The organism is Paenibacillus alkaliterrae, from assembly GCF_021532375.1.
GTDB lineage: Bacteria > Bacillota > Bacilli > Paenibacillales > Paenibacillaceae > Pristimantibacillus > Pristimantibacillus alkaliterrae.
The window spans coordinates 1-44,496 of record NZ_JAKGAP010000059.1 but is presented as its reverse complement, the minus strand read 5'-3'; the positions used below and the strand labels follow the sequence as shown (position 1 = coordinate 44,496).

The window sequence follows — 44,496 nt, the reverse complement described above, 5'->3', positions numbered from 1 at the left end:
CAATCTAATCCCCTCCGTTGTTTCTTCAGTATACAAAAAGGTACCCATAGCCTGAACACCTTTTTTTAAAGTGTCCAGTCTATGGGTACCAGTGTAGTTCGGCCACTTTTTCTTAAAACTATTTCTAATCAGATCTGACATTCATGCCTATTATCAGCTGCCTCTTGGAGAAAGCCTTGTTTCAATATCTTCCAGCTAGCGGTTACGTCCGCGCGGCTTGCTTGCGGAGCTGCTGCGGCCTCCGGCTGGCGAGCTTCCTCGAGCTCCCGCAGAGGAATTGCCGCGTTGTCCGCCACGGCCGCCTGTCCCGGAATTACCCCGAACAGCTCCGCGCGATCCACCGCGTTTACCGGTCTTGGATTCACTTCGGGCCGCAGTCCAAGGACTGTCTACCGACACACTTGCGCGACCTGCAGCATGCTCGTCACCGCGAGGAGCGCCGGAGCTGCCTTTACGACCGGCATTTCCACGCTCGCTGCCTTGACCCGCGCCGCCGCGGCTGCCTGTGCGTTCACCATCACGCCCCGAGCTGTTCCGACCCGCGCCGCCGCGGTTGCCCGTCCGTTGACCGTCACGGCTCGAGTTGTTCCCGGCATCGAGGCGTTCGCCTCGACGTCCGGACCAGCCTGAGCTCTGACCAGCCTTCTCGAGGGATTGTTGTACGAAGCCTTCCGTATTGCGTTCATTACGTTTGCCGGCTGCGGGACGCGTGAATTCGCGAGCGCCTCTGCGGCCGCCTGACTTCGCGTCCCGATCCGAATGTCCTGAACGGTCTCTTCCGCCGCGGCGGCCGTCGGATTTTTGCTGGCCGCTTGTGCGTGCACCGTCTTTGCTGCTCAAGCTTCGGCCCGTTTCTTTCCGTTCGCCCGGTTGAATCCGTACGGCCGATTCCTCGCCTTCATTGTTAATGGCGCGACGTTCCAGCTTGGCGTTGATGCTTTGTTCTATGGATAGAAGTGTATTTTTGTCATAAGGCGTAGCAAGCGTAATGGCAATGCCGTTTTGGCCTGCGCGGCCCGTTCTTCCGATCCGGTGAATATATAGCTCGCCGTCCTGCGGCACGTCGTAGTTATATACATGCGATACCCCTTCTACATCCAGCCCGCGAGCGGCAACATCGGTCGCCACGAGCACTTGAAGGCGAGCGTCCCTGAAGCGCTTCATGACTTGCTCGCGCTTCGCTTGCGTGAGGTCGCCATGCAGCTCATCGGATTCGACCCCTAAATCCTGCAGCGCCTCATTTAATTTTTTCGCGCGAACCTTTGTCCGGCAAAAAATGACAGCCAGATATGGCTGGTGACGCTCCAGCAAATGAACAAGCGCCTGCTGCTTGCCGCGATCGGTTGTCTCATAGACGACTTGCTGAATGCTATCGAGCGTGACATTTGTGCTGCGAACGCGAATATCTGCAGGTGTTTTCATGTAGTCCGAGGCTAAGCGGCGAATGGCGTCCGGCATCGTTGCGGAGAACAGCATCGTTTGACGGGCTCTCGGCGTTTGCGTAATGATGCTCTCTACATCCGTGAGGAAGCCCATGTGAAGCATTTGGTCGGCCTCATCGAGCACGAGCATTTGCAGCTTGCCGAGGTTAACCGTTTCGCGTTTCATATGATCGATCAAACGGCCGGGCGTGGCGACCACAATATGAGGCGCGCGTTGAAGCTTGCGTATTTGGGCTTCCACGTCTTGTCCGCCGTAAGCGGCCAAAACGCTAGCACCTACAGCCGGTACAAGCTTCTTTAGTTCGCTGGTGATTTGTATGGCAAGCTCTCTGGTCGGCGTTAAGATGAGAGCTTGGATTTGCTCTTTCTCTATATTTATCCGCTGCAAAATAGGAAGAGCGAAAGCAATCGTTTTGCCTGTGCCGGTCTGTGCCTGCGCAATGACATCCTGTCCGCCCAAAAGCAGCGGTATCGCTTGCTTTTGAACCGGAGTCGGCTCGATTATTCCATCTTGATGAAGCAATTGGCTTAACTTGGGCGTTATACCCAAAGCGCTAAATGCGGTAGACATTAGTAAATTTCCTCATTTCGTTTACATCGTTTGATGCTAAGTATAACAGTTGTCTCTATAATGTGCATCTTTACAATACATATGCTATGCTAGAAGCCAACATTTGAGAAGCAGAGGGATGGTAAACGATGAATGGAACAGAACGCTCCGCGATTAAAGCGGGGCTTGAGGTCGATATTGTACTAAAACAGGATCAACGGTCGGGCAAGCTTACGCGCGGCATCGTGAAGGATATTTTGACGAATTCGCCGAAGCATCCTCATGGCATTAAAGTAAGGCTGGCGGACGGCCAGGTCGGTCGGGTTAAAACGATCATTGCTCAGCCATAAAGGAGAGAAGCCGTGGCTTTTGGCATTAAAAGGGAAGAAATGAAGCAGTGGAAGGCATCGGTCGCGCGGGGGGAGATTGCCTATCTGACGCATTATTGGGTGGATCCGCGATTTCCCGGCTTATGATTTATGGGCTCCAAGCAGCGCGAGGTGCTGCTAAAGGCAAACCAGATGGAGCAGCTTGAACGGTTCGGGATGCTGTAAGGCGATTATTTTAAAAGTGCCTTTTTCTTGTGCGAGAGTGAGCCAGTCTTCCCGGGATTCTTTGCGAATATTTCGTTTGACAATGTAGTCTGCTTTCGTTTCCTCAGCATGAAAAACGACCAGAAGTTGTCAAAGGGAGAGACATCGATATCCAGTGGGCGAAATCAAAAAACGGTAATCCTTTAACGTAAAATGGCCTGAACAAGCTTCTGCTTTCTTTCGTCATCCGTACTCTTGTTCTTACATATACATAATACAGCGTAAAGGAGAGGATGTGAAAGCTATTGAGATTTTATATCGCTAACGATGGAGACACTCTTAGAGAAATCTCCCGAAAAAATGATGTCGTACTGGAGGAACTCCTATCACTTAATCCCCATATTGCGAGTTCCGATCTGAACATCACGGACCGGAAAGTCAAACTTCCTCCCCACGCCATGTCAACCCGAAGCAGTTGAAATAAAAGGGGGCTGTCAAATTGAAATTTCTTAGATTAGGCAAGGAAATGTGGGATATGTCCAAATACCCTCCGGGATTGCAACTCTACACGTTACGAAACGATATGCAGAACGATTTATTTGGAACGTTAAAGAAAGTGGCGGAAATGGGCTATAAACTAGTGGAGTTCTTCAGCTGGGGCTATGGGGGTATTCCCGCTGATGAAATGAAGAAAACTTTGAACCGTCTCGGTCTAGGGGTTGTTTCGACTTACGTAGGTCAGGAAGATCTGGAAAATGACCTGCAGAATCAAATCGAGTATGCTCTAAAGCTTGGGGTCCGGTATATCGTAACAGGCTTTTCGGAGGAAAGCTTCAGAGACGAATCCTCGATTCAAGGCGTGATTAGCTCTTTAAAGAACATTGGCAAGGAAATTAAGAGCCGCGGTCTGCAGCTCCTCTATCATCCCCATGCCCATGAGTATAAACGAGTAGGCGGCAGGCTCATTATTGATCGTTTGCTCGAAGGTGTCGGCACCGATTTGATGAAGCTGAAGGTTGATCTGTACTGGGCAAAAAAGGGGGGATTGGATCCGAGGGCAGCTCTGTTTAAGTATAAAGGCCTAAGTCCGCTTATCGATATTAAAGATATGGATAAAAGCGGTGGCTTTACGGAAGTGGGCAGAGGCATTATTGATTGGCCGCCGATTTTTTCTATTCTCAAGGATGTAGGTGTGAAGTATTATTTCGTAGAGCTGGATGTTAGCCCACATCCTCTGAAAAGCGTGAAAATGAGCATCGACTATCTTAAATCAATCGGTGCTGTATGATAGAACTTCCCTTTATTCGATACCCATTTTTGTTCTGGTGTTGAGACCTAAGGTCTTCTTCGATTCTCATTTCTTTGACATGCCGTTTCGGCACACTCATACTCTTTCAATAGGCGGCTTCTTCCGCATTCAAATCTTTGGGCGCGCCCATCTCGACCCACTTATCGAACGAGCTTCAGCAAGAATCAATCTTTGAAACACTGAGTAGTTATCGCTTACGTATATTTACGGTATTGGACTAGACTATAAATTTCTTGGCAAAGCAGCTAAGAGAGCAAGTAAACTGCGGACTGCTTATATTTATTGTGAAGCTGATGTCTCTTGACACCGAACCGCTTGATCTTTATAATCGAAACTAACCATTTTATGCATATTTAGTGTTGAAGAGGAACAGTAACTTCGTAAGCAAGGCTCAGAGAGCCGGCGATTCATGGTGCAAGCCGGACCTGCTGCGAAATGAAGCTCGCCTTGGAGCTGTGCGATTAATATAACGATGCCAGTCATCGATATGGAAGCGTGCCGTCCGGCCTGCGTTAAAGGCGACAAGTGAGCGTTAGGCAAAGCATGCCTGCCGCTAACTAGGGTGGTACCACGGGAGAACAGCCTCTCGTCCCTAGCGTTAATCGCTAGGGGCGGGAGGTTTTATTTTTGTTGAAGGACAGCATATATTTTTTAGGAGGACATTCACAAATGAGTCAAGAGCAGCAATTGCACGGCTATAATCCGCTTGTTGTCGAGCCGAAATGGCAGCAATACTGGGATAAGAACAAAACGTTTCAAACGACGGAAGACGCGGACAAACCGAAATTTTACGCGTTAGACATGTTCCCGTATCCGTCCGGAGCGGGTCTCCATGTCGGACATCCGGAAGGCTACACAGCTACCGATATCGTGTCCCGCTATAAACGAATGAAGGGTTATAACGTGCTGCATCCAATGGGCTGGGATGCTTTCGGTTTGCCGGCGGAGCAGCATGCGCTCGATACAGGTCAGCATCCGCGCGACATAACGTTCAAAAATATCGATAACTTCCGCAGACAAATTAAGTCGCTTGGCTTCTCGTATGATTGGGATCGCGAGTTAAGCACAACGGATCCGGAATATTATAAATGGACACAATGGATTTTTATCCAATTGTACAAGAGAGGGCTCGCTTACGTTGCCGAGGTTTCGGTGAATTGGTGTCCGGCTCTTGGAACTGTGCTGGCGAATGAGGAAGTCATCGACGGCAAGAGCGAGAGAGGCGGCCATCCGGTCGTCCGGAAGCCGATGCGCCAATGGATTCTGAAAATTACCGAATACGCGGACCGTCTCTTGGATGATCTGGAGGAGCTGGACTGGTCGGAGAGCATTAAGGATATGCAGCGCAACTGGATCGGGAAGTCAAAGGGCGCGGAAGTCATGTTCGAGATTGACGGCCACGATTATTCACTGGTCGTATTCACGACTCGTCCGGACACTTTGTTCGGAGCAACCTACTGCGTACTGGCACCGGAGCATGAGCTGGTTGCGCAAATCGTGACAGCAGAGCAAAGAGCGGCCGTTGAAGCGTACCAAGAGGCAGCAGCCCGCAAGAGCGACCTGGAACGCACGGATCTGGCAAAGGATAAATCGGGCGTCTTCACCGGCGCTTATGCGATTAACCCGGTGAACGGCGTGAAAACGCCAATCTGGATCGCTGATTACGTATTGGCCGGTTATGGAACGGGCGCCATTATGGCTGTGCCTGGCCATGACGCGCGTGACTGGGAATTTGCTAAGCAGTTCGACCTGTCTATCGTCGAGGTCGTGCAGGGCGGAGATGTAACGAAGGAAGCCTATTCAGGCGATGGACCTCATGTAAACTCCGATTTTTTGAATAGCTTAACAAACGAGGATGCAATCGCCAAAATGATCGAGCATTTGGATGCATCAGGCAAAGGAAAAGGCAAAATTACGTACCGTCTGCGCGATTGGTTGTTCAGCCGCCAGCGTTATTGGGGAGAGCCGATTCCGATCCTTCACCTGGAGGACGGCACGATGAAGACCGTTCCGGAGGATCAGCTTCCTTTGCTGCTGCCTGACGTCGATGTGATTACACCGTCGGGGACAGGCGAATCTCCGCTTGCGAACGTGACGGAATGGGTAAATACCATCGATCCGGAAACAGGCATGAAAGCACGTCGCGAGACGAATACGATGCCGCAATGGGCGGGCAGCTGTTGGTACTACCTTCGTTTTATCGATCCTAAGAACGACAAGCAGCTTTGCTCGCCGGAGAAGCAAAAGCAGTGGTTGCCGGTTGATCTATATATCGGCGGCGCCGAGCATGCGGTGCTTCATCTGTTGTATGCACGCTTCTGGCACAAGGTGCTTTATGATATCGGCGTTGTAGACACGAAGGAGCCGTTCCATAAGCTGGTAAACCAAGGTATGATTTTAGGCAACAATAACGAAAAAATGTCGAAGTCGCGCGGCAATGTGATTAACCCGGATGATATCGTCAACGAATTCGGCGCGGATACGCTGCGCATGTACGAAATGTTCATGGGGCCGCTTGAGGCGACGAAGCCATGGAACACGAACGGCGTCGAAGGAACGTACCGGTTCTTAAGCCGAGTTTGGCGTTTGTTCATCAATGAGGACGGCAGTCTCAGCGCAAAAATCGGAAACGGCGATACGAGCGACGCTTTCAAGCGCACTTGGCATCGATCGATCAAGAAGGTTACAGAGGATTACGAGGCGCTGCGCTTTAATACCGTTATCAGCCAACTGATGATCTTCGTTAACGAGGCTTACAAAACGGATGTGCTGCCAAGCGCCGCGATGGAGCAATTCGTACAATTGCTGTCGCCGATTGCACCGCATATCGCCGAAGAGCTGTGGGAAAAGCTTGGGCGTAAGGATTCGCTTACGTATTCATCGTTTCCGGCGTTCGATGAAGCGTGGACAGTCGATCAAGAAGTGGAGATCGTCGTTCAGGTGAATGGAAAAATCGTGGACCGCGTATCGATTGCGGCCGATATGGACGTTGCCGAAATGGAGAGCCTTGCGAAGGAGCTCGAGAAGGTACAGGAGCTTATTGAAGGTAAAACGATTCGTAAAGTCATCGCGGTAAAGGGCAAGCTCGTCAATATCGTAGCCAATTAACGCAAACCGAAGAGGTGAGCGGGCACTAGCTGAAGAACAGCTATTGTCCGTTCACCTCTTCGCCTATAAATGCGACGGATACCTTTGCCAAATCTTCACGGAATTTCGCATGCGTCGTGCGGATGAGCTGGTTGAATACGCCATTCGTTTCTCTTCTCAGCAAATTTAAGGCTTTGGCTGTAATGCCGCCTGGAACGGCTACTCTTTCTTGTATCTCGGCAGGCGTCAGTCCGCCTTCCGTAAGCAGAAGCCCGGTGCCGAGCAGCATGGCGCTAGCTACCCGCTGCGCTTCCTGGCGTCCAATACCCGTCTCTTCTACCGCAGCCTCAACGAACTGCTCAAGCAAAAAGGAAATGAAAGCAGGTCCGCAGCTCGATAAGTCGGATACGATGCGTGTATAATCTTCGTCTATGCATAGCGGCTCGCTTATATGAGTAAGCAACGCTTCCAGCCGGGCTTTGTCTTCCTCTTGCATCGACTTGCCGTATATGCAAAGCGAAGCACCGCTCCAAACATAGTTTGTAATGCTCGGTATAACCTTAGCGACCTTGCATTTTAATTCTCCTTCCAGATGCGAGATTAGCACGGGACTCGTTATGGAAACGATCATTTGATTCGGTTTAAGGACGGGCTTTAAATCATCGACAACCTTTTTGAATTCCAGAGGCTTGACGCACAAAAAAAGGATATCGCAGCCATAGGCGGCGCCGGCATTCGTATATTCGGCTCTCATTCCCAAATAACGGTCGGCTAAAGCTTTCGCTTTTGGAAAGGTGCGGTTGCTGACTGCGATTTGTGAAGGCGATAGTGCACCCGATGCAATAAAAGCTTCAATGAGCAGGCTTCCCATCGTGCCCGTACCGATAAATCCGACATTCATGCTGAACCCTCCTAAGGTTTTGCAGTTGATTCTTAAAACGAAAGGCATATGTTTCCGCTGCTCTCTTACCTTATTCATGATGACTTGTTTCATATGTCACTAATTGCCAAAAAATTGCCGTTTGGAGAGGAGTCCGTCCCAAAATGAAACAGCCGTCTTACGGATTATCCAATAAAATGCTCCTTACAGCCGCTATTAGCATCGCAGCGGCCTTTCTTTTGCTGGCCGCTGCGCTCTTGGAGCCTAAGCGGCCTTCCGCTGAAGAATGGGTGCCTCTTAATAGAGCAGTTGAGACTGCGCTCGAAGCTCTTGCAGAGCCGGATGAATCTGAGCCGGAGACGGAAGCTTCCGGCGGTTCGGCGCAAGCCGGGGAAACAGGCGAGAAGGTACAGGAAGCAGCGTCCGAAATAAAAACCGAGGCGGCAGCAGAAGGAAGCGAGCCGGTATCCGCGGCGGCGATGGAAGAACAGGATAGCCGGCTCGATATTAACCGGGCTACGGCAGCCGAATTTGATACATTGAAGGGAATTGGTCCGGCGAAAGCGGAGGCAATCATCGCTGACCGGGAATTAAATGGAAAATTTGCATCTCCCGAGGATCTGCTTCGCGTCAAGGGCATTGGGGAAAAATTACTGTCCGGCATACGGGAGAGCATTGTCGTTCGACCATGATTGTGAGAGAATGGAAGGAAGCGGAACTCATCACGGGAGAGGAAGTAGAAGAAATGAGCACCAACACGCAGGATGCGGTCCGCAAGGACTGGGACACTTATTTCATGGATATCGCTTATATGGTCTCGACGCGCTCGCGCTGTCCGCGCAGACATGTCGGGTCCGTGCTCGTACAAGGGAAGAAGCTGCTGGGAACCGCCTATAACGGCGCTCCGATGGGCGTGCAGGATTGTTTGGAGGCAGGCTGCATGATCTCGGAGGAAATCGAGATGAAGCTTATGGACGGCAAGGAGCAGCTGTTTAAGAAGCAGCGCTGCATCCGGACGATTCATGCGGAGCAAAACCTGCTCCTGTTCACGGACCGTGCCGACCGCGAAGGCTCCACCGTCTACGTGACCGATCAGCCCTGCTGGACTTGTGCGAACATGCTTGCTAACAGCGGCATCATTGAAATTGTGTACCATCGCAGTTATCCGAAGGATAGCGAGAAGGTCGTTGCTCTTATGGCGCAGAAGGGGATAACCTTCCGCTGCTTGGATCATTTTGCTCCTCCTGCCGGGGCGCACATGGAAGTCTCTTCGTAAAATTAGGTGAATATGGAGCCATTACTGGGGAAGAACCTCTGATTGCATCGTTGGATGCGGCCGGAGGTTCTTTTTTTTGCTGGCGGGTTAACAAAAAGCGGAGCTTGATCGAGGAGGGAAAACAATGATGTTGAATCGACGGCCTTTAATATGGTTCGCGCTTTGCTATGTGTGCGGCAGCGCCGCGGCTGCGGGTCTGAGCAGCCGCGGCGTTATGCTTGCCGCGGGGGCCGCCGCGCTGCTGGCGCTGGCCGCGGTGCTGTGCAGGCAGGCGTCATGGCAGCTGGCTGCCGCCTGTGCTCTGGCAGTGGGCCTTGCCGCGGGAGAGCGGATGTGGGCGGATGCCCGCAACGTGACCGCGCTGCCGGCCCTGCTCGCCGCCGCAGAGGCGGATGGCCCGCGAGCCGCTTATGCGGCGGAAGCGGCGGGCACTATTGTATCCGCGGTCGAGGTCGACGGCGACCGCGTTATGTTTCACATGGCGGCGGAGCGCGTCCATGTGGCGGGGGAGGCAGCGCCGCGGGGGGTGCGCGAGCGCTTTATGGTTCATGTCAGGCTTGCGGAGCAGCCTGAACAGACCGTCGCCGCGGCGTGGCAGCGCGGCGACGCAGTGAGCGTAGCCGGCGAGCTGACGCGGCCGGCAACGGCAACCAACAGCGGCGGCTTCGACTACCGCCGCTACCTGAGCAGCCAGAGTATCCACTGGCTGCTCAAAGTGCAGGGCACCGCCGCCGTCTCCCAGGCGGCGGGCCCCCGGTGGACCGCGGCCGCGCTGCTCGGCCGCGTAGACGCCGCGCGCGCGTGGCTCGGCGCGCGGATGGACAGGCTGTACCCGTCCGATCAGTCCGGGTACATGAAGGGTCTCGTCCTCGGCATCCGCGAGGACCTCGACCCCGGGCAGTTCCAGCAATTTTCGCGGCTTGGCTTAACGCATATATTGGCCATTTCGGGCTTGCATGTCGCGGTATTCCTATACGCGCTTGCCGGCCTGCTCCGACTCGTTCGCATGACCCGCGAACGAATCCTTCTCGTCCTCATGCTGTCCGTTCCGCTGTACGTCCTGCTCTCCGGCGCTTCTCCTTCGGTTATTCGCGCCGGGCTTATGGCCGTACTGGGGCTGCTTGCCGCGCGCATGGGAAAGCTGAAGGACGGCCTGCACCTGCTAGCCGCGGCTGCCGTAGCCATGCTGGCGATCAACCCGTTTTTTCTCGAAAATGTCAGCTTTCAGCTCTCTTTCATCGTGACGCTCGGTTTGATTATCGGAGTACCGCCTGTGCGCGCAGCGATGCCCCAGTGGCGCAGAGGGAAAGCGCTGCTTGATTTGGCAGCCGTTACGATCGTCGCTCAGATCGTTTCCTTCCCGGTGACGATCTACTATTTCAATCAATTCCATGCCTTGTCGTTACTGGCGAATTTCGTGCTTGTCCCTTTTATTAGCTTTGTCGTCATGCCGCTTGGAGGTGCTGCGCTAATTATCGCGATTCCATGGGAATCCGGAGGCAAGCTGCTTGCTTATGCCTCTCACCATGCAAATGATTGGACTTTCGCGCTAGTCGATCAGCTGTCGCAGGTGGATGCGCTCAGAACGATATGGGCCACTCCTCCGTTGTGGTGGGTGGCTGCATGGCTGATATGGCTTGGGATAAGCTTTTATGTCTTTGGCTTATGGACGTCCGAACGGAACGCTCAGCTTCGCGCGGCTTCCGATGCCTTGGAAGAAACCGCCCCGCTTGGCACAGCTCCGATGGCGGCGAATCCATTCGGACACGCGGGAACTGCGCGGCACCCTTCGTCCAGAACGGGGCGAACTCTCCTATTCGCCATCGTTATATTCGCATTGCTGCTTGCGTATGCATATAAGCCTGACCTGTTTAATAGAAACGGAACCGTTAGTGTGATTGACGTAGGCCAAGGAGATTCCATCCACGTACGAACGCCGGGAGGGAAGCACATTCTAATAGACGGCGGAGGAACGCTCTCGTTTCGCAAGCCGGGCGAGGAGTGGAAGGAACGAAGCGACCCCTTCGAGATTGGACGGAAGCTGATCGTTCCTCTTCTGATGAAGAGAGGCGTGCGCGAAATTGATCTTCTCGTTATATCCCATTTGGATAGCGATCATATACGGGGACTGCAGGCTGTCATGGAGTCGATTCCGGTTCGCCGCATATGGTGGAACGGTACCGTGAAGAAAGCGGAAGATGCCCGGAAGCTTCTAGCTCTTGCGGTAGAATTGAAAATACCGATGTACGCCGTACATGCCGGCCAGAAGTATAAGCTTGATCCAGCGACTGATTTGACGGTGCTGTGGCCGTTGGATTCCTCCTCGGCATCGGTTTCTCTCCTTAATGAACAGAACGAAAGCAGCGTAGTACTGCATATGAAAATCTATGGCGAAACTTTTCTATTTGCCGGTGACATCGATACAGCGACGGAACAAGCGATCATTCAAAACGAGCAGCGCAGAGCTAATGAGGAGGAGTCCCCTGCTGCCGTGTCCGTCTTGAAAATAGCGCATCACGGCAGCCGGTTTTCAACCGGCGGGGAATGGTTGGCTTATTGGCGGCCGCTCGCTGCTGCAGCATCAGTAGGAGCGATGAACAGCTACGGCCATCCTCATCCCGACGTCCTGTCGAGGCTTAAAGAAGCAGGAACCGGCGTGTGGCGGACGGACAAGGACGGCGAGGTTCATTTTATAGCGACGGAGGAAGGTTTATTGTTCCGCCGGAACGATTAAGCCGCCAGACCATCAAATCGATTATAATAATGAACGATCTCTATATACGACTTATCGTAAATTTGGTATCCTTGAAGGTGGAATTTATTTTACTGCTTTTATCATTTATCTGCAACTTTTATCGTAACCAGTTCGTCAGAATGGTTGCAAGAGAGGGGGATCCTTCGTGGTGGAGCCGGGCCTTATCAGAGCCGCCCAGTCGGGAGATCGCGACGCATTAATTACTCTATTGCGAGAGATTGAAACACATGTTTATCGGACAGCCTATTATATATTAAATAACGAACAGGATGCGCTTGACGCAGCGCAGGAAGCGCTCATACGCATCTATACCAAAATAGGCTCGTACGAGGAGAAGGCGCAGTTTAAAACTTGGATCCAACGAATTGTAACCAACATTTGCATTGATAAATTTCGGAGAAATAAGCCGACCGTCTCGATAGATGAGCACGACATGGTTTTCTATGAGAAGCAAAACGTGGAGGACGAGGTGATGTCCGCTTATGCTGTTCAAGACATTCGAGCCGCGATTGACAAGCTTCCTGAGCATCACCGCGCGGTTGTCGTCCTCCGGTATTTGCAAGACTTCTCTTACAACGAAATTGCTGATTCGCTTGATTTGCCGCTTAACACGGTAAAATCTTATTTATTCAGAGCTAGGCAACAACTGCAAACATTACTCCATGATTATCAGAAAGGTGGTGTCCGGGGATGAATTGTCAAGAGGTGATGGAACTGATGCAAAGACAGCTTGACGACGATCTCGATGAAGGCGAGATGGAAGTCCTGATGAATCATACTAGACATTGTCCGGACTGCGCATCAATGTTCGAGCGGTTAATGCTTTTATCCGCCGAGCTTACAAGTTTGCCTAAGGTGACGCCAAGCTACAGCCTGGTGGACGCAATCATACCTCAACTGGAACAAATTGAGCTGTTTGGGCAGCAGGGAGCAGCAGCGGAACCGGCTTCCGGTTCTAACGTAGAATCGTTTGAGCCAGCAGCCCGCCGCGCAAAGCGCGAGCGCCGCTGGCCGTCGATGCGGTTGATCGGCGGCGTTATCGCGGCTGGGATCGTCGCAGGGCTATTCCTCGTGACGTATAAGCCGGGCATAGTGCCTGACTTAGCAGGCGGGAAATTCGCCGCAGACGGTTCGAACAACGCGGCGCAAGAAGAGACTGAGCAAGCAGCGAACAGCTTAATGTTAAGGAAATACGCCAACGAAGAAAGCGCAGCCGCTCCCGAGGTTCGGACGGAAACAATGGATGCGGCCGGAAAGTCCGATGGCGCCTCGGCGATGGATATTGAAACCGATGTAAAGAACAAATCGGAATCAAATTCTGGCTACGGCAATGCGGATACCAGATCTGGCGGCGATGAGGATAAAGGCAGTATAACTTCGGACGACAGCGATAACAGCGGCGAGCCGTCTCCTGAGCCATTAGAAGCGGCCGCCATGGATTCAGAGGATGGGGGAGGCTCCAACTCCTTTGAAGGAGAAGCCGGTCCGAATGACGCAAAAGAGATCAATACCGACCAGAAGAGCTTGGCGGCCGCCTTGCCGGACGCAGCTTCCCCTGACGGGAAATACATCGCGCAGGCCGAAGGCTATGTGATTAAAATTTACGCAGCTTCTGACCAATCGGTTGTACATGAGTCAACACGCAAGAATGGCAAGCTGGCCAATCTTAAATGGTCCGAGGATAGCGCGGAGCTGACCTACGAAGTACATGTAGAGCAGGGTGCAATAGAGAAATATGCAATCGATATGACAACCGGCGAAGATAAGAAAGCCGAACAATAATTTAAAGGTATCCGCACACTTTCGTCCGCTATTGCGTATAGTGTAAGTAACGAGAGTGTCTGCGACGAAGCCTGAAGCGTCGTATGACCATCCGCAGGGCGGTACCATGGACCTGCCTGCGAATGTTTATATAGATGTTCGGCAAAGGGATGAAGCCAATAAGCGGCTCATCCCTTTGTTGCCGTGAAGTCGTATTTTGTTGTCGTGAGGTGAAGGGATGGACGCGAAGGAAGCAATAAAGGAAATAAAGGGCGGCCGCTTTCGTCCGATCTATGTTTTGTACGGGAAGGATCGTTATCGACTGCAGCAATTTGTAGATGTGCTGACGGAATCGATGTTTAAAGCAGAGGAACGCGAGCTTGGCATCGTGAAATTCGATACGGCTGAAACCTCGATTGACGAAGCCGTGCTTGAAGCGGAGACGCTGCCGTTTTTCGTGGAGCGAAAGCTCATTCTAATAAGAGACGCTACCGTCTTAGCCGCAGGGGGCAAAGAGGGCGGGAAGGTCGAGCACCGGCCGGACAGGCTTCTTCAATATATAGAAAATCCGTCGGAATCGTCAGTCATTGTATTTGCCGTACATGCAGAGAAGCTGGATGAAAGACGCAAGCTGGTCAAGACATTAAAGGATCGTAATTCATTAATACCGTTTCCGGAGCTGGATGCCGCGCAGCTTAAGCAGTGGATGATCAAGCGAGCGGCTGATCAGAAGAGGACGCTTACCGTAGAGGCTGCCGAACTGCTTCTGATAAGGGCAGGCGCTAACATGCAGCAGCTGGCGCAAGAGGTGGACAAGCTTTGTCTTCATGCCGGAGAGGGCGGATCTATCGATGTCGAACAGGCGGGTCTCCTTACAGCGGCGACGGTCGAAGAGGACGTATTCGCGCTTGTCGATGCCATTGCAGAGCTGCGCATCGACCGTGCTGTTCGTCTTTACAGGGAGCTGCTCGTAAGGCGGGAGGAGCCGATCAAGATCGCCGCGCTAATTGCGAGGCAGCTGCGAATTATGCTGCAAATTAAGGAGCTGGAGCAGCATCAATATTCTCCGCAGCAAATGGCGGGCCAGCTGGGTCTGCATCCTTATGCGGTAAAGCTGGCTGCGGAAAAGAGCAGGAAGTTTCAAGTGGCCAGGCTTGGAAAGCTGCTTGCCTCGCTGGCTGAGCTTGACTATCGAATGAAGACGGGCATGATCGACAAAACGCTGGGCTTAGAGCTTTATTTGCTGTCGCTTGGCATGAACAAAGGCGCGTAGCTCCAGTATTCCAAACATAATTCGTAAACTCGTAAGCAACAAAAAAAGCTTCACCGCTCTAATTAGAGCGGTGAAGCTTTTTTTGTTGCTTACTAAGCTTGTGCCGAAAGGGCGTTCAGCTTTTTAGCAAGACGGGATTTTTTGCGGGAAGCCGCATTTTTATGAATCAGGCCTTTCGTTGCTGCTTTGTCCAATTTTTTCGTTGCAGCGATCAGAGCTGCTTTAGCAGCCTCTACATCAGTGCCAGCGATAGCTTGGTCAGCAGATTTAACGGCCGAACGAAGTGCGGATTTTTGGGAAGCATTCAAAGCACGACGCTTTTCACTTGTTTTAACGCGTTTAATCGCGGATTTAATGTTTGGCATGGAATTCACCTCCTAAACTGTTCACAACGATACATATGTATCATTTACCTAGACAACACAACTTAAAATATATTATCATGCCGATAGCCAAAAAGCAATAGCATCCAGCGCAGCACGGGCAGCTCCCTCCTTAAGCCTGTTCCTTTGATTAAGAGTATGAAATTAACCTGTCTGCAAACAATAATGAAAGTACATCCGTGCGAAGGGAGACTGAAAAATGGAGAAAGAGCTTGATTTGCAAAAATACAATGTCAGAACCGATTTGGCGCTTGAAGCGAAAGAGATGGCCGAAGCTCCGCGAGGCGGACCGATTCCAGGAATTCAATCGGAGACGACTCAAGATAATGGCATTACGATTACGCAGCTTCATGTTCAGAATGAGCAGGGTTCGCAAGCGATCGGGAAGATGCAGGGCCACTATGTGACCATCGAAGTACCGGGTTTGCGAAATGGCGATACGGGCTTGCAGGACCGGGTGGCCACTCAATTCGCCCGACATTTTGAAGCATTTCTGGAGCGGTTGTCCATTAATAAAACGGCACGCGTGCTCATTGTCGGGTTGGGCAATTGGAATGTTACTCCGGATGCGCTCGGACCTATCGTCGTCGAGAATGTTATGGTTACGCGCCATTATTTCGAGCTAATGCCGGATCAGGTTGCTCCAGGGTACCGGCCGGTGAGCGCGGTTGCGCCAGGCGTGCTTGGTATAACGGGTATTGAATCAAGTGAAATTGTTCACGGTATCGTGGAGAAAACGAAGCCGGATGTAGTCATTGCTATAGACGCGCTTGCGTCTAAAGCGGTAGAACGCGTGAATACGACGATCCAAATCGCCGATACCGGCATTCATCCCGGCTCGGGGATCGGGAATAAACGGAAAGGGCTGACTAAAGAGATACTAGGCGTACCCGTTATTGCAATTGGCGTGCCGACTGTCGTGTATGCTTCGACAATCGTGAATAATACGTTGGAAATGATGAGCAGCCATTTCAATAAGCAAAGCGGAAACACCGATCAAATACTAGGCCTCATCAATCAAATGGAAGAGAATGAGCGGCTGCAGCTCGTAAAGGAAGTTCTTAGCCCGCTTGGTCACGATTTGCTCGTAACGCCGAAGGAAATCGATGAATTCATCGAAGATATCGCAAATATTATTGCCAGCGGACTTAATGCGTCGCTGCATGAAGCGGTCGATACGAATAATGTGGCCGCTTATACGCATTAGCAATTCAAATGCTTGATAAAGTTCAGCCGTCTCCGGAAGCGGAGGCGGCTTTTTCCGTGCAGCCAATCTATTAATTACGAATCTTTCATTTGTAGTCGGTTCTATGAACTCTCTTACTCTCATAAATTAGTAGTAACTCAGCCATTGGCACAGAGAAGCGGGAGGTAATTTACCGATGAGACAAAAGATGATGCTGCTCGATTTCGGAAATGGAAGCAAGCGTATGAGACAATTACTCGTGACAGGGCAAACCTTTGCTCTGCTCTCTTTTAGCTCTATGTTGTTTTTTGTCATGCTCGGCATAGCGGGAATGGCGCATCAGCAGTCGGCAAACTCACCTGTCAATTCCATGAAAGGTTTCGCCGCGGCTGTATCCAGCGGGTTTTTCGGGGATATGCTAGAGATGGAGATGCCCGCCTTCCAAAGCAGCATTGAGACCGAATCCTTCAATACGAAGCAAATCAGCGCAATGCTGATGAGAGCCTTAACGGATATTAATCCAATGGATCCAAAAAGTCTGCTCGCAGGCGAGCTGCCTGGAATGAGCGCAAATGACGCCTTTTTGATCCGCAGCGGCATCGGAACGGATACGGAAGTCGGACCGGAGGATAATGCGCCGTTTACTTATGACCCTTTGAATGGTTTAGATGAAGATGCAGGCACTGCGATCAACGGAAATGAACAAACAACGGAGCCCGGTCGGGAAGAAGGCGGTGAAAGCGCGCCTGTGGAAGGCAGTACCGGAAAGGACGATAATGGAGCGGAAGTGAAGCCGACGACAGGCGACTCGAAGGTCGTGTTCATTTATCACTCACACAATCGTGAATCCTGGTATCCCGAGCTGAATGATAAAGAGAAGGATCCGAACTCCAAGACGAAAAACATAACGCTGGTTGGCAAGCGGCTGGCGAAGATGCTGGAGGAGAAAGGAATTGGCACGCAGCATTCCAATATCGATTATCCGACTGCCATCCCGGGCTACCGCTGGGAATTATCATATAAATATTCGATGAAAACCGTGAAGGAAGCGATTGCCAGCAGCAAGGATTTGAAGTTTTTCTTCGATCTTCACCGCGATTCGCAGAACCGCAAATATACGACCGTTGATATTAACGGCAAAAGTTATGCGCAGGTTTATTTTGTCATCGGGCATAAAAATTCGAACTGGGAACAAAATGAAGCGTTCGCCACAAAAATTCATGAAGCTTTGGATAAAAAATATCCCGGCATTTCCCGCGGCATATGGGGCAAAACAGCCGCTACCGGAAATGCGGAATATAATCAATCGCTCGCGCCTGAAAGCGTGCTGGTCGAGATAGGCGGAGTCGAAAATACGCTTGAGGAATCTTACCGGACCGCGGATGCGCTTGCTGAGGTCATTGCCGATATCTATTGGGCGGACGAAAAGGTGTCAACGAATTAATGGAGCGAAAGCTAACGATAAATAAAGTGCCCTCGTGATTGGAAAGGATGGATGAGCCGATGAAACGGAATGCGTTAAAATGGACGGTGCTGGGGGGAGCGTTGGCGATTATCGTCATGTACGGGATCGAAATGTCATCTTCGGGCATTGAAGAGATCTATGGTCCGATCGAAGCGGGCAACGAATATATCGAAAACGTGCAGCCGGAGCCTTCCGCTCATCCTGAACCCGACCATGCCCTTAATCAGCAGCAGCAAAAGATTGCCCAGCTTGAGAAGGAGCTTGCCGAGATCAAGCGGCTTGCAGCGATGAGCGATGACGCTTACAACCTTAAACCTGAGCCTGTCGCGGATTTGCCAAGCGAAAATGTACGGTTGCCCGGCGTACCGCTTGAGACCGAGCAGCCTGCCGTGAATCGTATAGCCGATTCAACATCCGGATTGCTGCAAAACATGTCAAGCGAGGGCATCCGTTTCGTCGTATCGATATTCGACGGCTTGACCAAGTGATAATGAACATTGCTGGTCGTCCCCTAAACTGATATAATAGGAGGAATGATTAGCATTATTGGGAATTGTGGGGGTTAGGCATGACTGACGTACGTGACCGACAAAAGAGAATTAGAAATTTTTCCATTATCGCGCATATCGATCACGGAAAATCCACGCTTGCTGACCGGATCTTGGAGTTTACAGGTGCTTTGTCATCCCGTGAGATGCAAGAACAGGTTCTTGATCAAATGGATTTGGAGAGGGAACGCGGGATTACCATTAAACTGCAAGCGGTTCGTTTAGCGTATCGTGCAGATGATGGTGTTGAGTATATACTGAATCTTATTGATACACCTGGACACGTCGACTTTACATACGAAGTTTCACGCAGTCTCGCGGCCTGCGAAGGCGCGTTGCTCGTCGTTGATGCTGCTCAAGGTATTGAAGCTCAGACTCTCGCTAACGTATATTTGGCTTTGGATAACAATTTGGAAATCGTGCCGGTCCTTAATAAGATCGATTTGCCCAGCGCAGAGCCCGAGCGGGTGAAGCAGGAAATCGAAGACGTTATCGGACTTGATGCAAGCGATGCGGTGCATGCATCCGCCAAAGCGGGCATCGGCATCAAAGAAATTTTGGAGCAGGTCGTTGCGAAAATGCCGGCTCCGGCGGGAGATCCGGACGAGCCGCTTAAAGCGCTTATTTTCGACTCTCATTATGATCCGTACAAAGGAGTTATCGTCTACGTTCGAGTAATGGACGGAAGTATTAAAGCGGGCAAAAAAATTCGGTTCATGGCAACCGGGGCCGAATTTGAAGTTATAGAAGTCGGTGCTTTCATGCCGCGTATGTCCATCGTGAATGAGCTTGCGGTTGGCGATGTAGGCTTTATCGTGGCAGGCATTAAGAACGTGAAGGATACGCGAGTCGGCGACACGGTAACGGAAGCTAAGCGTCCTGCATCGGAACGGCTGCCGGGCTATCGTCAGATCAACCCGATGGTATTTTGCGGATTGTATCCGATCGAGACTCAAGACTACAACGATTTGCGAGAAGCGCTGGAGAAGCTTGAGCTGAACGATGCGTCGCTCCGCTATGAACCGGAATCGTCAACTGCGCTTGGCTTTGGCTTCCGCTGTGGATTTCTTGGACTTTTGCATATGGAAATTATTCAAGAGCGTATCGAACGCGAATTCAACATTCCGCTCATTACGACCGCGCCAAGCGTTATTTACAAAGTGACGCTGACTAACGGCGAGGCGCTGGAGATCGACAATCCGTCGAATTATCCGGAGGCCGGCAAGCTTGACTACGTCGAGGAGCCGTTTGTAAAAGCTGCCATTATCGTGCCTAACGATTACGTTGGAGCGATCATGGAGCTTTGCCAGAACAAACGCGGCGAATTCGTGAATATGGAGTATTTGGATACCAACCGCGTTACGATTACGTATCAGGTTCCTTTGTCTGAGATCGTCTATGATTTCTTTGATCAGCTTAAGTCGAGCACGAAGGGTTATGCTTCGTTTGATTATGAGATTTCCGGCTATCGGAGATCGAATCTGGTCAAAATGGATATTATGCTTAATAACGAGCAAGTCGACGCTTTGTCCGTCATTGTACATCGCGACCGTGCTTACCAGCGCGGACGGGTCATCTGCCAGAAGATGAAGGAGCTCATTCCGCGTCAAATGTTCGAGGTGCCTGTGCAGGCTTCGATCGGTACGAAGGTTATTGCCCGCGAGACGGTTAAGGCGATGCGAAAGAACGTTCTTGCCAAATGCTACGGCGGCGACATTAGCCGGAAGCGGAAGCTGCTTGAGAAGCAGAAGGAAGGCAAGAAACGGATGAAGCAGGTAGGTAGCGTTGAGGTGCCGCAGGAAGCGTTCATGGCGGTGCTCAAAATCGACGAGGATTAAAAAACCTTAAGAGGATGAGGGAGGGCGCAGCTCTCCCTCTTTGCTATTCTGAAATCAGTTTAGAATTAGGAGGGGACAGCGATGAGTGTGCTGCAATTACCGCGTGCTTTATATATACACATTCCGTTTTGCACAAATAAATGCCATTATTGCGATTTTACCTCTTATGTTCTTAAGGGACAGCCGGTTGATCAATACTTGGATGCGTTAGAGCAAGAAATGCAGCGAACGGTCAGCGAGCTGCCGCCAAAGCTTATCGATACGGTATTCGTCGGCGGAGGTACGCCAACCGTGCTGACGCCGACGCAAATGGAGCGATTTTTGAAGGCTGTCCGTACTTATTTTCCGCTTGCGGACGATGTAGAATTTACGATGGAGGCCAATCCGGGGACAACGGATATCGATAAGCTGGCTGCCATGAAGGCGGGCGGCGCGAATCGAATCAGCTTCGGCGTTCAGTCTTTCGATAACGGCTTGCTGGAAACGATCGGCCGCATCCACAGCGCAGACGATGTTTATCGCAGCTTGGAAAATGCCCGTTCGGTCGGATTTTCGAATTTGTCGATCGATCTCATGTTCGGCTTGCCCGGTCAAACGGTACAGCATCTGGCCGACAGCGTTAACCGGGCGATGGCGCTCGAGCTCCCGCATTATTCGATATATAGCTTGAAGGTAGAAGAAAATACATTGTTCCATAAGCTGTACGAGCGCAACGAGCTTCCGCTTCCTCCTGAGGAGGAGGAGTTCAATATGTTTATCCTTCTAATGGAAATGCTGAAGTCGAACGGATATGCGCATTACGAAATAAGCAACTTTGCGAAGCCCGGCTATGAGAGCCGCCACAACTCGACTTACTGGCGCAATGAGCCGTATTACGGTTTGGGCGCAGGCGCACACGGTTACGCCAATCGTATGCGCCACGTCAATCTGAAGGGCATTACGCCTTATATAGAAGCTGCCGCTCATAAGCTGCCCCGTCTGGAAACATTCGAGGTGTCTGTGGATGAAGCGATGGAGGATCTGATGATGGTCGGTTTACGCCTTCTCGAGGGAGTGCCTGCTTCGCGTTTCTCTGATCAGTTCGAAGGTCAGTTGCTGGAGAATAAGTTCGGTAAGGTCATCCATAAACTGTTGTGTGAAGGATTGTTGGAGATGGAAAAAACGGAGAAGGATACGATCTATCGATTGACGGATAAAGGGGTACTTCTCGGTAATGAAGTGTTCGGAGCGTTTATCGATCACACCGGCTAAAATTCTCTTGAGAATAAATTCGTATTGTTGTATATTTATTCATATTGATTTTGAACTTGCACCGGGTGGAGGCGAAGGCACTAATGCAGGCATTGCAGGTCGTATGCAGAAAAGCGACATCGGATGATATCGGGACTTTATTTCAATTAATTAAAGGTTATGCAGAAAAAGGCATTATGCTGCCTCGCACTCGGGAAGCGCTGGCATACACGATAGATTCCTTCGTCGTAGCGGAAATTGGAGACGAGGTTGTCGGCTGCGGCTCCTTGACGAGATTGGGACAGGAATTGGTTGAAATACGTTCCCTTGGAATGTCCGAGGGCTACAAGGGACTCGGAATCGGAAGCAAGCTGGTCGAAGCCTTAATAGAAGAAGCAAGAGAGCAGCGTATTCCGAAAATTATGGCATTAACGTACGCGGTATCCTTCTTCGAGAAAAATGGCTTCAAGGTCGTAGATAAGGAAATCTTCCCCGAGAAAGTATGGAAGGATTGCGTCAACTGTCCGAAGCAGCTCGCCTGCGATGAGATAGCCGTACTAAAAATGCTGGACTAAAAATACCGAACCGACTTGACAATCGTCGAGCTGGTTTGGTATTTTTGTATTAATGATTAGCACTCGAATCGATTGAGTGCTAACGAGAGGTAATCGAAGGACGGCAATCCAAATTTCTAAGGGGGTTTTCGAATGCTTACGGAACGACAACGGATGATTTTGCATGCAATCGTGGATGATTATATTCGCTCGGCTGAACCGGTCGGATCACGAAGCATTTCGAAACGCGGAGATGTAGGCTTTAGTCCGGCCACGATTCGCAATGAAATGTCGGATTTGGAGGAGCTCGGTTTTCTTGAGCAGCCGCACACGTCAGCCGGTCGCGTTCCTTCTACGAAGGGTTACAGGTATTATGTAGACCATTTAGTAAAACTTAACGAAGTCGATGAAAATGATATCGGCATGGTACGTTCTTTCGTTACGGAAAAGATGAATCAGATGGAGCAGGTTATTCAGCATACAGCGTTGATTTTGTCGAATTTGACGAATTATACCTCTATTTTGCTGGGGCCGGAAACGTTCAGTACATCTCTGAAGCATTTTGGACTCGTGCCGCTCGATCAAAGCTCTGCGGTCGCAATTATTGTGACGAATACGGGACATGTAGAGAATCGGACGATTTCTATACCGTCTGGCCTCAAAATGGAAGACATGGAGAAGGTCGTAAATATTTTGAACACGAAGCTGGTCGGCGTGCCGTTAGTTCGGCTGCGGTCGAAGCTTTATACAGAAATCGGGCAAGAGCTTGAACGGCATGTCGATCACTACGAGCAGCTGCTGCAGGTGCTGGATCACGCGCTTCAGAATGAAGATGAGCACCGGCTCTTCTTAAGCGGAACGACCAACATGCTGACGCAGCCGGAATTCAAGGACGTCGACAAAGTGAAAACAATTTTGGATTTGCTTGACGAGACTCCGACCATAATGAAAATGTTTTCCGGTCTTCCTTCAGGTATACAAGTGCGGATTGGAACAGAGAATGACCACAAGGCGATCAGCGATTGCAGCATCATTACGGCAACCTATGCCATTGACGGTCAGTCGCTTGGGACGATCGGCATTTTGGGACCAACGCGTATGGAATACGGTAAAGTCATTAGCCTCTTGGATCTCATATCGAAGGATATGGCGAGTCATTTGAGCCGTTGGTATAAATGATTATTGGCAGATGCTTACGAAGCTCGTTTTGCTATGCAAAACTTTAAAGGAGGTGATTGCATGAGTACAAAAGAACAACAAAATGAAGCAGTCGAAACGGAAGAAGAGGTAATGGCTGACGGGCAAGACGCGCAAGCCGCCGAAGAGGCCGTATTGGAAGAAAACGGCGAGGATGACCGTTACGCGGAGCTTGTGAAGCAGGCTGAAGAGTACGGGCAACGATACTTACGGGCACAAGCTGATTTTGACAATTTCCGCCGTCGTACACAAAAGGAAAAGGAAGAGCTGAGGCAATATGCTTCGATGAAGCTGATCGGCCAGCTGTTGCCGGTTGTTGATAATTTTGAGCGTGCTGTTGCCGCTGCAACGTTAAACGGTGATTTCGAATCGCTGGCCAAAGGCGTCGATATGATTTTCCGTCAGCTGGAGCAAACCTTGGAGCAAGAAGGGCTTAAAGCCATGAAGGTTGTAGGCGAGCCTTTTAATCCTGAATTCCATCAAGCTATTATGCAGGTCGAATCTGATGAGCATGAGGAAGGCATTGTTGTGGAGGAAGTGCAGAAGGGCTATATCCTGAAGGATAAGGTTCTGCGTCCTGCTATGGTCAAAGTAAGCGGCTGAATGCAATGACTTCATAATAGATAGATCAACCGATAAATGAAAACATCTTTTTGAAAAATTGAGGAGGAACTAAGCGATGAGTAAAGTAATCGGTATTGACCTTGGTACAACGAACTCTTGCGTAGCAGTAATGGAGGGCGGCGAAGCCGTCGTCATTCCAAACCCGGAGGGAAACCGCACAACACCATCGGTTGTCGGCTTTAAGAAGGATGGAGAACGCGTTGTCGGTGAAACGGCAAAGCGCCAAGCGATCACGAACCCGGATCGTACGATCAGCTCGATCAAACGCCATATCGGTACGAATCACAAAGAAAAAATCGATGACAAAGAGTATACGCCGCAAGAGATTTCCGCTATTATCCTGCAAAAGCTGAAAGCTGATGCAGAAGCCTATTTGGGTCAAACGGTAACGCAAGCGGTTATTACCGTTCCTGCCTATTTCAACGACAGCCAACGCCAGGCGACGAAGGATGCCGGTAAAATCGCCGGTCTTGAAGTGCTTCGTATCGTCAATGAGCCGACTGCTGCAGCACTAGCATACGGGCTTGAGAAAACAGAAGATCAAACAATCCTCGTTTATGACCTTGGCGGCGGTACGTTTGACGTATCGATCCTCGAGCTTGGCGACGGCTTCTTTGAAGTTAAAGCGACTAGCGGAGACAACAAATTAGGCGGCGACGATTTCGACCAAGTGATCATCGACCACCTCGTTAACGAGTTCAAAAAGGATCAAGGCATTGACCTTTCCAAAGATAAAGCGGCTGTTCAACGTTTGAAGGATGCTGCTGAAAAAGCGAAAAAAGAACTTTCCGGCGTATTGACTTCGGCGATCTCCCTACCGTTTATCACGATGGTAGACGGCGTTCCCCAGCATTTGGAAATGAGCCTTACCCGTGCGAAATTCGAAGAGCTTGCCGTCTCTTTGGTTGAGCGCACGCTTGGACCAACCCGTCAAGCGCTGAGCGATGCCGGAATGTCTCCTGGCGACATCGATAAAGTTGTTCTTGTCGGAGGTTCGACTCGTATTCCTGCTGTTCAAGAGGCTGTCAAAAAGTTGATCGGTAAAGATCCGCATAAAGGCGTAAATCCGGACGAAGTAGTTGCTTTGGGCGCCGCCGTTCAAGCCGGCGTATTGACGGGCGACGTTAAGGATGTCGTATTGCTTGACGTTACTCCATTGTCGCTTGGTATCGAGACGGCAGGCGGCGTATTCACGAAAATGATCGATCGCAATACAACGATTCCAACAAGCAAATCGCAAGTCTTCTCGACTTACGCGGATAATCAACCTGGCGTTGAAATTCACGTATTGCAGGGCGAGCGCTCGATGGCGAACGGCAACAAAACGCTGGGCCGTTTTACACTTAGCGATATTCCTCTTGCTCCGCGCGGCGTGCCGCAAATCGAAGTTACATTCGATATAGATGCGAACGGTATCGTTAACGTTTCTGCTCTGGATAAAGGGACTGGCAAGAGCCAAAAAATTACGATTACTTCCTCGAGCGGCTTGAGCGAGCAAGAAATCGAGCAAATGATGAAGGACGCTGAGCTGAACGCCGAAGAGGACCGCAAACGCCGCGATCTTGTTGAAGCCAAGAACAGCGCTGACCAATTGGTCTACTCCGTTGACAAAACGATCAAAGATCTAGGCGATAAAGTAGATCCTTCCGAGATCGAGAAGGCGAATGCTGCAAAGGAGAAAGTAGTTGCAGCTCTTGCGACTGACGATCTGGAGCAAATCAATGCAGCTTCTGAAGAGCTGACGCAAATCGTACAGCAGCTTTCCGTGAAGCTTTATGAGCAGGCTGCTCAAGAAGCGCAAGCGGCTGAAGGCGCTGAGCCTGAAGCGGGCCAAGCGAGAGGGAAGGACAACGTAGTCGATGCGGATTACGAGGTCGTTGACGATAAGAAATAAAGTGTAGCGGGCGAGAGGTCAAAGACAGGCGCTACCTGGCTTTGACCTCCTTTCGTGCGCTTATGCGCTTACGAACATATAATATAGCGGAGGTGAGAACAGGTGGCAGATAAACGTGATTATTATGAGGTGCTTGGCGTAGGCAAGGATGCCTCGGCAGATGATATAAAGAAATCATACCGTAAATTGGCAAGGCAATATCATCCTGACGTGAACAAGGAAGCTGACGCTGAATCCAAGTTCAAGGAAGTGAAAGAAGCCTATGACGTGCTGAGCGACGACGGCAAACGCTCGACTTATGACCGGTTCGGGCATGTTGATCCGAATCAAGGCATGGGCGGCGGCGGCGGTGCAGACTTCGGCGGCGGCTTCGGCGATATTTTTGATATGTTCTTCGGCGGCGGAGGCGGCCGGCGTGATCCTAATGCGCCGCAGCGCGGCAACGATTTGCAATATACGATGACGGTTGAGTTCAAGGAAGCGGTATTCGGGAAGGAAACCGAAATTACGATTCCCCGTACGGAGACATGCGATACCTGTCATGGCAATGGAGCAAAGCCGGGTACGAAACCGGAAGCCTGTTCGGTATGTAAGGGCAGCGGGCAGCAGGAGGTTGTGCAAAATACGCCATTCGGTCGTATGGTCAACCGCCGAGCGTGTACGAATTGCAGCGGGACGGGACGGATTATTAAAGACAAATGCGGTACTTGCCACGGCGCTGGCAAAGTAAAGCGCCAACGTAAAATTAAGGTTCGCATTCCGGCAGGCGTGGATGACGGCGCACAAATCCGTATGTCCGGCGAGGGCGAAGGCGGTCTGCGCGGCGGTCCGGCCGGCGATTTATATATCGTCATCCGCGTGAAATCGCATGAATTTTTCGAGCGCGAAGGCGACGATATTTACTGCGAGGTTCCGCTGAATTTCGTTCAAGCAGCGCTTGGTGACGAGATTGAGATTCCTACGTTAACGGAGAAAGTGAAGCTGAAGATTCCTTCGGGGACGCAGACGGGAACGTATTTCCGTCTAAAAGGGAAAGGCGTGCCGAAGCTGCGCGGCTATGGGCAAGGCGATCAGCATGTAAAGGTAACGATTGTAACGCCTACCAGCCTTACGGATAACCAGAAAGAGCTTCTGCGTCAATTTGGCGGGTTAAGCAGCGATTCTTCGAACGGGCAAGATAACGAGCATCATGAATCCATATTTGAACGTATGAAAAAGGCGTTCCGCGGTGACTAACGCGGAACGCCTTTTTTTTCTTAATGAGACTGTATAGATCTCACCGGACAAACATATTCTATGCGGGTAGTAAAACGATGTATCATTCAACCTTTGGAGGGATTATTACGATGGCTGATAAAAACGATTTGGAGAATCAAAACTTTGCCGAGCTGCCGATTGGAAAAAACGAGGATGTTGAGTTTTCCGAGGAGCTTGCGGACGAAGCAGACCGCAAGGCAGCTGAGCGTGCCGCAGCCGCGGACCGACGTAATGAGCAGCAATAAAGCTGAAGCAGACTTGCTCCGCAAACCTTAGCTTAAGCTTATAATGAGCTGGTATGCTGCGCATACCTTGGAGGAGGACCACTATGGGTCAGATTGAAATTAAAGCAACCTTCGAAGGCGAAAACGCGACTCAGGAAGCTTGGCATAAGTTGCAGGCGCTCCGGGCTTTCGAAGTAAATGGGCTGATTGAGAGCGGTTTGTTGACAGCTACTGTCGACGAGGCAGTAGCCGACCGTGCCTTGCATCTCATTCATCAGATTGGCGGCAGTACGGATTTAAGGATGGATTGATTCGGGGAGCCTGCGAGCGTTATGCTAGCAGGCTCGCTTTTTTTTTTTGGTCCAGGAGCACTATTTTTTGTGCAAAGGGACTACTCTGGTGTACAATAGATGTTAGGTTTTCAGCATTGGAGGATATTACGTATGAAATGGTATGAACTAACGATCTCTACGACCGAAGAGGCGCAGGAGATGATATCGAACTTTTTGCATGAGATGGGAGCCGGCGGCGTATCCATTGAAGAATCAGGTACGCTGAACAAGCCGCGCGATACGTCGCTCGGACAATGGTATGAGCTGCCGCTTAATGATATACCTGAAGGGCAAGCCATAATTAAGGGCTATTTCACGGAGGAAACAAACACTGATGTGTTGATTGATGCATTGAAGCCGCGCGTGGAGGAACTTCGTGAATTTGATATTGATCCGGGAGCCGTGACATACTCAGCCGCTGTTGTAGATGACGAGGACTGGGCGACGGCTTGGAAGCAATACTTTAAACCGATCCGTGTGTCTGATACGCTGACCATCAAGCCTACTTGGGAGAAATATGAGGCAGCTCCGAATGAACGCATAATTGAGCTGGATCCGGGGATGGCCTTCGGAACGGGGACTCATCCGACGACCGCCCTTTGCTTGCAGACGCTGGAATCTGTCATTCGCGGCGGAGAAGAAGTGATTGACGTTGGAACGGGCTCAGGCATTTTGGCGATTGGGGCTTGTCGTTTAGGAGCGAAGAGCGTGCTTGCGCTGGACCTTGACCCGATTGCGGTATCAAGTGCCACCGAAAACGTGAAGCTTAACGAGCTTTCGGGTGAGGTCGAAGTTAGACTAAGCGACTTGCTGGGTGTGCTCAAAGAGGATACAACTGGTGAAATCGACAAAGCGCTTGCTGTAACCTTGCCGGTTGATCTCGTTGTTGCAAATATATTGGCAGAAATTATTTTGTTGTTTGTTGGCGATGTGTATGCAGCGCTTAAGCCTAATGGTATATATATCGCTTCTGGCGTGTACAAAAACAAAGAAACCGATGTGGAAGAAGGCTTAGTTCGCTCCGGCTTTGAAATTGTGGAGAAGCGCCGCGATGAGGAATGGATCGCATTCGTTGCGAGAAAGCCGCAGGTGGTTTAATGGATTTTCAAAGTTTTTTGAGATTTCCTCTGGAGGATTTGCCATTTATAGCGTTAGCTCTAATTATCGCATTCACTGTGCATGAGTTCGCTCATGCCTATAGTGCGTATAAGTTTGGGGACGATACTGCTTATTTAGCTGGACGTGTGACATTGAATCCGCGCGTCCATTTAGATGTTCTAGGCACATTACTCATTCTCATCGCCGGATTCGGGTGGGCGAAGCCTGTACCGGTAAATCCGAGTAAATTCAGAAGCCCGAGATTAATGAGTATTATTGTAACTGCGGTGGGCCCGCTAAGTAATTTGCTAATCGGTACGATCGGCGTTTTTGTTTTTGTGGCCCTTCATGCTACAGGCGTTCTGGAAGGGGCTTCTATTGGCGTAAGCATGGCGGTTGAGCGGTTCTTCAGCTACTTTATATCATTTAACTTTTTGTTATTTGTATTTAACCTGATCCCTTTACCTCCGCTTGATGGTTATCGCATTATATCCGATCTTATGCCGCTTAAAATAAGGTATAAGATGGATCAAAACGTACAGTGGGGAATGTTTATCTTCCTGCTTATCGTATTTATTCCGCCACTCAGAAGAGTAACTTTAGATCCAATATTAAGCTTGGGAAATGCGATGGCGACAAATACATTATCGCTTGCTTACAGTATTTTTCTATAAGGCCGGTTTAATCATAATTGATGGTTGCCCAATTTCGAATGGCAACGGTTTTTCATAGATTTTTTGGAGTAATACATGATATTATGATGATTGGAATTTGTTTAAGGGTGGTTAGAAAACAACGATGCAACGATATTTTGTAGCGGCAGAGCAGTTTCATGATTCCCATATCCGCATAATTGGCGAGGACGCCCATCATGCCGTCCGGGTGATGCGTACGAAGCCGGGCGACAAGTTTATCGTCAGCGATGGAGCGTCAAGAACTGCTCTTGTCGCGGTACGTGAGGCTACACCCCTGGTAATTAAAGCTGATATTGTTCATATGCTGCCGAATGACAGCGAGCCGAGATGGTCTATTTCGATTGCTCAAAGCTTGCCTAAAGGGGACAAGATGGAGCTCGTTATTCAGAAGGGTACCGAAATCGGAGCCTATTCCTTCATTCCCTTTGAGTCCGAGCGCACGATTGTCCAATATGACGGCAAGAAGGAAGCAAAACGGATCGAGCGCTGGAGCAAAATAGCGAAGGAAGCGGCAGAGCAGTCTCATCGGAATTGGATTCCCGAGATAGAAAACGTGCATAGCTGGCGCGAGCTGCTGAAGCTGGTCGATTGTTACGATTTGGCTTTGTTTTGCTATGAGCGTGAAGGCGATGCCGCACATGGGAACGGTATACGCACCGCGGTGCGGGAGTGGACCAGGCGGAATGGGCAATCAGAAGCTGTCGAGCCGCCCAGTGTTTTGCTGATCGTTGGATCGGAAGGCGGCTTTACGGAGCGCGAAGCGACAGAGGCGGAAGCTGCAGGTGCCGTGCCTATCGGCCTGGGCAAGCGGATTTTGAGAACAGAAACGGCGGGTATTGTAGGATTAACCTGCTTACTATACGAATCAGGTGAAATGGGAGGAGCGTGATCTTCATGCCGACGGTTGCATTTTATACGTTAGGCTGCAAAGTAAACTTCTACGACACGGAAGCGATTTGGCAGCTTTTCAAAAACGAAGGCTACGAGCAGGTCGATTTCGAATCGACTGCTGACGTTTATTTAATTAATACATGTACGGTAACGAATACGGGGGATAAGAAAAGCAGACAAATCATAAGGCGCGCCGTTCGTAGAAATCCGGATGCGGTCATTGCGGTTACGGGCTGCTATGCCCAGACTTCGCCTGCGGAAATTATGGCGATTGAAGGTGTCGATCTCGTCATCGGAACGCAGGACCGCGAGAAAATCATGACGTTCGTTAATCAGATTCAAGGCGACCGTAAACCGGTCAATGCCGTTCGAAACATTATGAAGACGCGTGACTTCGAAGAGCTTGACGTGCCTGACTTCTCCGAGCGGACACGCGCTTTCTTGAAAATTCAGGAGGGCTGCAACAACTTCTGTACGTTCTGCATCATTCCATGGTCGCGCGGATTATCCCGCAGCCGCGCCCCGCAAAGCGTGCTCGAGCAGGCGAAGCAGCTTGTCGCTTCCGGCTATAAGGAAATTGTTTTGACGGGTATTCATACCGGCGGTTACGGCGATGATATGGAAAATTATAATTTGACCAGCTTACTGTGGGATTTGGACAAGGTAGAAGGGCTGGAACGGATAAGAATCAGCTCCATAGAAGCGAGCCAGATTGATGATGCGATGATCGATGTGCTTAACCGCTCCAGCAAAATGTGCCGCCATCTTCATATTCCGCTTCAGGCGGGAGAAAATTCCGTATTGAAACGGATGCGTCGTAAATATACGACCGAACAATTTGCTGCAAAAATAAAGAGACTACACGAGGCTATGCCCGGCGTTGCAATAACGACGGACGTCATTGTCGGCTTCCCCGGCGAGACGGAGGAAATGTTCGAAAGCGGCTACCGTTTCATGGAGGAGCTTCAGTTTGCAGAAATGCATGTTTTCCCTTATTCCAAACGGACAGGAACGCCGGCTGCACGTATGGATGAGCAGGTGGAAGAAGAATTGAAGAACGAACGCGTCCATAAGCTGATCGACTTGTCCGAGAAGATGCAGCTGCAATACGCGAAGAAATATGTAGGACAGGTGCTCGACGTCATTCCGGAGCGCGATTATAAGGGTGCGCCGGGCACGGGTATGGTTATGGGTTATACCGACAACTATATCCAAGTTGTGTTTGATGGCTCGGAAGCGCTTGTCGGCCAGTTGTGCCGGGTTAAGATTACAGAGGCTGGCGTTAATGAATGCCGCGGCAAGCTGGTTCGCGTACTTGACGGACAGACTGTCCGGGAAGAGGGTTTTGAATTGCACAGTTTTGTGCTGGAACGCCCGAAAGCCATCAGAGCCTAATTAAAGCTTAGACGAATGCGGAGGATTCCTTTGCTTATCGATTCCACTTTTGGAATAGATGGAGGAATCCTTTGTTGCATATACTATTCATTAATTGTTGCAAGGAGGTGCTTCTTATGAAAGAAATTTCAGCAGGCGGCGTCGTATACCGCCATACCGAGGAAGGAAAGCTGCAAATTCAGCTTATCCAGGATCGATACGGCAAGGTATCGTTGCCGAAGGGGAAGATGGAGGCCGGCGAAACGATCGAACAGACCGCACTGCGGGAAATAGCCGAGGAAACAGGGCTTGTAGGGATGATCATCGCGCCGATTGATCAAATTAAATATCAATATGAGCATGATGCACTCGGCAAGGTGGATAAAGAGGTGCATTATTATTTAGTTGAAGCCGTAGGAGGCTCGCTGCAAGCGCAGATAGAGGAAATTCGGGGCGTAGATTGGTTTGATCCGCTGGAGGCTTGGAAGCGCCAGAAGCAATCCGGCTACGACAATAACCATCGAATCGTAGCGGGAGCGCTTCAACTGCTTGGCATTCAAGTATAATAGCATTAAGAAACCGGATCCAGCCTTCGCAAGGCTCTCAAATAGCATAACGGCAAAGCAAGTAATGAGCTCAAAATGTTGAATATCGTTTGAGAGTGAGCGATTTGACCAGCAGGCGATGAGGAGATCGAAGCGGACAAAACGGACAGCTCTCCGATGAAAGGCATGAATAATAACGCACCGCCTAAGTTTAGGGCGATGTGGGAGTATGCTACATATAGCCCTGCCTTCGAACCACCGATGGATGCGAGAAATGCTGTTGCGCAAGTGCCGACATTAGCGCCAAGCACGACTGCAATTCCAAGCTCAATAGGCATAGCACCAATAGAGACAAAACCCATTATAATACCGATAACAGCTGCGCTGCTGTGGACGGCGGCCGTTAGGATTGCGCCTGCAGCCAGTCCCCACCACAGGTTTTCGTCAGCTTTCGCTAAAAACCAGCCGAACATCTCGCTTTGCTGGACAGCTGGACCGACTGCCTGCATCATTGTCATTCCAGTCAGAAGCAAAGCGAAGCCGCAAAGAGCGATTGCTGCGAACCGAATTGAAGAAAGCCATTTTATTTTGCCTAATACAGGAATAAAACGCATTTCGCCAAGCAGAGCCGTCAAAAGCCATAAACCTACCGATACGATTAGTAAAGGGACAGCCAGCTTGTTTAAATGGAGTCCGATCAGCTCGGTTGTTATACAGGTTCCGATATTCGTGCCCAAAATAATGCCCAGCGTTCTCGGGAAAGTGAGCAGTTTCGCATTAACCATTCCGATTGCAATGACGGTAACGGCCGTGCTGCTTTGGAGAAAAGCGGTCGTAACGGTTCCGACAGCGAGTCCGTGAACGGGAGTAGCCGTCATACGCTCTAAAATACCCGTTAAATAAGGCCCTGCAAGACGGTGCAGTGATAGCTCCATTAGCTTCATGCCGCAAAGAAACACAGCGAATCCAAGCAGCATAGGAATGAGAATCGTTTGAAACATAGGACGGTCTCCTTTTTTATTTGCAAAAGGTTCGTTTGTATGTATACATATGCGGAAATTGAGACAAGCATGACATGCCGTACATAGAGGGGACGAGAGTAAACGTGAGCAAACCGAAAATTTGGTTATTAAAAGCAAGGAAAAAAAGACTGGAACAAGGACATCCGTGGGTGTATGCAACTGAAATAGAACGACTGGAGGGGGAGGCTCAGCCAGGAGACCTGGTCGATGTCGTTAATCACCAAGGTCGTTATTTGGCGACCGGCTATTGGAACCCGAAGTCGCAAATTACGGTACGGATTACAGCTTACGAGCCGATTGAAGCGATGGATGCCGCATTTTTCCGGACTCGTTTACGCCAATGCCAGGAGCATCGCCGCCGGTTCGTGCCTGACGCCGATTGCCGCCTTGTTTATGGAGAGGCCGATTTTTTGCCGGGGCTTGTGGTGGATCGTTTCAATGATGTGCTGGTGCTGCAGCTTCTAACGCTGGGCATCGACATGAGACGCGACGCGTTAATAGATGCATTGATAGAGGTATTTGCTCCGCGCGGCATATACGAACGCAGCGATGTGAGCGTCCGTTTGCTAGAGGGACTTGAGGAGCGGACTGGCGTACTGTACGGAGAGTGTCCGCAAATCCTCGAGATCGAAGAAAACGGCTTGAAGCTTGAGGTCGATATCGTCGAAGGACAAAAGACAGGCTATTTCTTTGATCAACGGGAGAATCGCGCCTCTATAGCTCCTCTAATGACCGGTTGGGGAGGACGCAGCGGAATTCGGATGGTTAACCGTGCGGAGGCAGAGGCAGGTTTTGCCTCAGTTTCCGTTAGCGCATCCGCCGCCGATCTTGTACCGGTCAATTCAAACGGCAAAATCGTTGCCTTCCCGTATTGGGACGGCGCTTCCGTTCTGGAATGTTTCGCGCATACGGGCAGCTTCACGCTGCATGCCTGCAAATACGGGGCCAAAAAGGTGACCTGCCTCGATGTTTCCGAGCATGCGATAGAAACGGCAAAGCGTAATGTGGAGCGAAACGGGTTCTTGGACCGGGTTGAATTTGTCGTTGCCGACGCGTTCGAATATTTGCGGGCGCAGGTGAAGGGATTGGACGAGCGCAAGCAGCGCGGTTTAGGAGGCGTCGATACCTCAAAGAAGCTGGAAGGCTCGGCTGGACGAACTTGGGATGTCGTTATTCTTGATCCACCGGCGTTTGCCAAAACGAAGAGTGCGGTAGCAGGAGCGTGCAGAGGCTATAAAGATATTAATCTGCAAGGGCTAAAGCTCGTTAATGAAGGCGGGTACTTGGTCACGGCAAGCTGCTCGTACCATATGCAGCCTGCATTATTTCTCGAGACGATTCAAGAAGCGGCAACCGATGCAGGAAAGCTGCTGCGGTTGGTAGAGTGGCGAGCGGCGGGAAAGGATCATCCTCAGCTGTTAGGCGTAAATGAAGGTCATTATTTGAAGTTCGCCATATTTGAAGTCAGAAGCAAATAAGCTGGTTATCTTGCACAGACGGGAGAGTTGCACATGTCGCTCCGCTTTGTCATCGGCCGGTCGGGAACCGGTAAAACGTCTTATTGCATGGATGAAATAAGACGACAGCTGCACGAGCAGCCGGACGGTCCGCCGCTCATTATGTTAGTTCCGGAGCAGGCTACCTTTCAAACGGAATATGCGCTTCTCCAAAATAGCGGCTTGCACGGTACGATCAGGGCGCAGGCGCTAAGCTTCCGCAGGCTGGCCTTTCGGGTCATGCAGGAGACGGGCGGCACGGCCCTTGTCCCCATTGGAGATACCGGCAAGCAAATGCTGCTGTATAAGATCGTCCATCGGTTAGGCCAGCAGCTTGAGCTGTTTCAAAGCGGAGCAGAGCAGCCGGGTTTTATCGATAGATTGGCCGAGCTCATAACGGAGTGGAAGCGGTACGGCATCGACGCGGAACTGCTTCAGGAAAAACAAAGCGTCGTCGGTTCCGGGACAGACCACTCTACTTTATTAAAGCGAAAGCTGCATGATTTGCAGCTTATATACAGTCATATGGAGCAGGAGCTCGCAGGTTCATATATCGATGCCGAGGATTATTTGCATTATTTGCAAAATGGTTTCACAAACGCTGCCGCTATGCAAGGAGCGCAGATTTGGGTCGACGGTTTCTACGGCTTTACGCCTGCCGAGTTTGAAGCGCTTGGCGCATTGGCCACCTCGGATGCGAAGGTAACCGTCACTCTTACACTTAACCGTATTTATGAGCCGGGAGAGCAGCCGCATGAGCTGGAGCTATTCCACCCCACCGCTGAAACGTATATCAAATTGATGGGGCTGGCTGCAAACCAAGAGGCTGAGGTATTGTCTCCCATTGTGCTTGACAGCGAATGGGTTGCTAGATTTAAGGAAAGTCCTATGCTGGCGCATTTGGAAAAGCATTACAATGATCGAATTCCGATGCTGATCCCGGATCAGAAGCTGCTGGAGCTGCAGCATCCCGGTTGCGGCGTTTCGCTGCATGCGGCGGCTAATCGGCGTGCTGAGGTCGAAGCAGCAGCGCGCGATATCGTCCGCAGAGCGCAAAAGGATGGGCTTCGCTGGCGGGATGTTGCCGTGATGGTCCGCAACGCGGAGGATTATACCGATTATATCGCTCTTATTTTCGCCGATTACGGCATTCCGTTTTTTGTCGATCAGAAAGAGAAGGCCGTTCATCATCCTTTAGTTGAGTTTATTCGCTCCGCAATGGAGACCGTATTGTTTGGCTGGCGTTATGATGCAGTGTTTCGATGCGTCAAAACAGAGATGCTGTATAAGGCAGACGACAGTTTTCCGCGGGAATGGTTCGATCTGCTCGAGAACTTCGCGCTGGCAGCTGGTATCGACGGCTGGAAGTGGCTGGATAAGCGGCGCTGGCACCCGTTAGTACCCGCGTCGCTCGATGACGATACTGAAATTGAAACCGCCGTTAACGAAAAGGCGCAGCGTGAATTCGAAATCGTGCTTGCGGCTAGAGAGGCGGTCGTATCGCCCCTGCGTCGCTTCGGCGATGCGTTGAAGAATGCAAACGATGTTCAGTCCATGTGCGCGGCGCTGTATCGTCTGCTTGAACAATCAGACGCGGCCGACCGGCTGGAACGGTGGAGTTTGCAGGATATGGAGGCAGGCGAAACGCAGCGCGCAAGAAGTCATCGACAGCTGTGGGACAGCGTCATGCAACTGCTCGACCAATTAGTCGAATTAGCGGGGGATCAAGCGGTATCGCCGGAATTGTTCGCCGGCATGGTAGAAGCGGGGCTTGACAGCTTTAAGCTGGCTGCGGTACCGCCGGCGCTTGATCAAGTATTAATAGGCAGCATGGATCGAACGAGATCAGGTTACGTACAGGTTTGCTACGTACTTGGCGCGAATGATGGCATCATGCCGATGCGGGTGAAGGAAGACGGCATTTTAACGGAAGCGGAGCGGGAACAGCTTGCAGAGGTTGGACTTGTCATGGCTCCGGGCGTCCGTCGCCGTTTGCTGGACGAGCGCTTCATGATTTATAACGCGTTAACGACGCCAAGCCGTCATTTGTGGCTTAGCTGGGCGCAGGCCGACGAGGAAGGAAAAAGCCTGCTGCCATCCGAAATCGTACGAAATTTGCGTCAGCTGTTTCCCGGTATTCCGGTCCAAAGCGCTCCGGCTGAGCCGACACCTGGCCTGCCTGTTGCGGAACAAAGAATGTTCGTTTCCCAGCCGGGCAGTACCTTGTCGTACTTGATTGCCGCCATCCGAAAATGGAGACAGGGGGCTTCAATCGCTCCCTTTTGGTGGGATATTTATAATTGGTTTGCCGTGCGTCCGGAATGGCAGCATAAGCTTCAGTTGCTGACCGGCTCGCTAACCTACGTGAATCAGGAGCCGTTTTTAACGAAGAGCACCGCAAGGCAATTATTTGGCGCCAGGCTTCAAGTTAGCGTGTCGCGCATAGAACGTTTCGTATCCTGCCCGTTTCAGCATTTTGCCATTCATGGTTTGAAGCTGCGCGAACGGAAGCTGTACCGGTTGGAGGCGCCGGACGTAGGTCAGCTCTTCCATGCCGCTTTGAGCAGACTGGCTGTTAGTTTGGGTCAGCGATGGGGGCAGATGCCCGCCTCCGAACTGAAGGCTGCCGCCTCCATGACAGTCGATGAGCTTGCGCCGAAGCTTCAATCTCAAATTTTGCTGAGCAGCAGCAGATTTCAATATATTGCCCGCAAGCTGAAGGAGATTGTCGGGCAGGCCGCTCTTATGCTTGGGGAGCATGCAAGAAGGGCGAAGTTTCATCCAGTTGGGACGGAAGTCGATTTTGGTCCCGGAGGAACGCTTCCGTCACTTCGGATTCCACTCCCGGGCGGCGGAGAAATGGAGATCATCGGCAGAATTGACCGAGTCGATGCGGCGGAGTCGGAGCAAGGCTTGCTGCTGCGCGTTATGGACTATAAATCGAGCTCGACGCAGCTGCGGCTCGAGGAGGTTGCATATGGGCTTTCCTTGCAAATGCTCACCTATCTCGATGTGCTCGTAACGCATGCATCGGAATGGCTTGGGCAGCAGGCATCCCCGGCAGGCGTTTTATATTTTCATGTTCATAATCCGCTTATGGTGCTAACGAACAGTATCCATCCTTCAGAGGTTAATAATAAATTGCTGAAACGCTTCAAAATGCGAGGACTCGTAACTGCCGATGCCGATACGGTGCATTTAATGGACGATGAGCTTGACACCGGATATTCGGAGCTTCTGCCCGTAGCGTTAAAGCGCGACGGAAGCTTTTACAGCAGCTCCTCGGTCGTGACGAATGAACAATGGGACGTGCTGCGCCATTCCGTCAGAAATACGATTGCCCGTATCGGCAGCTCCATACAGGCAGGCGAAGTGTCGATAGAGCCTTACCGCATTGGCGCCAAATCGCCTTGTCAATTTTGCGATTACAAAGCGGTTTGCCAGTTCGACGTACAATTCGAAGGGAATGAATACAGGAAGCTGAACAAGCATTCCAAGGAACAAATTTGGCAGCAGCTAGAGGAGGGGTAAGGGGGAATGCACACTGCAATGGATTCGCCAAAGCCGGATAATTCGACATGGACAGACGATCAATGGGATGCCATCGTTACTAGCGGATCCAATATACTCGTCGCAGCTGCTGCCGGATCAGGCAAAACGGCCGTTCTCGTCGAACGGATCATTCGCAAAATATCGGCTCATGCCGATGTCGATCGCTTGCTCGTTGCTACTTTTACGAAGGCAGCGGCTGCCGAGATGAAGGATCGGATCAGGCTTGCTCTCGAGAAGGAACTCGAACGGCAGCCGGATTCGGAGCATTTGCGCCGTCAGCTCGCACTGATGAACCGGGCTTCGATTACGACGCTGCACTCCTTCTGCCTCGATGTCATAAGGCGCTACTATCCGTTGATCGGACTTGATCCCGGCTTTCGGATCGCGAATGAGACGGAGAGCGAGCTTATGCGGCTGGATGTGCTGGATCAGTTGTTTGAACAGAAGTACGAGGGTGCCGGGGATGAAGGGGCGTTTCTGCGCCTTGCAGACCGCTATGGGGGCGAGCGGGGGGACGAGCCGCTTTACCGTCTCGTGCAGCAGCTATATGATTTCTCGCAAAGCCATCCTTGGCCGGAGCATTGGCTTCGGGAGACGGCGAATGCTTTCGGTATCGATAACGTGGAGCAACTGCAAAGCAGTGATTGGGTTAAAAGCCTGCAAATGGATATCCAGCTTGCGCTGGAGGGAGCGGCCTCGCTGCTGCGCCAAGCGCTCGAGCTGACGCGGCAGCCTTCAGGACCGGCACCGTATGAAGCTAGCTTTGACGAGGATCTGCAACTCGTAAACGGCCTTTCTGAAATGGTCCATACGTCGCCGTGGGAGACATGGATAGGACCATTTCAGTCGATTCAATTCGGCAAGCTGAAGGCGATGCGCGGCGATGAATACGATAAGTCTCTGCAGGAGCAGGCCAAGGAGCTGCGGGACAGCGCCAAAAAATGGATTACTACTCTAGCCGACGAGCTGTTTGGCCGGACGGCCGAGCAGTTTTTGGAGGAACTCCAAGAGTTGGCGCCGCTTATGAAAGCGCTGGCGGAGCTGGTCGTTGAATTCGGGCAAGGCTACGAAGCGGCAAAGCGCGCCAAAGGTTTGCTTGATTTTGGAGATCTGGAGCATTATTGCTTACGTATACTGCGTGACCCGTCCTCGACGCCGGGCGGCTTGATCCCTTCGGTGGCCGCGCTTGAGTTTCAGCAGCAATTCGATGAAATATTGCTTGATGAATATCAGGACACGAATATGGTTCAGGAAGCGATCGTTTCATTGATCGAGCGTCCCGGAGCAGGGAATCGCTTCATGGTAGGTGACGTCAAGCAAAGTATTTACCGGTTCCGCCTCGCCGAGCCGAAGCTTTTCCTGCAAAAATACAAATCATATTTATCCAGGCAAGACACTGCCGGACAAGCGGAGGATATTTTCGCTAACGGCTTGCGAATCGATTTGGCTCGTAACTTCCGCAGTCGTTCGGAGGTTGTGGATGGCGTTAATGCCGTTTTCCGTTCGATTATGCGTGAGAATGTGGCGGAAATGAATTATGACAAACGCGCCGAGCTCGTTTGCGGGGCATCCTACCCGATTCCCGTACCGGCAGAGAGCTGCCAAGTCGAGTTCGCCGTGTTGAACAAAGCGGATGCGGACGAGGGCGATGAAGAAGGAAGCGAAGACGCGGATTTAACGGAGCAAAACGAGGATGGCCAGCTAACAGAAAATAGTTCCGCTGCGGAATCCGCAGCGGAGCTGAAGACGGCGCAGTTGGAGGCGCGTTGGGTTGCACAGCAGCTTCGTTCGCTTATTGATAGGGGTTACCAGGTTTACGACGCCAAACGCCGGGAAAGCAGGCCGTTACAGTGGAGAGACGTCGTTATTTTGCTGCGGGCAACGCAGCAGTGGGCGCCAATCATCATAGAAGAGCTGCAATCGAATGGCATTCCGGCTTATGCGGAGCTTAGCAGCGGATATTTCGATGCGGTAGAAGTGGAGACGATGCTTTCGCTGCTGCGTATTATCGATAATCCGTATCAGGATATACCGTTGGCTGCCGCACTTCGATCTCCTTTATTTGCGCTTGATGCGGAGGACTTGGCTCGTATTCGGATTCTGTCTGCGAAAGCTTCCTATTACGATGCCGTGCTTCATGCGGCAGGAGATTTGTTTATGGCGGAAGAATCGCGCGGAAAGCTATCTCTATTCCTCGAAAGCCTAGATCGTTGGCGGAATGAGGCGCGGCAAGGATCATTAGCGAATTTGATTTGGGAAATTTACCGTGAGACCGGCTACTATGATTTCGTCGGGGGGCTGCCCGGCGGTACGCAGCGCCAAGCGAATTTGCGCGCACTCCACGATCGTGCCAGACAATACGAGTCCACTTCGTTCCGCGGATTGTTCCGCTTCCTTCGGTTCATCGAACGGATGCGCGAAAGCGGCGGCGATTTGGGAACGGCAAGAGCGCTCGGGGAGCAGGAGGACGTCGTTCGCATCATGTCGATACACAAAAGCAAAGGACTTGAATTTCCGGTTGTATTTGTTGCCGGATTAGGAAAGCTGTTTAATCAGCAGGATATCCGCAGTGCTTTCTTGAAGCATAAGCAGCTAGGCTTCGGTCCCCTATTTGTAGATCCGTCGTTACGCATCAGCTATCCTACGCTTCCTTATCTTTCGATAAGAAGAGCGATGCGTATGGAAATGCTGGCCGAGGAAATGCGTATATTGTATGTTGCCCTTACACGGCCTAAAGAGAAAATGTTTCTAGTCGGAACCGTTTCAGATGCGGTTAAAAAGCTGAAGCGCTGGCTTTCGTCTATCGATGCGCATGGAAGACTGCCTGATTTTCGCGTAGCATCCGCGCGGTCCTTCATCGATTGGCTTGGCCCGCTTGCCGCAAGGCAGATGGCGGAACGAGAGAGGCTGACAGATGTGACAAGCAACGGTCCGCAATGGGAGGCGGGCATCGTTCCCGCCTCCCTATTCGGAATAGATGCAGCAGCCGCGCTAGAGAAAGCGGATCAACCGGATTCAGATATGCAAGAGCGATTACAAGCCGTAACATCGCTGTCTCTGCTGGAGAATACTGAACAGGATGAAGAACTCCGCACCCGCCTGGAATGGCAATACCGTTATCATACGGCAGCTTCGCTTGCGGCGAAAACGTCTGTTACCGAAATGAAAAGATTGCATGCGGAACCGCCCGAGGATGCCATTCCATTGGAGGAGCTTCGAGGACAAAAAGAGCCTGGGCTCTACAAGACGGGACAGACAGAACCTTCACCTTGCGGCTATACGTTCCGTTTGCGCCGTCCCGCATTTATGGAGGAGGTTTCCCTCACCCCTGCGGAGAAGGGTTCCGTTAATCACTTGCTCATGCAGCATGTATCCTTAGCGGAAGCTCCGGATGAAGAGAAACTAAAGCAGACGATTGACCGCATGATTGAAAGACGCATATTGACAGTAAAGCAGTCACAAGTTATTGATTTAGGTGCGGTCGCTGCGTTCTTCAGAAGCGAGCTGGGGCAGCGCATGCTGAGTGCTGACTGGGTACGGCGAGAAGTGCCTTTCAGTTGCATGTTTCCCGCTAACCGCGTATATCCGCAATCGGATGTAACGCTTGCTGCAGAGCCCATTTTGATTCAAGGCGTGATCGATTGTCTATTTGAAGATAAAAAGGGAATCGTGCTGCTCGATTACAAAACAGACCGTATTATGATGAACCAATGGGAAGCGGCGGCTGAGCGTCACCGCTTTCAGCTTGAGCTGTACGCGGAAGCGGTCGAGTCCGTTCTTAAAAGGAAAATAGATGAGAGCCATGTCTTTTTCTTCGACGGCGGACAGTCGGTACAGCTTAACAAATCGAATTCCAGCAAAGAAGGAGGCTAGGGGGTTGGAGCCACAACAAACAGGCAAACGCTCCATCGCACTGCCGATTACGCTTGTTATACTAGTGTTTAGTTTAATCGGCAACGTATTTCTTTACTCGCAATTTCTTCAGCATCGGCAGGACAATAAATTTAAAGCCGGACAAACCATTTATGCAGCGGCAATAGAAACCAGACTTTATTTCGAGGAGCTGCTTCGACAGGTCGATGCGCTCGTGCAAAGCGAGCGGCTCGAAGATCGGCAGGAAGCAAAGTTCCTTGCAGGCAAAGCTTCAATGAAAGGGTCTAAATTCGTGGAATTAGTCGCGGAAGCGGAACGGCTGGCTGAAAGTAAGGATGGAGTGAATGTTGAACATACATTAACCTATGTCAAAAATGTCGATTCAGCTCTGCAAACGATCGGCAGCTATTCGGGGCTTTTGAACGACGAAGATCAGGCATATTTGCTTTCACTGAAAGCATCCTTGGAGAAAATGGCCGGCGTAATGAGCGGTTTTAATTCAAACATCGGTGACAATCGCATTGCCGTTATCCGTCTGTCCAGCGGACCGGGTTGGATTGAGCTTGTTGATCAACTGCAACAGCATGTGAAGGAGCAGCTCGAAGCGCATGCTGCCAAGTAGCGCATTTTCATCGCAGAAAGCAGTAGCCAAATGCCTACCTGTGAATATGATAAATTGACAGGAGGAGATAAAATGGAAAATCCGGTTTTAGATCAACAGCAAATGAAACAATTGTGCGAAAATCATAAGCACCGCTATGTGTTGGCGCAAACGCATGACGGCTGGTGCTGCGACGGATTCCTTGAGCACGTGGACGACGAGGTCGTATGCTTAGCTGTACCATGCGGGATGAACGAAGGGGATAACAGGGCGTTTCTTCCGCAATTCGGTTACCCGTCATTCGGTTACCCGCCGTACGGTTATCCGATTTACCCTTATCCATACTTTCCACGCAGACGCTTTGTGCGTCGGGTGTTCCCGCTTTCCGCATTATTAGCCTTATCTTTGCTGCCTTATTTCTAGAATTTCTCGTACGCCGGTTGGCTGACAGGAGCTGTCTGCCCGCCGGCGTATATGCTTGTTGGACGGCGATCTTTTTTTTCGTTATGATAAGAGGAGGAGAACGGAAAAGGGGGTGAACCTTATGGACTGCATTTTTTGCAAAATAATTGAAGGTGCCATTCCTTCGAAAAAAGTATTCGAGAATGAGAGAATACTTGCTTTCAACGACATTCAGCCTGCTGCTCCCGTACATATATTAATCATTCCCAAAAAACATATCCCTACAATGAATGACGTAACGGAAGAGGACGGTCCGCTTATCGCGGAAATGTTCGCAGTGGCGCGTCAAATTGCGAAGGAACATGGAATTGCGGAATCTGGATATCGCCTAGTGAATAATGTAAACAAAGACGGAGGACAAGTTGTTTATCACCTTCATCTTCATTTGCTGGGAGGCGCAAAACTTTCTCCATTATTGGGAGATATCCAAAGTTGACACTGCCTTTTAGTTTGACATATAATGAAATTTGATAAACCGTGTATTAGCTCTGGACGGTCTGTTTCGGAGGGAGGGAAAACTGGTGTCTGAAACTAAAGTTCGCAAAAACGAAACTATCGATGCTGCGCTTCGCCGCTTTAAACGTTCCATCGCTAAAGATGGAGTTCTAGCTGAGGTGAAAAAACGCAAGCATTATGAAAAGCCAAGTGTAAAGCGCAAGAAAAAGTCTGAGGCTGCGCGTAAGAGAAAGTTTTAGGAGGATCCTTCCATAATGAACCTGAGCGAAAGATTGACCGACGATATGAAGCAAGCCATGAAGATTCAGGACAAGTTTAAACTAAGCGTTATTCGTATGATGCGCGCGTCAGTGAAAAACTTGGAAATCGATCTCAAGCGTCCCTTGGACGATAATGAAGTGCTTGATATCTTGAGTCGCGAAATCAAACAACGTAAAGATTCCCTCCAAGAATTTAAAAAAGCCGGCCGTGATGATTTAGTTGCGGATCTTGTTGTGGAAATTGAAATTATTAGTCGTTACCTTCCCGAACAGCTGACTGAAGAAGAGATTCAAGAGATAGTGACGCAGACCATCCATGAACTCGGTGCTTCTTCCAAAGCCGATATGGGAAAAGTTATGAGTGCCCTTTTGCCTAAAACAAAGGGACGCGCTGATGGTAAACTAGTAAATCAGTTTGTACAGCAGCTTCTAAAGTAACTATACATTCGGACTCACAAAACACCCCTGTACCGGGGTGTTTTTTTGTGTGCGCCACGCATGGCGATTAACTAGGTGGTGAAAGTCCACTGTGGGGGCTTGTAGTTGCCAACCACTAGCCAAGAGCAAGGGTGT

General features: G+C 50.7%; 38 protein-coding genes and 1 other annotated feature. Of the genes, 34 read left to right on the top strand and 4 right to left on the bottom strand.

Annotated features, from left to right (window positions below):
• Positions 1–195: 195 nt before the first annotated feature.
• The gene (locus L1N85_RS20810) at positions 196–2,013 is read right to left on the bottom strand and encodes a DEAD/DEAH box helicase (RefSeq protein WP_235240970.1); all 1,818 of its coding nucleotides are present in this window, start codon (positions 2,011–2,013) and stop codon (positions 196–198) included.
• Positions 2,014–2,141: 128 nt separating this feature from the next.
• Between L1N85_RS20810 and L1N85_RS20805 the strand changes: the two genes are divergently transcribed.
• From L1N85_RS20805 to leuS, 3 genes are all read left to right on the top strand, one after another.
• A complete protein-coding gene (locus L1N85_RS20805) occupies positions 2,142–2,342 on the top strand; it encodes a YwbE family protein (RefSeq protein WP_235240969.1) in 201 nt (66 codons plus the stop codon).
• Positions 2,343–3,024: 682 nt separating this feature from the next.
• Positions 3,025–3,813, top strand: a complete 789-nt coding sequence (locus tag L1N85_RS20795) for a sugar phosphate isomerase/epimerase family protein (RefSeq protein WP_235240968.1) — start codon at positions 3,025–3,027, stop codon at positions 3,811–3,813.
• Positions 3,814–4,184: 371 nt separating this feature from the next.
• Positions 4,185–4,431: a binding site (T-box leader), on the top strand.
• A 72-nt stretch (positions 4,432–4,503) separates the two neighbouring features.
• On the top strand, positions 4,504–6,942 hold the full coding sequence (gene leuS / locus L1N85_RS20790) for a leucine--tRNA ligase (RefSeq protein ID WP_235240967.1): 2,439 nt from the start codon (positions 4,504–4,506) through the stop codon (positions 6,940–6,942).
• Between the two features lie 40 nt (positions 6,943–6,982).
• On the opposite strand, the gene comER is transcribed toward leuS, so the two are convergent.
• Positions 6,983–7,822: a late competence protein ComER gene (gene comER / locus L1N85_RS20785; RefSeq protein ID WP_235240966.1), complete on the bottom strand. Its 840-nt coding sequence runs from the start codon at positions 7,820–7,822 to the stop codon at positions 6,983–6,985.
• A gap of 143 nt (positions 7,823–7,965) precedes the next feature.
• Here comER and L1N85_RS20780 point away from each other — a divergent pair, with 143 nt between their 5' ends.
• The 6 genes from L1N85_RS20780 (at position 7,966) to holA (ending at position 14,866) form a co-directional block, all read left to right on the top strand.
• The gene (locus tag L1N85_RS20780) at positions 7,966–8,493 is read left to right on the top strand and encodes a ComEA family DNA-binding protein (RefSeq protein ID WP_235240965.1); all 528 of its coding nucleotides are present in this window, start codon (positions 7,966–7,968) and stop codon (positions 8,491–8,493) included.
• Positions 8,494–8,546: 53 nt separating this feature from the next.
• Positions 8,547–9,077, top strand: a complete 531-nt coding sequence (locus tag L1N85_RS20775; RefSeq protein ID WP_235240971.1) for a deoxycytidylate deaminase — start codon at positions 8,547–8,549, stop codon at positions 9,075–9,077.
• A 124-nt stretch (positions 9,078–9,201) separates the two neighbouring features.
• Entirely contained in the window at positions 9,202–11,811 is a 2,610-nt protein-coding gene (locus L1N85_RS20770; RefSeq protein ID WP_235240964.1) for a ComEC/Rec2 family competence protein, read from the top strand.
• 166 nt (positions 11,812–11,977) lie between these two features.
• Positions 11,978–12,526, top strand: a complete 549-nt coding sequence (locus L1N85_RS20765) for an RNA polymerase sigma factor (protein WP_235240963.1) — start codon at positions 11,978–11,980, stop codon at positions 12,524–12,526.
• Entirely contained in the window at positions 12,523–13,614 is a 1,092-nt protein-coding gene (locus tag L1N85_RS20760; RefSeq protein ID WP_235240962.1) for a zf-HC2 domain-containing protein, read from the top strand. The genes L1N85_RS20765 and L1N85_RS20760 overlap by 4 nt, the downstream gene beginning before the upstream one ends.
• Before the next feature lie 217 nt (positions 13,615–13,831).
• Entirely contained in the window at positions 13,832–14,866 is a 1,035-nt protein-coding gene (holA, locus tag L1N85_RS20755) for a DNA polymerase III subunit delta (protein WP_235240961.1), read from the top strand.
• A 92-nt stretch (positions 14,867–14,958) separates the two neighbouring features.
• Here holA and rpsT read toward each other — a convergent pair whose 3' ends face one another.
• Entirely contained in the window at positions 14,959–15,231 is a 273-nt protein-coding gene (rpsT, locus tag L1N85_RS20750) for a 30S ribosomal protein S20 (protein ID WP_190861580.1), read from the bottom strand.
• Positions 15,232–15,448: 217 nt separating this feature from the next.
• Between rpsT and gpr the strand changes: the two genes are divergently transcribed.
• The 17 genes from gpr (at position 15,449) to L1N85_RS20665 (ending at position 32,222) form a co-directional block, all read left to right on the top strand.
• Entirely contained in the window at positions 15,449–16,456 is a 1,008-nt protein-coding gene (gpr, locus tag L1N85_RS20745) for a GPR endopeptidase (protein WP_235240960.1), read from the top strand.
• 175 nt (positions 16,457–16,631) lie between these two features.
• On the top strand, positions 16,632–17,879 hold the full coding sequence (spoIIP, locus tag L1N85_RS20740; protein WP_235240959.1) for a stage II sporulation protein P: 1,248 nt from the start codon (positions 16,632–16,634) through the stop codon (positions 17,877–17,879).
• Between the two features lie 59 nt (positions 17,880–17,938).
• Complete coding sequence (locus L1N85_RS20735) at positions 17,939–18,388, top strand: hypothetical protein (protein WP_235240958.1); 450 nt, start codon at positions 17,939–17,941, stop codon at positions 18,386–18,388.
• A gap of 80 nt (positions 18,389–18,468) precedes the next feature.
• The gene (lepA, locus tag L1N85_RS20730; RefSeq protein WP_235240957.1) at positions 18,469–20,286 is read left to right on the top strand and encodes a translation elongation factor 4; all 1,818 of its coding nucleotides are present in this window, start codon (positions 18,469–18,471) and stop codon (positions 20,284–20,286) included.
• Positions 20,287–20,367: 81 nt separating this feature from the next.
• Positions 20,368–21,537 carry a radical SAM family heme chaperone HemW gene (hemW, locus tag L1N85_RS20725; protein ID WP_235240956.1) on the top strand — a complete coding sequence of 390 codons (1,170 nt, stop codon included), beginning with the start codon at positions 20,368–20,370 and terminating at the stop codon, positions 21,535–21,537.
• Positions 21,538–21,620: 83 nt separating this feature from the next.
• Positions 21,621–22,091 (top strand): N-acetyltransferase, encoded by a 471-nt coding sequence (locus tag L1N85_RS20720; protein WP_235240955.1) that lies wholly within the window; start codon positions 21,621–21,623, stop codon positions 22,089–22,091.
• A 132-nt stretch (positions 22,092–22,223) separates the two neighbouring features.
• A complete protein-coding gene (hrcA, locus tag L1N85_RS20715; protein WP_235240954.1) occupies positions 22,224–23,249 on the top strand; it encodes a heat-inducible transcriptional repressor HrcA in 1,026 nt (341 codons plus the stop codon).
• A gap of 60 nt (positions 23,250–23,309) precedes the next feature.
• Positions 23,310–23,870 (top strand): nucleotide exchange factor GrpE, encoded by a 561-nt coding sequence (gene grpE / locus L1N85_RS20710; RefSeq protein ID WP_235240953.1) that lies wholly within the window; start codon positions 23,310–23,312, stop codon positions 23,868–23,870.
• 76 nt (positions 23,871–23,946) lie between these two features.
• A complete protein-coding gene (gene dnaK, locus L1N85_RS20705; RefSeq protein WP_235240952.1) occupies positions 23,947–25,785 on the top strand; it encodes a molecular chaperone DnaK in 1,839 nt (612 codons plus the stop codon).
• Between the two features lie 102 nt (positions 25,786–25,887).
• Complete coding sequence (gene dnaJ / locus L1N85_RS20700) at positions 25,888–27,021, top strand: molecular chaperone DnaJ (protein ID WP_235240951.1); 1,134 nt, start codon at positions 25,888–25,890, stop codon at positions 27,019–27,021.
• A gap of 110 nt (positions 27,022–27,131) precedes the next feature.
• Positions 27,132–27,287: a YfhD family protein gene (locus tag L1N85_RS20695; protein WP_235240950.1), complete on the top strand. Its 156-nt coding sequence runs from the start codon at positions 27,132–27,134 to the stop codon at positions 27,285–27,287.
• 83 nt (positions 27,288–27,370) lie between these two features.
• Entirely contained in the window at positions 27,371–27,577 is a 207-nt protein-coding gene (locus L1N85_RS20690; protein WP_235240949.1) for a hypothetical protein, read from the top strand.
• A 132-nt stretch (positions 27,578–27,709) separates the two neighbouring features.
• Positions 27,710–28,696 (top strand): 50S ribosomal protein L11 methyltransferase, encoded by a 987-nt coding sequence (prmA, locus tag L1N85_RS20685; RefSeq protein ID WP_235240948.1) that lies wholly within the window; start codon positions 27,710–27,712, stop codon positions 28,694–28,696.
• The gene (locus tag L1N85_RS20680; protein WP_235240947.1) at positions 28,696–29,370 is read left to right on the top strand and encodes a site-2 protease family protein; all 675 of its coding nucleotides are present in this window, start codon (positions 28,696–28,698) and stop codon (positions 29,368–29,370) included. Before prmA ends, L1N85_RS20680 begins: the two co-directional genes overlap by 1 nt.
• A 124-nt stretch (positions 29,371–29,494) precedes the next feature.
• The gene (locus tag L1N85_RS20675; protein ID WP_235240946.1) at positions 29,495–30,280 is read left to right on the top strand and encodes an RsmE family RNA methyltransferase; all 786 of its coding nucleotides are present in this window, start codon (positions 29,495–29,497) and stop codon (positions 30,278–30,280) included.
• A 5-nt stretch (positions 30,281–30,285) separates the two neighbouring features.
• On the top strand, positions 30,286–31,677 hold the full coding sequence (mtaB, locus tag L1N85_RS20670) for a tRNA (N(6)-L-threonylcarbamoyladenosine(37)-C(2))-methylthiotransferase MtaB (protein WP_235240945.1): 1,392 nt from the start codon (positions 30,286–30,288) through the stop codon (positions 31,675–31,677).
• 116 nt (positions 31,678–31,793) lie between these two features.
• Complete coding sequence (locus tag L1N85_RS20665) at positions 31,794–32,222, top strand: NUDIX hydrolase (RefSeq protein ID WP_235240944.1); 429 nt, start codon at positions 31,794–31,796, stop codon at positions 32,220–32,222.
• 5 nt (positions 32,223–32,227) lie between these two features.
• Here L1N85_RS20665 and L1N85_RS20660 read toward each other — a convergent pair whose 3' ends face one another.
• On the bottom strand, positions 32,228–33,202 hold the full coding sequence (locus tag L1N85_RS20660) for a Na/Pi cotransporter family protein (RefSeq protein WP_235240943.1): 975 nt from the start codon (positions 33,200–33,202) through the stop codon (positions 32,228–32,230).
• A 104-nt stretch (positions 33,203–33,306) separates the two neighbouring features.
• Here L1N85_RS20660 and L1N85_RS20655 point away from each other — a divergent pair, with 104 nt between their 5' ends.
• From L1N85_RS20655 to L1N85_RS20620, 8 genes are all read left to right on the top strand, one after another.
• Positions 33,307–34,701 carry a class I SAM-dependent rRNA methyltransferase gene (locus L1N85_RS20655; RefSeq protein ID WP_235240942.1) on the top strand — a complete coding sequence of 465 codons (1,395 nt, stop codon included), beginning with the start codon at positions 33,307–33,309 and terminating at the stop codon, positions 34,699–34,701.
• Positions 34,702–34,734: 33 nt separating this feature from the next.
• Entirely contained in the window at positions 34,735–38,250 is a 3,516-nt protein-coding gene (gene addB, locus L1N85_RS20650; protein ID WP_235240941.1) for a helicase-exonuclease AddAB subunit AddB, read from the top strand.
• Between the two features lie 6 nt (positions 38,251–38,256).
• On the top strand, positions 38,257–42,144 hold the full coding sequence (gene addA / locus L1N85_RS20645) for a helicase-exonuclease AddAB subunit AddA (protein WP_235240940.1): 3,888 nt from the start codon (positions 38,257–38,259) through the stop codon (positions 42,142–42,144).
• Positions 42,145–42,148: 4 nt separating this feature from the next.
• Positions 42,149–42,766, top strand: a complete 618-nt coding sequence (locus L1N85_RS20640) for a hypothetical protein (protein WP_235240939.1) — start codon at positions 42,149–42,151, stop codon at positions 42,764–42,766.
• A gap of 72 nt (positions 42,767–42,838) precedes the next feature.
• Positions 42,839–43,168, top strand: a complete 330-nt coding sequence (locus tag L1N85_RS20635) for a hypothetical protein (protein WP_235240938.1) — start codon at positions 42,839–42,841, stop codon at positions 43,166–43,168.
• Positions 43,169–43,289: 121 nt separating this feature from the next.
• The gene (locus L1N85_RS20630) at positions 43,290–43,643 is read left to right on the top strand and encodes a histidine triad nucleotide-binding protein (protein WP_235240937.1); all 354 of its coding nucleotides are present in this window, start codon (positions 43,290–43,292) and stop codon (positions 43,641–43,643) included.
• A gap of 85 nt (positions 43,644–43,728) precedes the next feature.
• The gene (rpsU, locus tag L1N85_RS20625) at positions 43,729–43,902 is read left to right on the top strand and encodes a 30S ribosomal protein S21 (RefSeq protein WP_005547957.1); all 174 of its coding nucleotides are present in this window, start codon (positions 43,729–43,731) and stop codon (positions 43,900–43,902) included.
• Positions 43,903–43,917: 15 nt separating this feature from the next.
• On the top strand, positions 43,918–44,361 hold the full coding sequence (locus L1N85_RS20620) for a GatB/YqeY domain-containing protein (protein ID WP_235240936.1): 444 nt from the start codon (positions 43,918–43,920) through the stop codon (positions 44,359–44,361).
• Positions 44,362–44,496: the final 135 nt, after the last annotated feature.

Bases quoted from the DNA above. Each gene is read 5' to 3' on its own strand.
- L1N85_RS20810 (WP_235240970.1), bottom strand. From the start codon at position 2,013: ATGTCTACCGCATTTAGCGCTTTGGGTATAACGCCCAAGTTAAGCCAA.
- L1N85_RS20805 (WP_235240969.1), top strand. From the start codon at position 2,142: ATGAATGGAACAGAACGCTCCGCGATTAAAGCGGGGCTTGAGGTCGAT.
- leuS (WP_235240967.1), top strand. From the start codon at position 4,504: ATGAGTCAAGAGCAGCAATTGCACGGCTATAATCCGCTTGTTGTCGAG.
- comER (WP_235240966.1), bottom strand. From the start codon at position 7,822: ATGAATGTCGGATTTATCGGTACGGGCACGATGGGAAGCCTGCTCATT.
- L1N85_RS20780 (WP_235240965.1), top strand. From the start codon at position 7,966: ATGAAACAGCCGTCTTACGGATTATCCAATAAAATGCTCCTTACAGCC.
- L1N85_RS20775 (WP_235240971.1), top strand. From the start codon at position 8,547: ATGAGCACCAACACGCAGGATGCGGTCCGCAAGGACTGGGACACTTAT.
- L1N85_RS20770 (WP_235240964.1), top strand. From the start codon at position 9,202: ATGATGTTGAATCGACGGCCTTTAATATGGTTCGCGCTTTGCTATGTG.
- L1N85_RS20760 (WP_235240962.1), top strand. From the start codon at position 12,523: ATGAATTGTCAAGAGGTGATGGAACTGATGCAAAGACAGCTTGACGAC.
- holA (WP_235240961.1), top strand. From the start codon at position 13,832: ATGGACGCGAAGGAAGCAATAAAGGAAATAAAGGGCGGCCGCTTTCGT.
- rpsT (WP_190861580.1), bottom strand. From the start codon at position 15,231: ATGCCAAACATTAAATCCGCGATTAAACGCGTTAAAACAAGTGAAAAG.
- gpr (WP_235240960.1), top strand. From the start codon at position 15,449: ATGGAGAAAGAGCTTGATTTGCAAAAATACAATGTCAGAACCGATTTG.
- spoIIP (WP_235240959.1), top strand. From the start codon at position 16,632: ATGAGACAAAAGATGATGCTGCTCGATTTCGGAAATGGAAGCAAGCGT.
- L1N85_RS20735 (WP_235240958.1), top strand. From the start codon at position 17,939: ATGAAACGGAATGCGTTAAAATGGACGGTGCTGGGGGGAGCGTTGGCG.
- lepA (WP_235240957.1), top strand. From the start codon at position 18,469: ATGACTGACGTACGTGACCGACAAAAGAGAATTAGAAATTTTTCCATT.
- hemW (WP_235240956.1), top strand. From the start codon at position 20,368: ATGAGTGTGCTGCAATTACCGCGTGCTTTATATATACACATTCCGTTT.
- L1N85_RS20720 (WP_235240955.1), top strand. From the start codon at position 21,621: ATGCAGGCATTGCAGGTCGTATGCAGAAAAGCGACATCGGATGATATC.
- hrcA (WP_235240954.1), top strand. From the start codon at position 22,224: ATGCTTACGGAACGACAACGGATGATTTTGCATGCAATCGTGGATGAT.
- grpE (WP_235240953.1), top strand. From the start codon at position 23,310: ATGAGTACAAAAGAACAACAAAATGAAGCAGTCGAAACGGAAGAAGAG.
- dnaK (WP_235240952.1), top strand. From the start codon at position 23,947: ATGAGTAAAGTAATCGGTATTGACCTTGGTACAACGAACTCTTGCGTA.
- L1N85_RS20695 (WP_235240950.1), top strand. From the start codon at position 27,132: ATGGCTGATAAAAACGATTTGGAGAATCAAAACTTTGCCGAGCTGCCG.
- L1N85_RS20690 (WP_235240949.1), top strand. From the start codon at position 27,371: ATGGGTCAGATTGAAATTAAAGCAACCTTCGAAGGCGAAAACGCGACT.
- prmA (WP_235240948.1), top strand. From the start codon at position 27,710: ATGAAATGGTATGAACTAACGATCTCTACGACCGAAGAGGCGCAGGAG.
- L1N85_RS20680 (WP_235240947.1), top strand. From the start codon at position 28,696: ATGGATTTTCAAAGTTTTTTGAGATTTCCTCTGGAGGATTTGCCATTT.
- L1N85_RS20675 (WP_235240946.1), top strand. From the start codon at position 29,495: ATGCAACGATATTTTGTAGCGGCAGAGCAGTTTCATGATTCCCATATC.
- mtaB (WP_235240945.1), top strand. From the start codon at position 30,286: ATGCCGACGGTTGCATTTTATACGTTAGGCTGCAAAGTAAACTTCTAC.
- L1N85_RS20665 (WP_235240944.1), top strand. From the start codon at position 31,794: ATGAAAGAAATTTCAGCAGGCGGCGTCGTATACCGCCATACCGAGGAA.
- L1N85_RS20660 (WP_235240943.1), bottom strand. From the start codon at position 33,202: ATGTTTCAAACGATTCTCATTCCTATGCTGCTTGGATTCGCTGTGTTT.
- addB (WP_235240941.1), top strand. From the start codon at position 34,735: ATGTCGCTCCGCTTTGTCATCGGCCGGTCGGGAACCGGTAAAACGTCT.
- addA (WP_235240940.1), top strand. From the start codon at position 38,257: ATGCACACTGCAATGGATTCGCCAAAGCCGGATAATTCGACATGGACA.
- L1N85_RS20635 (WP_235240938.1), top strand. From the start codon at position 42,839: ATGGAAAATCCGGTTTTAGATCAACAGCAAATGAAACAATTGTGCGAA.
- L1N85_RS20630 (WP_235240937.1), top strand. From the start codon at position 43,290: ATGGACTGCATTTTTTGCAAAATAATTGAAGGTGCCATTCCTTCGAAA.
- L1N85_RS20620 (WP_235240936.1), top strand. From the start codon at position 43,918: ATGAACCTGAGCGAAAGATTGACCGACGATATGAAGCAAGCCATGAAG.